The organism is Streptomyces sp. NPDC001536 (assembly GCF_042894505.1).
GTDB lineage: Bacteria > Actinomycetota > Actinomycetes > Streptomycetales > Streptomycetaceae > Streptomyces.
Genome location: NZ_JBIAVQ010000005.1, coordinates 1 through 55337, shown reverse-complemented (window position 1 = coordinate 55337; position 55337 = coordinate 1). Strand labels below are relative to the sequence as shown.

55 protein-coding genes (1 of these 55 running past the window's edge) are annotated in these 55337 nt (G+C 70.7%); 30 read left to right on the top strand and 25 right to left on the bottom strand.

All coding sequences use genetic code 11. The annotated features are described in order from the left end of the window. Both ACFY0U_RS15710 and amaP read left to right on the top strand, forming a co-directional pair. Window positions 1–505: the 3' portion of a DUF6286 domain-containing protein gene (locus ACFY0U_RS15710; protein ID WP_388635475.1), read on the top strand. It extends 158 nt beyond the left edge of the window; 505 of the gene's 663 nt are visible here — the last part of the coding sequence; its start codon lies beyond the left edge, outside the window; its stop codon occupies window positions 503–505. Window positions 506–510: 5 nt separating this feature from the next. Then, a complete protein-coding gene (gene amaP, locus ACFY0U_RS15705; RefSeq protein ID WP_388635473.1) occupies window positions 511–1089 on the top strand; it encodes an alkaline shock response membrane anchor protein AmaP in 579 nt (192 codons plus the stop codon). A gap of 1 nt (window position 1090) precedes the next feature. Here amaP and ACFY0U_RS15700 read toward each other — a convergent pair whose 3' ends face one another. The 7 genes from ACFY0U_RS15700 to ACFY0U_RS15670 all read right to left on the bottom strand — a co-directional run bounded on the left by ACFY0U_RS15700 (window position 1091) and on the right by ACFY0U_RS15670 (window position 9415). Then, complete coding sequence (locus ACFY0U_RS15700; protein WP_388635471.1) at window positions 1091–1846, bottom strand: SDR family oxidoreductase; 756 nt, start codon at window positions 1844–1846, stop codon at window positions 1091–1093. Between the two features lie 5 nt (window positions 1847–1851). Beyond that, the gene (locus tag ACFY0U_RS15695; protein WP_388635469.1) at window positions 1852–3636 is read right to left on the bottom strand and encodes a glycoside hydrolase family 15 protein; all 1785 of its coding nucleotides are present in this window, start codon (window positions 3634–3636) and stop codon (window positions 1852–1854) included. A gap of 120 nt (window positions 3637–3756) precedes the next feature. Beyond that, a complete protein-coding gene (locus ACFY0U_RS15690) occupies window positions 3757–4548 on the bottom strand; it encodes an SURF1 family protein (RefSeq protein WP_388635467.1) in 792 nt (263 codons plus the stop codon). Between the two features lie 48 nt (window positions 4549–4596). Continuing rightward, window positions 4597–4830 carry a hypothetical protein gene (locus ACFY0U_RS15685; protein ID WP_079083468.1) on the bottom strand — a complete coding sequence of 78 codons (234 nt, stop codon included), beginning with the start codon at window positions 4828–4830 and terminating at the stop codon, window positions 4597–4599. A gap of 79 nt (window positions 4831–4909) precedes the next feature. Beyond that, window positions 4910–5896, bottom strand: coding sequence for a DEDDh family exonuclease (locus tag ACFY0U_RS15680; RefSeq protein WP_388635465.1), 987 nt, complete (start codon window positions 5894–5896; stop codon window positions 4910–4912). 168 nt (window positions 5897–6064) lie between these two features. Beyond that, window positions 6065–8659, bottom strand: coding sequence for an MXAN_6230/SCO0854 family RING domain-containing protein (locus tag ACFY0U_RS15675; RefSeq protein ID WP_388635463.1), 2595 nt, complete (start codon window positions 8657–8659; stop codon window positions 6065–6067). A 150-nt stretch (window positions 8660–8809) separates the two neighbouring features. Beyond that, on the bottom strand, window positions 8810–9415 hold the full coding sequence (locus ACFY0U_RS15670) for a TetR/AcrR family transcriptional regulator (RefSeq protein ID WP_388635461.1): 606 nt from the start codon (window positions 9413–9415) through the stop codon (window positions 8810–8812). Between the two features lie 101 nt (window positions 9416–9516). Here ACFY0U_RS15670 and ACFY0U_RS15665 point away from each other — a divergent pair, with 101 nt between their 5' ends. The 8 genes from ACFY0U_RS15665 to ACFY0U_RS15630 all read left to right on the top strand — a co-directional run bounded on the left by ACFY0U_RS15665 (window position 9517) and on the right by ACFY0U_RS15630 (window position 17322). Then, on the top strand, window positions 9517–10314 hold the full coding sequence (locus ACFY0U_RS15665) for an acetoacetate decarboxylase family protein (RefSeq protein WP_388635459.1): 798 nt from the start codon (window positions 9517–9519) through the stop codon (window positions 10312–10314). 82 nt (window positions 10315–10396) lie between these two features. Continuing rightward, on the top strand, window positions 10397–11281 hold the full coding sequence (locus tag ACFY0U_RS15660; protein ID WP_388635457.1) for an SDR family NAD(P)-dependent oxidoreductase: 885 nt from the start codon (window positions 10397–10399) through the stop codon (window positions 11279–11281). A gap of 19 nt (window positions 11282–11300) precedes the next feature. Then, window positions 11301–12587 (top strand): amidohydrolase family protein, encoded by a 1287-nt coding sequence (locus ACFY0U_RS15655; RefSeq protein ID WP_388635455.1) that lies wholly within the window; start codon window positions 11301–11303, stop codon window positions 12585–12587. Further along, a complete protein-coding gene (locus ACFY0U_RS15650) occupies window positions 12584–13810 on the top strand; it encodes an amidohydrolase family protein (RefSeq protein ID WP_388635453.1) in 1227 nt (408 codons plus the stop codon). The genes ACFY0U_RS15655 and ACFY0U_RS15650 overlap by 4 nt, the downstream gene beginning before the upstream one ends. A gap of 85 nt (window positions 13811–13895) precedes the next feature. After that, entirely contained in the window at window positions 13896–14606 is a 711-nt protein-coding gene (locus tag ACFY0U_RS15645) for a VIT family protein (RefSeq protein WP_388635451.1), read from the top strand. A 113-nt stretch (window positions 14607–14719) separates the two neighbouring features. Next, window positions 14720–15586 carry a sterol desaturase family protein gene (locus tag ACFY0U_RS15640; RefSeq protein WP_388636247.1) on the top strand — a complete coding sequence of 289 codons (867 nt, stop codon included), beginning with the start codon at window positions 14720–14722 and terminating at the stop codon, window positions 15584–15586. Next, on the top strand, window positions 15583–16242 hold the full coding sequence (locus ACFY0U_RS15635) for a lysoplasmalogenase (RefSeq protein WP_388635449.1): 660 nt from the start codon (window positions 15583–15585) through the stop codon (window positions 16240–16242). Before ACFY0U_RS15640 ends, ACFY0U_RS15635 begins: the two co-directional genes overlap by 4 nt. A gap of 36 nt (window positions 16243–16278) precedes the next feature. Then, window positions 16279–17322, top strand: a complete 1044-nt coding sequence (locus ACFY0U_RS15630; RefSeq protein WP_388635447.1) for a zinc-dependent alcohol dehydrogenase family protein — start codon at window positions 16279–16281, stop codon at window positions 17320–17322. Window positions 17323–17338: 16 nt separating this feature from the next. On the opposite strand, the gene ACFY0U_RS15625 is transcribed toward ACFY0U_RS15630, so the two are convergent. From ACFY0U_RS15625 to ACFY0U_RS15615, 3 genes are all read right to left on the bottom strand, one after another. After that, on the bottom strand, window positions 17339–18346 hold the full coding sequence (locus ACFY0U_RS15625; RefSeq protein ID WP_388635445.1) for a CopD family protein: 1008 nt from the start codon (window positions 18344–18346) through the stop codon (window positions 17339–17341). Between the two features lie 100 nt (window positions 18347–18446). Beyond that, complete coding sequence (locus tag ACFY0U_RS15620; RefSeq protein ID WP_388635443.1) at window positions 18447–19775, bottom strand: CoA transferase; 1329 nt, start codon at window positions 19773–19775, stop codon at window positions 18447–18449. A 79-nt stretch (window positions 19776–19854) separates the two neighbouring features. Then, window positions 19855–21384, bottom strand: coding sequence for a S8 family serine peptidase (locus ACFY0U_RS15615; protein ID WP_388635441.1), 1530 nt, complete (start codon window positions 21382–21384; stop codon window positions 19855–19857). Window positions 21385–21711: 327 nt separating this feature from the next. Here ACFY0U_RS15615 and ACFY0U_RS15610 point away from each other — a divergent pair, with 327 nt between their 5' ends. The 3 genes from ACFY0U_RS15610 (at window position 21712) to moaA (ending at window position 24858) form a co-directional block, all read left to right on the top strand. After that, window positions 21712–22068 carry a DUF485 domain-containing protein gene (locus ACFY0U_RS15610; protein WP_388635439.1) on the top strand — a complete coding sequence of 119 codons (357 nt, stop codon included), beginning with the start codon at window positions 21712–21714 and terminating at the stop codon, window positions 22066–22068. Then, window positions 22065–23690 carry a cation acetate symporter gene (locus ACFY0U_RS15605; RefSeq protein WP_388635437.1) on the top strand — a complete coding sequence of 542 codons (1626 nt, stop codon included), beginning with the start codon at window positions 22065–22067 and terminating at the stop codon, window positions 23688–23690. The genes ACFY0U_RS15610 and ACFY0U_RS15605 overlap by 4 nt, the downstream gene beginning before the upstream one ends. Before the next feature lie 178 nt (window positions 23691–23868). After that, window positions 23869–24858: a GTP 3',8-cyclase MoaA gene (gene moaA, locus ACFY0U_RS15600; protein ID WP_388635435.1), complete on the top strand. Its 990-nt coding sequence runs from the start codon at window positions 23869–23871 to the stop codon at window positions 24856–24858. Between the two features lie 6 nt (window positions 24859–24864). On the opposite strand, the gene ACFY0U_RS15595 is transcribed toward moaA, so the two are convergent. Beyond that, on the bottom strand, window positions 24865–25080 hold the full coding sequence (locus tag ACFY0U_RS15595; RefSeq protein ID WP_388635433.1) for a hypothetical protein: 216 nt from the start codon (window positions 25078–25080) through the stop codon (window positions 24865–24867). Window positions 25081–25294: 214 nt separating this feature from the next. Beyond that, window positions 25295–25693 (bottom strand): DUF3099 domain-containing protein, encoded by a 399-nt coding sequence (locus ACFY0U_RS15590; RefSeq protein WP_388635431.1) that lies wholly within the window; start codon window positions 25691–25693, stop codon window positions 25295–25297. A gap of 244 nt (window positions 25694–25937) precedes the next feature. Here ACFY0U_RS15590 and ACFY0U_RS15585 point away from each other — a divergent pair, with 244 nt between their 5' ends. After that, window positions 25938–26216, top strand: a complete 279-nt coding sequence (locus ACFY0U_RS15585; protein WP_388635429.1) for a GlsB/YeaQ/YmgE family stress response membrane protein — start codon at window positions 25938–25940, stop codon at window positions 26214–26216. A gap of 60 nt (window positions 26217–26276) precedes the next feature. Here ACFY0U_RS15585 and tyrS read toward each other — a convergent pair whose 3' ends face one another. Genes tyrS through ACFY0U_RS15570 form a run of 3 tightly spaced genes read right to left on the bottom strand, consistent with a single transcriptional unit; the run spans window position 26277 to window position 30516 of the window. Beyond that, window positions 26277–27545: a tyrosine--tRNA ligase gene (gene tyrS / locus ACFY0U_RS15580; protein ID WP_388635427.1), complete on the bottom strand. Its 1269-nt coding sequence runs from the start codon at window positions 27543–27545 to the stop codon at window positions 26277–26279. A 56-nt stretch (window positions 27546–27601) separates the two neighbouring features. After that, complete coding sequence (locus ACFY0U_RS15575; protein WP_388635425.1) at window positions 27602–28996, bottom strand: metallopeptidase TldD-related protein; 1395 nt, start codon at window positions 28994–28996, stop codon at window positions 27602–27604. Beyond that, window positions 28993–30516 (bottom strand): TldD/PmbA family protein, encoded by a 1524-nt coding sequence (locus tag ACFY0U_RS15570; protein ID WP_388635423.1) that lies wholly within the window; start codon window positions 30514–30516, stop codon window positions 28993–28995. The genes ACFY0U_RS15575 and ACFY0U_RS15570 overlap by 4 nt, the downstream gene beginning before the upstream one ends. A 241-nt stretch (window positions 30517–30757) precedes the next feature. Between ACFY0U_RS15570 and fabG the strand changes: the two genes are divergently transcribed. The 3 genes from fabG to ACFY0U_RS15555 all read left to right on the top strand — a co-directional run bounded on the left by fabG (window position 30758) and on the right by ACFY0U_RS15555 (window position 32792). Then, on the top strand, window positions 30758–31477 hold the full coding sequence (gene fabG / locus ACFY0U_RS15565; protein WP_388635421.1) for a 3-oxoacyl-[acyl-carrier-protein] reductase: 720 nt from the start codon (window positions 30758–30760) through the stop codon (window positions 31475–31477). 5 nt (window positions 31478–31482) lie between these two features. Then, a complete protein-coding gene (gene fabI, locus ACFY0U_RS15560; RefSeq protein WP_388635419.1) occupies window positions 31483–32259 on the top strand; it encodes an enoyl-ACP reductase FabI in 777 nt (258 codons plus the stop codon). A 185-nt stretch (window positions 32260–32444) separates the two neighbouring features. Continuing rightward, on the top strand, window positions 32445–32792 hold the full coding sequence (locus ACFY0U_RS15555; RefSeq protein WP_388635417.1) for a hypothetical protein: 348 nt from the start codon (window positions 32445–32447) through the stop codon (window positions 32790–32792). Here ACFY0U_RS15555 and ACFY0U_RS15550 read toward each other — a convergent pair. Next, on the bottom strand, window positions 32773–33462 hold the full coding sequence (locus ACFY0U_RS15550) for a FadR/GntR family transcriptional regulator (protein ID WP_388635415.1): 690 nt from the start codon (window positions 33460–33462) through the stop codon (window positions 32773–32775). The genes ACFY0U_RS15555 and ACFY0U_RS15550 overlap by 20 nt on opposite strands. A gap of 82 nt (window positions 33463–33544) precedes the next feature. On the opposite strand from ACFY0U_RS15550, the gene ACFY0U_RS15545 reads away from it, so the two are divergent. The 4 genes from ACFY0U_RS15545 (at window position 33545) to ACFY0U_RS15530 (ending at window position 35965) form a co-directional block, all read left to right on the top strand. Beyond that, window positions 33545–34816 carry a CynX/NimT family MFS transporter gene (locus ACFY0U_RS15545; RefSeq protein ID WP_388635413.1) on the top strand — a complete coding sequence of 424 codons (1272 nt, stop codon included), beginning with the start codon at window positions 33545–33547 and terminating at the stop codon, window positions 34814–34816. A gap of 48 nt (window positions 34817–34864) precedes the next feature. Then, complete coding sequence (locus ACFY0U_RS15540; protein ID WP_266829118.1) at window positions 34865–34981, top strand: SGM_5486 family transporter-associated protein; 117 nt, start codon at window positions 34865–34867, stop codon at window positions 34979–34981. Window positions 34982–35139: 158 nt separating this feature from the next. Further along, the gene (locus ACFY0U_RS15535; RefSeq protein WP_388635411.1) at window positions 35140–35346 is read left to right on the top strand and encodes a hypothetical protein; all 207 of its coding nucleotides are present in this window, start codon (window positions 35140–35142) and stop codon (window positions 35344–35346) included. A gap of 100 nt (window positions 35347–35446) precedes the next feature. Continuing rightward, window positions 35447–35965, top strand: coding sequence for a SixA phosphatase family protein (locus ACFY0U_RS15530; protein ID WP_388635409.1), 519 nt, complete (start codon window positions 35447–35449; stop codon window positions 35963–35965). Between the two features lie 78 nt (window positions 35966–36043). On the opposite strand, the gene serB is transcribed toward ACFY0U_RS15530, so the two are convergent. Next, on the bottom strand, window positions 36044–37255 hold the full coding sequence (serB, locus tag ACFY0U_RS15525) for a phosphoserine phosphatase SerB (RefSeq protein ID WP_388635407.1): 1212 nt from the start codon (window positions 37253–37255) through the stop codon (window positions 36044–36046). 254 nt (window positions 37256–37509) lie between these two features. Then, complete coding sequence (locus tag ACFY0U_RS15520; RefSeq protein WP_388635405.1) at window positions 37510–39855, bottom strand: streptophobe family protein; 2346 nt, start codon at window positions 39853–39855, stop codon at window positions 37510–37512. A 250-nt stretch (window positions 39856–40105) separates the two neighbouring features. Between ACFY0U_RS15520 and ACFY0U_RS15515 the strand changes: the two genes are divergently transcribed. Next, window positions 40106–42637, top strand: coding sequence for an FHA domain-containing protein (locus tag ACFY0U_RS15515; RefSeq protein ID WP_388636245.1), 2532 nt, complete (start codon window positions 40106–40108; stop codon window positions 42635–42637). A gap of 96 nt (window positions 42638–42733) precedes the next feature. Here the strand turns inward: ACFY0U_RS15515 and ACFY0U_RS15510 are convergent, their stop codons facing one another. The 3 genes from ACFY0U_RS15510 to ACFY0U_RS15500 form a co-directional block, all read right to left on the bottom strand. After that, on the bottom strand, window positions 42734–43465 hold the full coding sequence (locus tag ACFY0U_RS15510; protein WP_388635403.1) for a transglycosylase SLT domain-containing protein: 732 nt from the start codon (window positions 43463–43465) through the stop codon (window positions 42734–42736). A gap of 269 nt (window positions 43466–43734) precedes the next feature. Then, a complete protein-coding gene (locus tag ACFY0U_RS15505) occupies window positions 43735–44859 on the bottom strand; it encodes an S-adenosylmethionine:tRNA ribosyltransferase-isomerase (RefSeq protein WP_388635401.1) in 1125 nt (374 codons plus the stop codon). A gap of 73 nt (window positions 44860–44932) precedes the next feature. Continuing rightward, window positions 44933–45628 (bottom strand): SDR family NAD(P)-dependent oxidoreductase, encoded by a 696-nt coding sequence (locus ACFY0U_RS15500; protein ID WP_388635399.1) that lies wholly within the window; start codon window positions 45626–45628, stop codon window positions 44933–44935. Window positions 45629–45816: 188 nt separating this feature from the next. On the opposite strand from ACFY0U_RS15500, the gene ACFY0U_RS15495 reads away from it, so the two are divergent. The 4 genes from ACFY0U_RS15495 to ACFY0U_RS15480 all read left to right on the top strand — a co-directional run bounded on the left by ACFY0U_RS15495 (window position 45817) and on the right by ACFY0U_RS15480 (window position 48464). Further along, window positions 45817–46995, top strand: coding sequence for a GAF domain-containing sensor histidine kinase (locus ACFY0U_RS15495; protein WP_388635397.1), 1179 nt, complete (start codon window positions 45817–45819; stop codon window positions 46993–46995). Beyond that, a complete protein-coding gene (locus ACFY0U_RS15490) occupies window positions 46988–47629 on the top strand; it encodes a response regulator (RefSeq protein ID WP_388635395.1) in 642 nt (213 codons plus the stop codon). The genes ACFY0U_RS15495 and ACFY0U_RS15490 overlap by 8 nt, the downstream gene beginning before the upstream one ends. A 157-nt stretch (window positions 47630–47786) precedes the next feature. Beyond that, the gene (chpE, locus tag ACFY0U_RS15485) at window positions 47787–48032 is read left to right on the top strand and encodes a chaplin ChpE (RefSeq protein WP_307032609.1); all 246 of its coding nucleotides are present in this window, start codon (window positions 47787–47789) and stop codon (window positions 48030–48032) included. A 192-nt stretch (window positions 48033–48224) separates the two neighbouring features. Beyond that, on the top strand, window positions 48225–48464 hold the full coding sequence (locus ACFY0U_RS15480) for a chaplin family protein (protein ID WP_388635393.1): 240 nt from the start codon (window positions 48225–48227) through the stop codon (window positions 48462–48464). A 190-nt stretch (window positions 48465–48654) separates the two neighbouring features. On the opposite strand, the gene ACFY0U_RS15475 is transcribed toward ACFY0U_RS15480, so the two are convergent. Beyond that, complete coding sequence (locus ACFY0U_RS15475; protein ID WP_388635391.1) at window positions 48655–49443, bottom strand: hypothetical protein; 789 nt, start codon at window positions 49441–49443, stop codon at window positions 48655–48657. Window positions 49444–49581: 138 nt separating this feature from the next. Between ACFY0U_RS15475 and ACFY0U_RS15470 the strand changes: the two genes are divergently transcribed. The 3 genes from ACFY0U_RS15470 to ACFY0U_RS15460 all read left to right on the top strand — a co-directional run bounded on the left by ACFY0U_RS15470 (window position 49582) and on the right by ACFY0U_RS15460 (window position 51990). Continuing rightward, window positions 49582–50379 (top strand): ABC transporter ATP-binding protein, encoded by a 798-nt coding sequence (locus ACFY0U_RS15470; RefSeq protein ID WP_388635389.1) that lies wholly within the window; start codon window positions 49582–49584, stop codon window positions 50377–50379. A gap of 102 nt (window positions 50380–50481) precedes the next feature. Further along, a complete protein-coding gene (locus ACFY0U_RS15465) occupies window positions 50482–50916 on the top strand; it encodes an NfeD family protein (protein WP_388635387.1) in 435 nt (144 codons plus the stop codon). Between the two features lie 132 nt (window positions 50917–51048). After that, window positions 51049–51990 carry an SPFH domain-containing protein gene (locus ACFY0U_RS15460; RefSeq protein ID WP_388635385.1) on the top strand — a complete coding sequence of 314 codons (942 nt, stop codon included), beginning with the start codon at window positions 51049–51051 and terminating at the stop codon, window positions 51988–51990. A gap of 141 nt (window positions 51991–52131) precedes the next feature. On the opposite strand, the gene ACFY0U_RS15455 is transcribed toward ACFY0U_RS15460, so the two are convergent. The 3 genes from ACFY0U_RS15455 to ACFY0U_RS15445 all read right to left on the bottom strand — a co-directional run bounded on the left by ACFY0U_RS15455 (window position 52132) and on the right by ACFY0U_RS15445 (window position 54160). Continuing rightward, window positions 52132–52638 (bottom strand): HNH endonuclease, encoded by a 507-nt coding sequence (locus ACFY0U_RS15455; protein ID WP_388635383.1) that lies wholly within the window; start codon window positions 52636–52638, stop codon window positions 52132–52134. A 156-nt stretch (window positions 52639–52794) separates the two neighbouring features. Further along, window positions 52795–53334 carry a YbhB/YbcL family Raf kinase inhibitor-like protein gene (locus ACFY0U_RS15450; protein WP_388635381.1) on the bottom strand — a complete coding sequence of 180 codons (540 nt, stop codon included), beginning with the start codon at window positions 53332–53334 and terminating at the stop codon, window positions 52795–52797. Between the two features lie 43 nt (window positions 53335–53377). Next, entirely contained in the window at window positions 53378–54160 is a 783-nt protein-coding gene (locus ACFY0U_RS15445; RefSeq protein ID WP_388635379.1) for a sporulation protein, read from the bottom strand. A 156-nt stretch (window positions 54161–54316) separates the two neighbouring features. Between ACFY0U_RS15445 and ACFY0U_RS15440 the strand changes: the two genes are divergently transcribed. Then, window positions 54317–54958 carry a DNA-3-methyladenine glycosylase gene (locus tag ACFY0U_RS15440; protein WP_388635377.1) on the top strand — a complete coding sequence of 214 codons (642 nt, stop codon included), beginning with the start codon at window positions 54317–54319 and terminating at the stop codon, window positions 54956–54958. The last annotated feature ends 379 nt before the right edge of the window (window positions 54959–55337 follow it).

The window sequence follows — 55337 nt, the reverse complement described above, 5'->3', positions numbered from 1 at the left end:
GGCCATCCTCGCGCTGCTGCTCCTGGTGATCGCCGGATTCTTCCTCTACGACATCACAGCGGTCCGCGCCGAGCAGCCCGCCATGCGCTGGCGCCGGGAACTGGCCGCGCAGCTCGCCGAACGCCCGCTCGACGACACCTGGGTCCTCGTCGGCGCCGGCATCGCCGCGGCGCTCGGCGTCTGGCTGATCGTGCTCGCCGCCACCCCCGGTCTGCGCGGCATCCTGCCGATGCGGCGCACCCAGGCCGACGTCCGCGCCGGACTCCACCGCGAGGCCGCCGCCCTGGTCCTGCGCGACCGGGCCGTGGAGGTCTCCGGCGTCCAGTCGGTACGTGTACGCCTGAGCCGCGCCAAGGCCGACGTCGGCGCGGTCTCGCACTTCCGCGAACTGGACGACGTACGCGCCGACCTGGAGGCCACGCTGGCCGAGGCGATCGGGGGGCTGGGCCTTTCCCGGCCGCCGAAGCTGTCGGTGCACGTACGGCGGCCGGGAAAGAAGGGGTGAGGCCGATGCTCCGGATCGTCAACCGTGTCGTGCTCGGGGTGGTCGGACTCGTCCTGCTGGTGGTCGGCGGCTCCGTGCTGGCCGTCGGGCTGGGCCTGGACCCGCCGTCCTGGTGGATCCACGACGGCCCTCATGACGTCCTGCTCGACGACGGCGAACGCACCCGTTGGGAGCACCACGGCTGGTGGTGGCCGACCGTCCTCGCCGTACTGGCCGTCCTCGTCCTGCTCACCCTGTGGTGGCTGACCGCGAACCTGCGCCGGCACCGGCTGACCGAGGTCCTGGTGGACACCGGCGACGGCGAGGGCGCGCTGCTCCGGGGCCGGGCGCTGGAAAACGTACTGGCCAACGAGGCGACTCAGCTGGACGGCGTCTCCCACGCCCACGTCCACCTGAAGGGCAGGCGCAACGCCCCGGAGACCCGCGTACGGCTCCTGCTGGAACCGCATGTGGACCCCGGGACGGCCCTGAACCACCTGACGACGGAGGCGCTGACGCACGCGCGGAACTCGGCGGGCCTGGCGTCACTGCCCGCAGAGGTCCGTATGAAGGCGGTCAAGCACCGTGCGGAAAGGGTGAGTTGACCTAGAACCCGTGCCGCATGCCGCCGTCGACGGGAACCATGATCCCCGTCAGGTAGGAGGCGGCGGGGGACAGCAGGAACGCCGCCGTGCGCCCGAACTCCTCCGGCGTCCCGTATCGCCGCAACGGAATCCGTGACTCATTGGCCGCACGAGTGGCCTCCGGGTCCGCGGACAATCCGTCCAGCTCACGCACGCGGTCCGTGTCGATGCGGGACGGCAGCAGCCCCACGACCCGAATCCCGCGCGGGCCCAACTCGTCCGCGAGGGACTTCGCGAAGCCGGCGAGCCCCGGCCGCAGCCCGTTCGAGATGGTCAGCCCCGGAATCGGCTCGTGCACCGAGCCCGACAGCACGAACCCGATGACACCGCCCGCCTCCAACTCGGCCGCCGCCGCGCGAGCGAGCCGCACCGCGCCCAGGAACACCGACTCGAAGGCAGTGGCCCACTGCTCGTCCGTGTTGTCCGCGAGGAACCCGGGCGCCGGACCGCCGACACTGACGAGGATGCCGTCGAAGCCGCCGAAGCTCTCTCGCGCGGCCGCGATCAGCCGGGCGGGCGCCTCCGGGTCGGCGTTGTCGACGGCCACCCCGACCGCGTTCGGCCCCAGCTCGGCCGCCGCGTCGGCGGCCCGCTTCTCGTCGCGCCCGGTGAGCACCACCTTCGCCCCGTCGGCGACCAGCTCACGCGCGGACGCGTTGCCGAGGCCACGCGTGGCCCCGGTGACGACGTACACCCGATCCTTCAGTCCAAGATCCATGGCCCCTATCCTGCCTCCTCGCCCCCGAACAGGGCGAGGGCGGTGTTCACCAGACCGATGTGGCTGAACGCCTGCGGGAAGTTGCCGAGCTGCACACCGCCCACGGGGTCGTACTCCTCGGCCAGCAGTCCCACGTCGTTGGTCAGCGCCAGCAGCCGTTCGAAGAGGTCCCGTGCCTCCTTCGTGCGGCCTGTCATGTGGAGCGCGTCGGCGAGCCAGAACGAGCACGCCAGGAACGCGCCCTCGCCGCCCGGCAGCCCGTCCACGGGCAGCCCCTCGACGCTGTAACGCCGTACGAAACCGCCGTGGTTCAGCTCGGCGCGGACCGCGTCGACGGTGCCGACCACCCGGGGGTCGTCGGGCGGCAGGAAACCGACGCGCGGGATCAGCAGCAGGGACGCGTCGAGCTCGCGCGAGCCGTAGTACTGGGTGAACGTGTTCCGCTCGGGGTCGTAGCCCTTCGCGCACACCTCGGCGTGCACCTCGTCGCGCAGCGCCCGCCAGCCGTCCACGTCACCGCTGAGCTCCGGGTAGGTCTCCAGGGCGCGCACCGCCCGGTCGGCGGCGACCCACACCATGACCTTGGAGTGGACGAAGTCGCGGCGGCCGCCGCGCACCTCCCACAGCCCCTCGTCCGGCTGCCGCCAGGAGGACCGGAGGAAGTCCAGCAGGACGCTCTGGAGGGACCACATGTGCGGTTTCGCGGGCAGCCCCGCCCGCCGGGCCAGCGACAGCGAGTCCATGACCTCGCCGTACACGTCCAGCTGGAGCTGTTTCACGGCCTCGTTGCCGATCCGTACGGGCTTGGAGCCGGCGAAACCGGACAGCCACGGCAGTTCGAGCTCGGGCAGCCGCCGCTCGCCCGCGAGGCCGTACATGATCTGGAGGTCCGCCGGGTCGCCGGCGACCGCGCGCAGCAGCCAGTTCCGCCAGGCCTCGGCCTCCTCCAGATAGCCGCACGCCGCCAGGGCGCCCAGAGTGAGCGTGGAGTCCCGCAGCCAGCAGTAGCGGTAGTCCCAGTTGCGCACCCCGCCCAGCTCCTCGGGCAGCGAGGTGGTGGCCGCGGCCACGATGCCGCCGGTCGGCCGGTAGGTGAGCGCCTTCAGAGTGATCAGGGAACGGACCACGGCGTCGCGGTGCGGACCGTCGTAGCGGCAGCGAGCCGTCCACGCCTGCCAGTCGGCGACGCTGTTCTCCAGCGCCTCGTAGGGATCGGTCAGTGCCGGGCGCGGCTGGTGCGAGGGGTGCCAGGTGAGCACGAAGGCGATCTTCTCGCCCTTCTCGACGGTGAACTCCGAGTGTGTCCCGAGGTGTTCGCCCCAGGTGTGGACCGGGGGCTCGCTGCGCAGCCACGTCGAGTCGGGCCCCGCGACGGCCACCCGGTGCCCGTCGGACTCGCGCACCCACGGCACGATCGAGCCGTAGTCGAAGCGCAGCCGGAGCGTGCTGCGCACGGTGACCCGGCCGCGGAGCCCCTCCACGATGCGTACGAGGTCGGGGGCCTGGTGGCGCTGGGGCATCAGGTCGGTGACCCGCACCGCGCCCTCGTCCGTCTCCCACTCGGTGTCCAGGACGAGGGTGCCGGGGCGGTAGGCGCGACGAGTGCACTCACCGTCGACATCCTTGGGTGCGATGCGCCAATGGCCGTTCTCCTCGTTGCCGAGCAGTCTGGCGAAGCAGGCCGCGGAGTCGAAGCGGGGCAGGCACAGCCAGTCGATGCTGCCGTCCTTGCCGACCAGGGCCGCTGTCTGTTCGTCGCCGATGAGGGCGTAATCCTCGATGAGGGGCACGGGAATGCGGGTTCCCGGTGCACCCGGGTGGCAATCAGGGGGGCGGCCGGGGGAGTGACACCTGGGTCCGTGGGCCGACCTTGGGGGTCCGTGGGCCGGCCGTCGCCGAGGGGTGGCCGATCAGACCGCCGCCGGCTCCGCTTCCGTCGCCGTTTCCTTCTCCGCCGCCTCCCGGCGGTCCCGCAGCTCGCGTCGGACCAGGACGATCCAGCCGATCGGGATGCCCGCGGCGAACAGCCACCACTGGTAGGCGTACGCGTAGTTCAGAGGGGCGTTCTCCTTGCCCGGCTTGCCGAGCGGCTCAGGGGTGTCGCCCTTGGGTTCGGGCGTGGTCAGGGCGATGTAGCCGCCGAGGACCTGCTTGCCGAGGCGCTGGGCCTCCTGCGCGCTGTTGATCAGCATGATCTGCCGGTCCGGCAGACCCTTGAGGTTCTTGATGCCGCTCGCCTCGGTCGTCTCGTCCGGCATCAGCCGCCCGGTGACGGTGACCTCGCCCGCGGGCGGCGCCGGGACCTTCGGGAACGCGGTCTGGGTGGCACCGGTGGGGACCCAGCCGCGGTTGACCAGCAGCACCTTGCCGTCGTTCAGGACGAACGGGGTCAGGACGTGGTAGCCGACCTCGTCGTCGGAGTTGGTGCGGCGGCGGACGACGAGTTCGTCATCGGTGTCGAAGTGACCCTTCGCGGTCACCGACCGGTACCGCTCCTTGCTGGTGACCGTGTGCCCGGCGGCTGTCATCCGCTCCACCGGCACCGGCTCGGCGGACAGCGCGTCGGAGACCAGCTGATTGCGGGCGCTGCGCTCCTCGTAGCGATGCATCTGCCAGATGCCCAGCCGGATCATCGTGGGGATGAGAACGAGGGCGACCAGCGTGAGGATCACCCACTGCCGGGACAACAGGAAGCGGTACACCCCATGACCGTACAACTCGGGTCATGGGGTGTTCGCACAGGGGTGTGGTCAGACGCGGTCGACGATGCCCACCTTTCCCTCCGCGCGAGCGCAGTGGGCGCCGCAGAACCAGTGGCCCTCGACCTCGACGCCCTGGCCGATGATCTGTACACGACAGTGCTCGCAGATCGGGGCCATGCGGTGGATCGCACAGGAGAAGCAGTCGAAGACGTGCACCGCTCCCTGTGCGTGCACCTCGAAGGTCATGCCGTAGTTGTTTCCGCATACTTCGCAAGTCGCCATGCGCCACAGGGTGAGCCGTCGGTCCGGCCCGGGCGAGGCGGCGACGGGCGAGTCGCGACGCAATCACCCGTCCGTACGGTCATTCCCTCGACGCCGGTGCCACATTGCCGAGGAGTTGCCCGAAGGCCGCCTCGTCGACGACGGGTGTGCCGAACTGGCGGGCCTTGACCACCTTCGACGTGCCCGAGTCCGGGTCGTTGGTGACGAGCAGGCTGGTCAGCCGGGAGATGCTGGTGGCGACGTGCAGCCCGGCCTCGATCGCGCGGTCCTCCAGGAGGTCGCGCTCGATCGAGGTGTCCCCGGAGAAGGCGATGCGCATGCCCTGCTTGAGTGGTTTGCCCTCTTCGTAACGTCCCGGGTTGGGATAGGGGCATGCGGGCCTTTTGCGGGCGGGGCGCCAACTGGTCGGCCGATAGCTTCCATAGCTCGACTGCTGCTGCCGGGGCACGGCCCGGTCCGTCCACTCGGTCAGCGGCCGGCACTCGTGCAGCGGCAGCCGTACGCCCCCCTCGGCCGCGGCCCGCAGGCTCGGCCGGAACGCCTCCGCGAGCACGCGCGCGTCGTCGAGCGCGTGGTGCGCGCGCTGCTGGACGACGCCGAAGTGGGCGGCCAGCGACTCCAGCTTGTGGTTGGGCAGCGGCAGGGCGAGCTCCTTGGACAGCGCGATGGTGCACAGCCGCTGCCGCACCGGCGCCTCGCGCTCCGCGCGCGCGTACTCCCGCGCGATCATCTGCCAGTCGAAGACCGCGTTGTGCGCGACGAGCACCCGGCCGTCCAGCCGGGTCGAGAACTCCTCGACGATGTCCTGGAAGAGGGGCGCGCCCCGCAGCACATCGCTCGTCAGACCGTGGATCCACACCGGGCCGGGGTCGCGCTCCGGGTTGACCAGCGTGTACCAGTGGTCCTCGACCTCACCGCGCGCGTCCAGCCGGTAGACGGCCGCGGAGATTATCCGGTCGTCCCGTGCGAGGCCGGTGGTCTCCACGTCGACGACCGCGTACCCCTGCGGATACGCGGCCGGCCACGTCGTGGGGGAGGACGCTGCGGTCGTCTGGTCTTCGAGCATGGTCCCTGAGGATACGGGCCCCCACTGACAGCGCCGCGCGCACCCGGCCGTGTGCGACGGCGGGCGGTGCCGGGAGTTCGTACAAAGACGTGAGGAACCGCACGCACGCGCGCGTAAGGCGACCAACCTCGCCGCGAAGCCCGGAAGTTGTTCACCGGTCCCGCCCTCTCACCCCAGCGCCGCCACCAGGTCTCCCGCCGTCAGCGTCTCCAGGCCGCAGCCGTCGACCGGCCCCGGCAGCAGCCGGTACGCCGCCCCGGTCGCACCCTCGGGGGCCACTGTGCCGTGGACGAGCGCGAGGAACACGTGCTTCTTCGCGGCCGCTTCACCCGCGAGGGTGTCGGCGTCCTCGGACGGCTGCCGTCTCTGCGGCGGTTCCAGGGCACGCACGCGTGCCGCGAACTCCGTGTCCCGCTCCCCGGCGTGCCGCCGGTAGTGCCAGAGCTCGTCCACCGCGCGCGGATGCGGCGCGCGCCGTACCACCGCGATCTCGTCGCCTCGCGCGGCCGCCCGCCACACGGCCAGGTCCCACAGGGTCGTACGGCCGCACGAGAAGTACTGGTACAGGTCCTCGGCGACCCGCCCCAGGTCGGCGCCGTGCACATACAGGCTGTGGAAGCCCTCGGCGGCCGGCAGATGCAGGTCGGTCCACAGGAACGTGCGGCGGTCCAGGTCGACCAGCATCGGGACGTGGATGCGCGAGTCGCCCACCAGGTCGTACCGCTGACGGACCGTACGCGGGTCGTAGGACGCGTCGCGGTCCTCCAGGGCCGCGGACGGCAGCGCCATGAAGCCGGCGAAGGCGTCCAGGAGCGCCTCGAACGGGACGTCGTTGAAGCTGAAGACGACGGGCAGCGCGAACCGCACCCCGCGGTCGGCGAGCGCGCCGAGGTCCAGGTCGACGTACTCGGTCGCCCCGTCCGGCGCGGGCCCCGAGACCAGATCACCGGAGTGGACCGCCGAACGGCCCTCGTACACGAGGCTGGTGTAGTCGCACAGCCCCGCGAACTTCCAGTCCCCGTCGTACAGCGCCACCGACAGATCCAGGTCCACCCGGGTCCCGGCGGGCTCCGTCCAGTGCAGGAAGAGCCGCAGCACCTCCCCCTCGGGCAGTGGCTGGGTGCTGCCGCGCGGCACCGTCACGAGCGCCCTCGCGGCGGCGCTCTCGGCGGCCGGCACCGCGAGACCGGTGAGCGCCGAGTCCAGCACGGCCAGGTCGAGCCGGGGCCCGTCGGCCAGCCGGCGCAGCGCCTCGGCCTCCAGCAGCGCGCACACCTCGTCCGTCACCTCCGACGACAGCGGCACGCGCGTGTCGTCGATGGTGAAGGAGTGGGTGACCTGCCCGCGCGGGAAGAACACCCGGCGCCCGCCCGGCAGATGACGGATCCGCATCCGGCCGAGCGCGGCCAGCAGCGGACCCGGGCCGGCTTTGGGCAGCACCCGGCGCAGAGCGTCCCCGAACCCCTGCGGCAGTGCGTCGAGTTCGCGCAGCCGCAGCAGATGGTCGAGCCTGCGCAGCAGTTCGCCCGGCCGCTGGGCGAGCAGCTCCAGGGCAGCCGTCATGTCCTTCTCGTGCAGCGCCTGTTCGACGCGTGCCGCCCAGGTGGCCGGCTTGACGCGGACGCCGTCGACCCGCACCGCGTCCGGGTGCGCGGCGGCAGTCCGCAGCAGCGCCTCGCCGAGCGCGCCCTCGGAGGTGTCGGTGGCGCGCAGGACGGCGAACGCGAGCGCGGCCCTGGGATGGCGGGCGTGCTGCTCGTAGGGGTGCAGGATCTCGGCGGCGCGCTTCCAGGGGCCCGGGTGCCGCAGCACGTCCTCGACCAACGAGGGCATCGCCAGGCCGTCGAGTATGCCGAGCAGCTGCCGGCGCAGCGCGCGCGGCAGGGAGCGCATACGGCGAGGGTCGAGCAGGTCGGGCTCGCCGCCGGACCACACGCACAGCAGCCGCAGCACGTCCGTCGCGGTCGTCAGATGCGTGGCCAGGAGCTCGGTCGCCGTCACGCGCGTGTGCCGGTCGAGCAGCAGCGTGCCGAGGGCCAGCGCCTTGGTCTGGCGCACCGGGATGTCCGCCGGGAACCAGCCGAGGTCGGCCGGCGCGTGCGCCAGCAGGATCTTCACGTCGTCCCGGTCCTGCGGAGGCAGCGGGGTGCGCCGGGCCAGCAGCTTCAGCAGGGCCTTGACCGCGTCCGCCTTGGCGTCCGTGCCGAGCGCCAGCAACTTCAGCGGTCCGACGGCGAGTTCGCGCTCGCGGCGCGGCTGCTCCGGCTTCAGAAAGGGGTCTGCCCGGTCGATACGGCGATGACAGATCGGGCAGCCCGCGTAGTCCGTGCCGTCCCAGCACTCCCGGCACACCAGATGTGCGCACGGCGACACCGCGTGCACGCTGCCGACCGTGCCGCACAGCACACACGGCTGGGCCGGCCACTGGAGCAGCAGGGTGAAGATCCGGTCGACGTACAGCTGGAACGTGTCGTCCGGCACCGAGGCCGGGAAGCTGCGGAACATCGGCATATGGGTGCGGTCCGCGCCCAGTTCGGCGTCGATGTGCCCGATCAGCTGTCTGCCCGCGTCCCCGAGCCCGGCGGGCCCCAGCCAGGAGAGCGCCGCGTGCAGCTGCGCCGTCGGTGCGAATCCCCGGTCCAGCAGCTCGGCTTCGAGCGCGACGAGCCCTGGCGTCGTCGACGGGTCGCCCGGGCGTGGCCCGGCCTGGTCGACGTAGACGGTACGAAGGCGGCGGAGCAGCACGGACGACAGTACGGACAAGCGGAGGCCCCCGGCGGGAAGGAAGAGAAGAAGAGAGGCGGGAGGCGGAGAGTGAGCGCGCTGTCAGCGTCAGAAAAGGGAGAAGGAAGCACGCTTGCGGAGCCGCCCCCGCGAACACGACTCTAGGAGGGCGCCTTCGATAAGCGCCACCTATTTATCGTCGAGCAGTGACCGGGCCAACGCCCGCACGGACATGACGAACAGCCGCTCCTCGTTCACCGGCTGCGCGAAGGCGCAGGCGAGCGCCGGGTCGTCGTCAGCGGTCGTCTCCTCGGCGGGCCGCTGGGCGGGCGCGCGCTCCCGATTGCGTTCTACGAGGACGAAGCCCACGACCTGGAACTGCACCGCCCGTACCGCCTCCGCCGCCCGGGTGCCGCGCAGTCCGGCCGCGTGCACCTCGCGCACGAGAGCCTGCCGCGCGGGCAGGAACATCCGCTCGGTCAGGCCGCGTTCGTGGACCATCGCGATCAGATGAGGATGGGCGCGCAGCCGCCGGCGCAGGATGCGCGCCACCGAGACGACCCGCTCGACCGGGGTGCGCCCGACCGGCCGGAACTCGCCCAGGTCGGCCACGGTCCGCTGGACGAGCGCGTCCAGCAGGGACTCCCGGTTGCCGACATGCCAGTAGATCGAGGTCACGGCGGTGCCCAGTTCGGCGGCGAGCTTGCGCATCGTCAGCGCCTCGGGGCCGTGCTGCCTCACCAGGTTCGCGGCCGTGTCCAGGACCTCGTCCCGGGTGAGCGACGGTCTCGCCATGCTGCCCCCAAGTCCGGCTCGTGCACGCGTATTTACCCCGCGGGGCAGGTGCTGTAACTGTGTTACAGGTGACGGCCCATCAGAAGAAGGGGCGGTACGACATGGCACGCGTACGGTACGGCGCACGGACCGAGGCGGAGATCGCCGCCGCGCGCACCGCGAGCTCCAGGCTCCCGGACATCTGGTCCACCGGTGTGGTGGCGATCTGGGAGACCGACCCGGACGCGGTCGCGGCGGTTCTGCCACCACCCCTGAAACCCACGGACCGGCCGCTGGCCCGGGTCAGCGTCAGCAAGGTCGACCTGCCCGGATATCCGCTCGGCGCGGGCTCGTTCGCGGTCGCCGCGGCCCATGACGGCGTCGAGGGCTGGTACCCCCTCGTCATGCCGATGACCCACGAACGGGCCCTGATCGGCGGCCGCGAGGTCTTCGGCGAGCCCAAGAAGCTCGGCGAGGTGGTCGTCGAGCGCGACGGCCTGGTCGTCCGCGCGTTCCTCGCCCGCCACGGCATCGCCTTCGCCGAGGTGCGCGGCGCGGTCGCCGGCGAACTGCCGGTGCCGGAGCCGGTCCAGAAGACCGACTTCTACTTCAAGTTCCTGCCCGCCGTGGACGGTTCGGGCTTCGACGCCGACCCGGTGCTCGTGCACTGTCTGCGCAACGAGAAGGTCCGCAGGCTGGAGCGGATCACCGGCGACGTCGTCCTGCGCGAGTCGATGTACGACCCGGTCGCCGACCTCCCGGTGCGCCGCCTCGTCGAGATCACCATCGGTGAGAAGACCAGCGACCAGCGCGGCAAGGTCGTCGAGCGGGTCGACGCGCGGGCCCTGCTGCCCTACATCCACCAGCGCTACGACGATCCGGCGCAGGTCCTCGACGCGCCTCCCGAGGGGAGTGCCTGATGCTGCGTCTTCCCGGGGGACGACCCCCGGACCTCCGGCCGACAGAGGGGTCGGTGCGAGCGATGTCGGAAGAGGAGCGGCTGTGGATCTGAGGGAAGGGCAGGTCGCCGTGGTCACCGGCGCGGCGAGCGGCATCGGCCTCGCGATGGTCCGGCGGTTCGCCGCCGAGGGGCTCAAGGTCGTCCTCGCCGACGTCGAGGAGGGCGCCCTGGAGAAGGCCGTGGCGGGGCTCCGCGCGGACGGCGCGGACGTGCACGCGCGCGTGGTGGACGTCGGCGAGCGGGAACAGGTCCTGGAGCTGGCGGACTTCGCCTATGAGACGTACGGGGCCGTCCATGTGCTGTGCAACAACGCCGGGGTCGGCTCGGGTGCCGAGGGCCGGATGTGGGAGCACGAGCCGAACGACTGGAAGTGGGCGTTCGCCGTCAATGTGTGGGGTGTCTTCCATGGCATCCAGGCGTTCGTCCCTCACATGATCAAGTCGGGTCAACCCGGTCATGTGGTCAATACGTCCTCCGGCGACGGCGGCATCGCCCCGCTCCCCACCGCCTCCGTGTACGCCGTCACCAAGGCGGCCGTCGTGACGATGACCGAGTCCCTGTACGCCCACCTGAAGGCCGAGCACACGCGCGTGGGCGCCTCCGTCCTCTTCCCCGGCCCGCACATGCTCCGCACCGGCCTGTGGGAGTCGCACCGCAACCGGCCCGAGCGGTACGCCAAGGAACGGCCGCGCAGGACGCCGTACCGCAGCCTCGGCCAATGGGAGGCCGCGATGAAGGAAGCGGGCCGGGAGGTGGAGTTCACCCCGGTCGAGGAGGTCGCCGAGACGGTGGTCGACGGCATCCGCGCGGACCGCTTCTGGATCCTGCCGGCGAGCGAGCACAGTGACGATCGGATCAGGGCGCGGGCGCAGTCGATGCTGGACCGCGCGAACCCGTCGTACCTAGAGAACTTCATCCTGGACTGACTGGACCGAGGGGGTCTCGATGACCGACCAGGACGATCCCTACCTGATCATCTCCTCCGACTGCCACGCCGGACTGCCCACCGAGGAGTACCGGCCCTATCTGGACTCCCGTTTCCACCGGGAGTTCGACGACTTCCTCGCCGGGCGCGACCGGCGCCGCGAGGAGATGACCCGGCTCGGCATCCGCAACGAGGCGTTCGCGAACAAGTGGTTCCAGGACAACGAGGAGGGCCTGCGCGGGGGCTGGGAGACCGCTCAGCGGCTGAAGGAGCTCGACGGCGACGGGGTGGCCGCCGAGGTCGTCTTCCCGGACGCCGACGCCGTCGACAGCCAGACCGCCGCGCCCTTCGGGGTGGGGCTCGGGCTCTCCGGCGATCACGACCCGGAGCTGGGCATGGCGGGTGCGCGGGCGCACAACCGCTGGCTGGCCGACTTCGTCTCCGAGCACCCCGAACGGCACTGCGGAGTGGCCCTGTTGCCGGTCACCGCCCCGACCGAGCGGGTCGTCGCCGAGGTGTACCGGGCCAAGGAGTCCGGGCTCGGCGCGCTGATGATCCCGTCCATGTGGGTCGACAAGGAGCCCTACCACGACCACCGCTACGACCCGGTGTGGGCCGCGGCGGCCGAGTGCGGGATGCCGGTGATGACCCACTCCGGTGCCGCGCCGCGCCATGAGTACGGCGACCACCTCGGGATCTTCGTCTCCGAGGTCACCTGGTGGCCCGCCCGTCCGCTGTGGTTCCTGCTCTGGTCGGGCGTCTTCGAACGCCACCCGGGGCTGAGGTTCGGTGTCGCCGAGTCGGGTTGCTGGTGGCTGCCGAACCTGCTGTGGTTCATGGACCGCCTCTACCTCGGCGCACACGGCGGCAAGAAGCTCTCGCCCTTCCAGGAGGTGCGGCGCCCGCCGCACGAGTACCTCGACCGGCAGGTCTTCATCTGCGCGACCAACACCAAGCGCCGCGAACTTGCCCAGCGCTACGAGATCGGCGTCGACAACATCCTCTGGGGCAGCGACTTCCCGCACCCCGAGGGCACCTGGCCCGACACGCGCGCGTGGCTCAAGCGCACCTTCCACGACATCCCGGTGGCGGAGACCCGCCGCATGCTCGGCCTGGCCGCGGCGGAGGTCTTCGGCTTCGACGTGGCGAAACTGACCCCGCTCGCCCGCCGCATCGGCCCCACCCCCGCCGAACTGGGCCAGTCCGCCGACCAGGCGGCCGTGGAGGCGTCCTGGGCGCGCTCGCGCGAGGTCGGCCGGCACTGGCTGACGGACCATGACTTCCCGACCCTGGGGGTGACGCCATGACCGACCGGTACACGGTGATCTCCGCCGACTGCCACGCGGGCGCCGACCTGCTGGACTACAAGCCCTATCTGGAGCGGCGGTACCACGACGAGTTCGACGCGTGGGCCGCGACGTACGTCAATCCCTACGAGGACCTGCTCGCCGACACGGCCGACAAGAACTGGAACTCCGAACGGCGGCTCGCGGAGCTGGAGGAGGACGGGATCGTCGCGGAGGTGGTGTTCCCCAACACCATCCCGCCGTTCTTCCCGTCCGGCTCGCTCATGGCACCTGCACCGGACCCGGCGGAGTTCGAGCGCCGCTGGGCCGGCCTGCGCGCCCACAATCGCTGGCTGGCGGACTTCTGCGCGGCGGCCCCGGGGCGGCGGGCGGGCGTCTTCCAGATCCTCCTCAACGACGTCGAGGAGGCCGTCAAGGAGATCCGATGGGCCGTCGAGGCAGGCCTCAAGGGCGGCCTGCTGCTGCCGGGAACACCGCCGGGCAGCGGGCTCCCGGAGCTCTACTCGTCGACGTACGACCCTCTCTGGGCCGTCTGCGCGGAACTCGGCGTGCCCGTCAACCACCACGCGGGCTCGGCCTCCCCGCCGCTCGGCGACGAACCGGCGGCCCGCGCGGTCTTCATGGTCGAGACGACCTGGTTCTCGCACCGGGCGCTGTGGCACCTGGTGTTCGGCGGTGCCTTCCGCCGTCACCCGGAGCTGAGGCTCGTGCTCACCGAACAGGGGTCGGGGTGGATCCCGGGTGTGCTGGAGATGCTGGACTACTACCACGGGCGCCTGGTCGCCGCCGCGACGCGGGCGTCCACGGCGGAGTCCAAGTTCGGCGCGGGCCTGGCCGCCCGCATGGGCAACGCGCCCTCCGAGGTCTGGCGCGACAACTGCTTCGTCGGCGCCAGCTTCATGCGACCGCACGAGGTGCCGCTGCGCGACCGGATCGGCATCGACAAGATCATGTGGGGGAGCGACTACCCGCACGACGAGGGGACCTACCCGTACTCCCGGGAAGGCCTGCGCTTCGCCTACGCGCGCGTGCCGCGCGCGGAGGTCGCCGCGATGGTCGGCGGCAACGCCGCGCGCGTGTACGGCTTCGACCTGGACCTTCTCGACCCCATCGCGGCGAAGGTCGGCCCGACGGTCGAGGAGATCGCCGAGCCGCTCACCGAGCCACCGGCGGACGCGACGAGCCCGGTGTTCGCGAAGGGGGCGTCGGTACGGGTCTGGTGAGGCACAGGACGGCAGAGGGAGCCGGGGCGGGACCGGCGAGCGTCGGTCCGGACCCGAGGGCGCCCGGGGTGCGATCCTCCCGTCTGTGACCGAACCCACGCATGACGAGGCCCATGGCGGCTCGCTCGCCGAGCGGCTGAACTGGCTGCGGGCGGCCGTCCTGGGCGCCAACGACGGCATCGTGTCCACCGCGGGCCTCGTCGTCGGCGTCGCCGGCGCCACGGACGACCGCTCGGCCCTTCTGACGGCGGGCCTGGCAGGGTTGCTCGCGGGGTCGATGTCGATGGCGGCGGGGGAGTACGTCTCCGTCTCCACCCAACGGGACTCGGAGAAGGCCGCCCTCGCCGTCGAGAAGCGGGAGCTGCGCGAGCAGCCCGAGGCCGAACTGGAGGAGCTCACCGAACTCCTCCAGGGCCGGGGCCTGTCCCGGGACGTGGCCCGCGAGGCTGCCGTCCAGCTCACCGAACGGGACGCCCTGCGAGCCCACGCGCGTGTGGAGCTCGGCATCGACCCCGACCAGCTCACCAACCCCTGGCACGCCGCATGGGCGAGCTTCCTGTCCTTCACGGTCGGCGCCCTGCTCCCGCTCCTCGCCATCGTCCTGCCGCCCACCGACTGGCGCCTGGCCGTCACGGTCGTCTCCTCCCTGGCCGCCCTCCTCCTCACCGGCTGGAGCAGCGCCCGCCTCGGCGCCGCCGACCCGGTCCGCGCGGCCCTGCGCAATGTGGCGGGCGGGGCGCTGGCCATGGGGGTGACCTACGCCGCGGGGACGCTCCTGGGGGCGGCCGGAGTCTGAAACCGCTGATAGTGGCTTTGGCGGAGATCACCAACAAGTAAGCGCGTACCCTCGGTAATACTTGTCAGTAACAACGTCTAGCCGTGGCCGACCAGCGGTTCTACGGTGCGACCATGCCGAACCTGCCCGATGTCGTGCTGTGGTCGATACCCGCCTTCGTGCTGCTCACCGTGGTCGAGGTGATCAGCGTCCGTATCCATCCGGACGAGGACGCCGCCGGATACGAGACGAAGGATGCCGCGACGAGCGTCGGCATGGGCCTGGGAAGCCTGGCCTTCGACTTCCTCTGGAAGATCCCGATCGTCGCGATCTACACGGCGGTCTACGAACTCACGCCCCTGAGCGTCCCCGTGCTGTGGTGGACCGTCCCGCTGATGCTGCTCGCGCAGGACTTCTTCTACTACTGGTCGCACCGCGGCCACCACGTCATCCGCATCCTGTGGGCCTGCCACGTGGTCCATCACTCCAGCGAGAAGTTCAACCTCACCACCGCCCTGCGCCAGCCGTGGACCACGCTGACCGTGTGGCCGTTCTACGTGCCGCTGATCGCCGCCGGTGTGCACCCCGCGGCCCTGGCCTTCTGCTCCTCGGCGAACCTCGTCTACCAGTTCTGGATCCACACCGAGCGCATCGACAAGCTGCCCCGGTGGTTCGAGTTCGTCTTCAACACGCCCTCCCACCACCGGGTCCACCACGCCTCCCAGGGCGGCTACCTGGACCGCAACTTCGGCGGCATCCTCATCGTCTGGGACCGGCTCTTCGGGTCGTTCGTCGCCGAGACCGAACGGCCTGTCTATGGGTTGACCAAGAACATCAACACGTTCAACCCGATCAAGGTCGCCACTCATGAGTACGTCGCGATCGTCAAGGACATCAAGGCGGCGCGCAGTTGGCGCGAGCGCGCGGGGCGGGTGTTCCGGGGGCCCGGGTGGAAACCGGCGCCGGCGGCGGAACCGGCCGAGGAGACCGTGGCCGCGTGAGACGCCTTCTCGCAGAAGCCTTCGCCCTCGCGGCCGTCGTCGACCTGGTCTCCCTGGCCGCCGGCTGGGACGCCGGGCACACCGTCGCCAAGCCCCTCCTGATGCCGCTGCTCGCCGCGTACGCGGCCGCCCGCGGCGCACCCCGGCTCCTGATCGCCGCCCTGCTGTGCGGCTGGGGCGGCGACACCCTGCTCCTCCTCGACGCCGAGCCCGCCTTCCTCGCCGGCATGGGCTCCTTCGCCGCCGGGCACATCTGCTACCTCGCGCTCTTCAGGTCGTACGACGAGGCACGCGCGCGCAGGGCCTTCCTCGCCCCCGTCTACGGCACCGTCCTCGTCGTCACGGTCGCCCTGCTCTGGCCCGACCTGCCCGCCGACCTGCGCGTCCCCGTCGCGGGATACAGCCTGCTGCTCACGGCCATGGCGTACACGGCCGCCACCCGGCTCGGCCTGGTCGCCGGGCTCGGCGGCGCGCTCTTCGTGCTCTCCGACAGTCTCATCGCGACCGGCGTCGCGGAGTGGCCCCAGCCGCCCCGGCCGGACCTGTGGATCATGCTCACCTATATTGCCGCGCAGTCACTGCTGGTCACCGGCATACTCGGCGAGCGACGGCCGCGGGAGTCGGCGTACGGTGAAGTGCGCTCGACCACCCCCTGAGCGCACGTACCACCAGAGACGAGAAGGATCCTCGCCATGCGCGCCACCACCATCCACGCCCCCTTCGACATGCGCGTGGAGGACGTGCCCGACCCCGTGGTGCAGCTGCCTACCGACGCCGTGGTCCGCGTCCTGCGCTCCTGCATCTGCGGCAGCGACCTGTGGGCGTACCGCGGCACGGCCGCCCGGCAGCCGGGGCAGCGCATCGGCCACGAGTTCCTCGGCGTCGTCGAGGAGACCGGCTCCGAGGTGGGCACCGTCCGGCGCGGTGACCTCGTGGTCGCGCCCTTCATGTGGTCCGACGGCGTCTGCGACTACTGCCGCGAAGGCCTGAACACCTCCTGCGAGCACGGCGGCTTCTGGGGCTCCGTCGGCTACGACGGCGGCCAGGGCGAGGCCGTGCGCGTGCCCTTCGCCGACGGGACCCTCGTCCAGCTGCCCAAGGACGCGGCCTCCGACGACCGGCTGCTGACCGCCCTGCTGAGCCTGTCCGACGTCATGGGCACCGGCCACCACGCCGCCCTCGGCGCCGGAGCCCGCGCGGGCGCCACGGTCGCCGTCGTCGGCGACGGGGCCGTCGGCCTGTGCGCGGTGCTCGCCGCCAAGCGGCTGGGCGCCGAGCGGATCATCGCGCTCGGCCGCCACCGGGCCCGTACCGACATCGCCCGCCGCTTCGGCGCCACCGACGTGGTCGCCGAGCGCGGGGACGCGGCGGTCGAGGCCGTCCGCGCACTCACCCGAGGCCAGGGCGCGCACGCCGTCATCGAGGCCGTCGGCACCGAGCAGTCCATGCGCACCGCGATCGACATCACCCGCGACGGCGGCACCGTCGGCTGGGTGGGCGTGCCGCACGGCAGCGGCACCGGGATCGACCTGGGTGTCATGTTCGACCGGAACATCGCGCTGCGCGGCGGTGTCGCCCCGGTCCGCGCGTACATCCCGGAGCTGCTGGCCGACGTCCTGGACGGCACCATCGACCCGTCGCCCGTCTTCGACCTGACCCTCGGTCTGGAGGACGTCCCGGCCGGCTACAAGGCGATGGACGAGCGGACGGCCCTCAAGGTGCTCGTCGCCAACTGACCCTCCCCAGGGCACCTCACCAGCGGATCGGCACCGGCAGCGCCGTCAGCAGCCCCGACACCACGACCACCACGCCCAGCGCGAGGACCTCCGCCCGCGCGGGGGAGCAGGCGGTCAGCGGGTCGGACGCCCGGCGCAGCCGCAGCCGCGCCCACAGGGCGAGCGCCGCGACCACGGCCACGAGCAGCACCTTGGCGAGCAGCACCCGCCCGTACGCGGTCGCCGTCAGCTGGTCCAGGACCGTGCCCGGCGGCATCCGGCGCAATGTGCTGCACAGCCCGGTGGCGGTGATCGCGGCGAGCAGGACGACGGCCACGCGCGCGTAGCGGCCCAGCAGAGCCGCGCCCGCTGCCGTCGGCCCCCACCGGCGCAGCGTCCGCAGCGTGTACAGCAGCCCGCCCACCCACAGCGCCGCACAGGTCAGATGGACCAGGGTCAGCCCCGACCCGACCAACGGGCTCTGCTCGGTCGGGGGATGAGCACGCAGGGACTCCGCCACGACGACCGCGGCCAGCGGCCAGACCTGGGTGACAGGGCGGGCCGAGAGCGAGCACAGGCCCGCCACGAGGAAGGCGTTCACCTCGACGAGCGCGAGCTTGCCGTCCCGCGACTCGTACAGGCCGCCGACGTCGATCTCGGCGAGGCTGTGCGGCACGAGGTTGCCGGTCGCCACGACCGAGGCGAGCCCCAGCGCGGCGACGAAACCGGCGGCGGCCGCGTACGGGGCCCAGCTGCGCGGTGCGGCCGGGGGCGCGCCGGGCACGGCACGGGCCAGCCGGTTCACGAAGAGTTCGCCCACCGGGACGCACAGCGCCGCGAACAGCACCGCCCGCAGCAGCGCGATGCCGCCGACGCCGGGCGCCGCGGCCTCCCCGGTGCCGTGCAGCGCGGTGGAGGGGCCGAGCAGCGGGATCAGCGCGCCGAGCGTCACCAGCACGAGGACGGCGACGGCCCGGCCGGCACCGGAGCGCGGCGACGGCCCGGTCGCGTCGGCGGCCCCGGTCGTGGGTCTTGTCAAGGTCACCTCATGATCTTCACCAGCTGTCGCAGAACCGGGCAAGTCCAGGAAAACAACTGGCGGTACGGCATTCCGCCCAGGGGTACGTTGTCCGGCCGAGGGCCGCTCACGACCACCGCGCGGGGTCCGTCCCCCACGGTCCCGGCGGTCGCGCCCAGTCCGTCGGCCCGCCCGCGAAGGAGACCGGCGGCAGGACGTACCGCAACCGCCCCATGCCGCTGTCCGTCTCGGCGAGCCAGGCACCGGGCCCATCGTACGAAGCGTCCCCGCGCGCGTCGGCCTCGATGCCGTTCAACAGCCACTCCGCCGTCCGGGCCAGCGCCAGCCGTACGAACCGGCTGCCGCCCTCGTCCGCCTGCTCGGCCAGCTCCCGCAGCACGGCCGCCGCCAGCAGATACCCCGTCCCGTGGTCGAGAGCCTGCGCCGGCAGCGCCCCCGGCCGCTCCGTCGACCCCTCCACCGCCGCGATCCCGGTCGCCACCTGCACGAGACTGTCGAACCCGCGCCGCTCGCGCCAGGGCCCGTACGCGCCCCAGGCCGACAACTGCGCGACGACGACGCCCGGCCGCCGTTCCGCCAGCGCCTGCGGCGACAGCCCGAACCGGTCCAGGGCGCCCGGCCGGTACCCGGTGACGACCACGTCCGCCGCCGCGAGCAGTTCCTCGAAGGTCCGCCGGTCGGCCGCCAGGTCCAGCGTCGCCGACCGCTTCCCGAAGCCCGTGTCGGCGTGCTGGTCGGGGAGTTCGGGCAGCCGGGGCGCGTCCAGGCGCAGGACGTCCGCGCCGAGCAGGGCGAGCGTGCGGGTGGCGACCGGGCCCGCGATCACCCGGGTCAGATCCAGGACCCGCAGTCCGGCGGCCGGCAGCAGTGGAGCCGTCGCGTCGAGCGGCGCGAACGCACGCGCGCGTGCGGAGTCGAGCCGGCCCCGCTCGACCAACGGCCGCGCGGCCACCGCCACGGCCTGAGGATGCGCCGCCCACTCCCGCGGCGTCCGCAGCGCGACGGCGAGACCCCCGGCCGCGTACACGGCCTCCTCGACCTCCAGGGCGGACCGCTCGGCGAACGCCGCCTCAAGGGTGTCCGCCGGACCCATCACCTTGAGCAACCGCTCCCGGTGGTGCGGATAGTTGGCATGCGTCCGCACCCAGCCGTCGGCCGTGCGCCAGAACCTGGACAGGGGCGCGAAGGTGACCGGAGCCCGGCCATTGATCAACAGATGCCGCTCGCTGACGAACGCCGTGGCGACGGCCCCGTCGTCCACCCGTACGGCGGGCACCTCGCCGAGCCCGGCCCGCCGCGCCCCCAACTCGGCGGCGGCCTGCGCACATGCCTCGACACAGGCACGAGCCAACTCCCGCACGGGAAGCCGCGCTTGCAGAACGCCCTTGGCATTGACTCCAGTCACGACTTCACTATGCAGTATTGATTCAATCAATCTAGCCGGCGGGAAGCTGGGCACCGCCACTCCTGACACCGGTGCGGGGCATCAGAGCCCCGCACCGGCCCGGTTCGGGCTACTTCACCGCACGCAGCGCGTTGACGATGCCGTAACCGTAGAAGCCGTTCACCCGCTTGCCGCCGACGCAGGTCGCGTCCTGCGTGCCGTCGCCGTCCTGGTCGTAGGAGGCCGGGCAGCCCGGGTTGTCCGCCTGCGCCTTCAGCAGCGCCTGAAGCTGCGCCGGGGACGCCTTCGGGTGCGTCGACTTCAGCAGCGCGGCGACGCCCGCGGCGTGCGGGGAGGCCATCGAGGTGCCCTGAAGGAAGCCGTAGGAGTTGTTCGGCATGGTCGACAGGATGCGGCCGTTCTTCGACGGCGTGTCCGGGATCTGGTAGAGCCGGTCACCGCCCGGGGCCGCGATGTCGACGACGCCGTAACCGTACGAGGAGTAGTACGACTTCAGGTTCTGCACACCCGTCGCGCTGACCGTCACGACACCCGGCAGCTGGGTCGGCACATCGAAGCACTCGTGCGGGTCGATGGTGCGCGTCACCGGCGTGGAGTCGTCGGGGCTGCTGTCGTCGACGAGGGCGTCCGAGTCGAGGTCGTCGTTGGAGTTGCCCGCCGAGGCCAGGTTGAGCGTGCCCTTCTTCTGGGCGTACAGCGAGGCCCGGTTGACCGCGTCGACGATGGCCCGCTGGTCGGGGTCGTCGAGGCAGTTGTACAGCCACGGGTCCACGTAGTAGCTGTTGTTCGTGACCTCGACGCCGTGGTCGGCGGCGAACACGAACGCGCAGACGACGCTCTCCGGGTAGAAGAGGCCGTTGCTCGGGTCGGTCACATTGATGGCCGAGACCTTCACGCCGGGCGCGACACCGGCCACACCGATGCCGTTGCGGGCGGCGGCGATCTCACCGGCCACGTGCGTGCCGTGGTAGTCGTTCACGGTGTACGGCCGCCAGGCGCCCTCGGAGGTGTCCGGGACGCCGCCGTCGCAGTTGGCCGACTGCGAGGCGGAGAAGTTCGGCGCGATGTCCGGGTGGGTGTCGTCGACGCCGGTGTCGATGACGGCGACGGTGACCTTCTTGCTGCCCGGGTTGATCTGCGCGGCCTTGTCGGCGCCGATCGCCCGCAGGTCCCACTGGTCGGCCTCGAGGGGCTCGCTCTCCGCGGTGGCCGCGGAGGCGCTCTCGATCTTCTCGGCCTGTTCCTTCGTCAGGATCTGGGCCGCGCCCTCGTCCGTGGTGCTCGCGGGAGTCAGCGCCGAGGTGCGGGTCGCGCCCGCCGACTGCACACCGCGCACCGCGCGTATCTGCGCGCCGAAGTCGGGGTTGGCCGAGTGGACGACGATCACGCCGATCTTCTCGTACGTGATGACGATCGTGCCGCCCTTGGCGACGACGGCCTTCTTCACCGACGCGATCGTCTTGCGGTCCACCTTGGTGTTGACCACGTACGACAGGTTGGGCGCGTCCGCTGTCTGCGCGGTCGGCGCCGCGTACGGGGCGGCCGAGGCGGCCGCCGGCAGGAAGCCGAGCGAGGCGGTCAGCGACAGAACGACGGGCACGGCGAGCGCGAGCCGACGTCTGGAACGCAGATGAGGCATGGGATCTCCACATCATCCGGAAACGAGAACCGCCCGAACACAGGTGGTGCTCGGGCAGGTACATGACGGGTGGTGCAGTGGCGAAGCTATCTTGCGAAGTCGCTGGCCAGCAATGACCTACCCGGGGTGACTTCGGAAAGAAGCCCGGGCAGTTGAACCGCTCCTCGCGTGCCGCCGTGACGTTGGGCAGGGAGCACGAGCACGATCGAGCCCCCTGGTCACCGCGAGGAACAGAGCCGTCACATGTCCGTCGTACCGAACCCGTCCCCGAACCCAGAACCGTCCCCGTCCACCGTGGCAACAGCACCCGCAACGCGAGGAGACTCCGTGGCTACCGACGCACCGCCCCCCTCGAAAGAGCAACACACACTCCCCAGCACCGAGGAGTTCACCGCGGTGCAGGAGAGCGCGGAGTTCGGTGAACTGCGCCACTCCTACCGCTCCTTCGCCTTCCCCCTGACCGTCGGCTTCATCGCCTGGTACCTGCTGTACGTCCTGCTGTCGAACTACGCCGGCGACTTCATGGGCACCAAGCTGTTCGGCAACATCAACGTCGCCTTCGTCTTCGGCATCGCCCAGTTCGTCACCACGTTCCTCATCGCCTGGTGGTACTCGCGGCACGCCGCCGCGAAGCTCGACCCCAAGGCCGAGGCGATCAAGTCCCGTATGGAGGGCGACGCATGAGCATCGCGCAGCAGAGCGTCCTCGCGGCCGGCGAGGCCAGCGAGCACCGACCACTGATCATCAGCCTCTTCGCGGTGTTCGTCGTCGCGACCCTCATCATCACGGTCTGGGCGGGCCGCCAGACCAAGGACGCCGCCGACTTCTACGCCGGCGGACGCCAGTTCAGCGCCTTCCAGAACGGCCTCGCGGTCTCCGGCGACTACATGTCGGCCGCGTCGTTCCTCGGCATCGCCGGCGCGATCGCCCTCTTCGGCTACGACGGCTTCCTGTACTCCATCGGCTTCCTGGTCGCCTGGCTGGTGGCGCTGCTCCTGGTCGCCGAGCCGCTGAGGAACTCCGGCCGCTACACCATGGGCGACGTGCTGGCGTACCGCATGCGCCAGCGCCCGGTCCGTACCGCGGCCGGCACCTCCACGATCGTCGTCTCGATCTTCTACCTGCTGGCCCAGATGGCCGGCGCGGGCGTCCTCGTCTCGCTGCTGCTCGGCATCACCTCCGACGCGGGCAAGGTCGCCATCGTCGCCCTCGTCGGCATCCTGATGATCGTGTACGTCTCCATCGGCGGCATGAAGGGCACCACCTGGGTCCAGATGGTCAAGGCCGTCCTGCTCATCAGCGGCACGATCCTGATCACCTTCCTGGTGCTGCTGAAGTTCAACTTCAACATCTCCGACCTGCTCGGCACGGCCGCCGAGAGGAGCGGCAAGGGCTCTGCCTTCCTGGAGCCCGGCCTCCAGTACGGCGCCACCGGCACCTCCAAGCTGGACTTCATCTCCCTGGGCATCGCCCTGGTGCTCGGCACCGCGGGTCTGCCGCACATCCTGATCCGCTTCTACACGGTGCCCAACGCCAAGGCCGCCCGTAAGTCCGTGAACTGGGCCATCGGCATCATCGGCGGCTTCTACCTGATGACGATCGCGCTCGGCTTCGGCGCCGCCGCGCTGATCGACCAGAAGGAGATCATCGAGTCCAACCCGTCCGGCAACACGGCGGCCCCGCTGCTCGCCCTGCACCTGGGCGGCGTCGACTCGGCATGGGGCGCGATCCTGCTGGCCACGATCTCGGCGGTGGCCTTCGCGACGATCCTGGCGGTGGTGGCGGGCCTGACCCTCGCCTCGTCGTCCTCGTTCGCGCACGACATCTACGCCAACGTCATCCGCAAGGGCCAGGCGTCCGGCAAGGAGGAGGTCCGCGCGGCCCGCGTGGCGACCGTCTTCATCGGTGCCGCGGCCATCGGCCTGGGCGCCCTCGCCCGTGACCTCAACGTGGCCGGCCTGGTCGCCCTGGCCTTCGCGGTCGCCGCGTCCGCCAACCTGCCGACGATCCTCTACAGCCTGTTCTGGAAGAAGTTCACCACCCAGGGCGCCCTCTGGTCGATCTACGGCGGTCTGATCGTCGCCGTCGGCCTGGTGCTGTTCTCGCCCGTCGTCTCCGGCGACCCGAAGGCGATGTTCCCGGACGTCGACTTCGCCTACTTCCCGCTGAAGAACCCGGGCATCATCTCCATCCCGTTCGGCTTCGCGATGGGCTGGCTCGGCACCGTCCTGTCCAAGGAGGAGCCCGACGCCGGCAAGTACGCGGAACTGGAGGTCCGGTCCCTGACCGGCACCGGGGCCCACTGAGTCCACCGGGAAACCCGCTGTGACCGGCCGCGTCGTAGGTCTCTACGACGCGGCCGCGTCTTACCTCGTGGGATCGGGCACTGTCGATGTCAGTCCTGTCACGTAGGCTCGCAGGTGACGGTAGACGAGTGCTTCTCAAGTGCTCCGCAGTGCTTCGCAGACGAGGGAGGGGGCCCACGTGCTCATCGACACCTACGGCCGGGTGGCCACCGACCTGAGAGTCTCGCTGACCGACCGGTGCAATCTGCGCTGTACCTACTGCATGCCCGAGGAGGGCTTGCAGTGGCTGGCCAAGCCGGATCTGCTCACGGACGACGAGATCGTCCGTCTGATCGACATCGCGGTCACCTCGCTGGGTATCGAGGAGGTCCGTTTCACGGGCGGCGAGCCGCTGCTGCGGCCGGGCCTGGTGGGCATCGTGGAGCGGGTCGCGGCCCTGGAGCCGCGCCCCCAGATGTCCCTGACGACCAACGGCATCGGTCTCAGGCGCACCGCCACCGCGCTGAAGGCGGCGGGCCTGGACCGGGTGAACGTCTCGCTGGACACGCTGCGTCCGGACGTCTTCAAGACCCTGACCCGCCGGGACCGGCACAAGGACGTCGTCGAGGGCCTGTACGCGGCCCGTGAGGCGGGCCTGACCCCGGTGAAGGTCAACTCGGTGCTGATGCCGGGGCTGAACGACGACGAGGCCCCCGACCTGCTGGCCTGGGCGGTCGAGCACGACTACGAGCTGCGGTTCATCGAGCAGATGCCGCTGGACGCCCAGCACGGCTGGAAGCGCGACGGGATGATCACCGCCGGGGACATCCTGACCTCCCTGCGCACCCGCTTCGAGCTGACGGAGGAGGGCTCGGACAAGCGCGGCTCGGCCCCGGCGGAGCGCTGGATCGTCGACGGCGGCCCGCACGTGGTGGGTGTCATCGCCTCGGTCACCCGCCCGTTCTGCTCCGCCTGCGACCGCACCCGTCTGACCGCCGACGGCCAGGTCCGCACCTGCCTGTTCGCACAGGAGGAGACCGACCTGCGCGCGGCGCTGCGCTCGGGAGCGCCGGACGAGGAGATCGCCCGCATCTGGAAGGTGGCGATGTGGGGCAAGAAGGCGGGCGCGGGGTTGGACGACCCGACGTTCGTCCAGCCGGACCGGCCCATGTCGGCGATCGGCGGCTAGAGCAAGCTAGCCCCGCTCTTCCCACTCCTTGAGCAGGACCACGTCCTTCAAGAACCCCCGCACACCAAGGAACTGGGACAGGTGCTCCCGGTGCTCCTCACACGCCAGCCACGTCTTGCGACGCTCCGGCGTATGGATCTTCGGGTTGTTCCACGCGAGCACCCACACGGCATCCAGGCGGCAGCCCTTCGCAGAGCAGATCGGGGCGGGTTCTTCACTCACTGGTTCGTCTCACAAAGTGCCGTGAACAAGGCGACGCCGAGCAGCCACGGGGGGAGCTGCCCGGCGTCGGTCTGTCGCTCCGACGGGGGATGCGGAGCGCGTAGGAAGTATGTCACGGGTAACCCGTCGCCCGGCACTGGAACAACATGATTGATCTGAGCTTTTCTTGAGCTTGGTACGGAGGTGACTTCCGGATTCGGACCCTCCGCCAAGGTCATGTCCGCTCGCGCGGTTCCCCCCGCACACCCGCCTCCGAATCGCCCACGATGTCTTCCGGGAACGATTCCGCGGCGGCCCCCTGAGCGCTCGGCGGAGCGATCATCGGAGGCGTCGGCACGGTGACGAACGTGGACGGCAACGAGGGCGCGTTCTCCCGCCCCGCGTTGGCGATCACCACCGCTACATAGGGAAGCAGAGCCCCCAGCACCAACGCGACGATCGCGACGTGCCGTTCGACGTTCCAGAGCGAGACCGCGAGGATCACCGACGCCGTACGCACAGCCATCGAGATCACATACCGCCGCTGCCGGCCGCGGACATCGTCCTGAAGCCCCTGACGAGCCCCGGTGATCCGGAAAACCTGGGCGTTGCCTGCCGCATGCTGCTTCCGCATCACATTCCACCATCCGCCCGCATCGGACTCTCCCCGGCCCGTACCCACGCCGCCCCCGGCGAAGGAACCGGGCCCGGACACGTCCTACGTTACGCCGCGCCTCCGCCGCCTACGAGACCGGGGCACCTCCCGTCCGGGCGAGCGGCCTGCGCCGTAGCGCGTACGGCTTACTCGACATGCGCCGTACCGCGCACGGGTCGACACTGGGCGTAATGCTCACGTCGAGCCGTACTAGGAGGCAGCCATGGGCTGGTTGTGGGCGATCATCGTGGGATTCGTGCTGGGTCTGATCGCGAAGGCGATCATCCCGGGCAAGCAGCACAGTCCCCTCTGGTTGACGACCATCTTCGGCATGCTGGGCGCCATCGCCGGCAACGCGATCGCGCGTGCCGCGGGCGTCGAGGAGACCTCCGGCATCGACTGGAGCCGCCACGCGTTCCAGCTCATCGCCGCGATCATCATCGTGGGCGTCGGCGACATGCTGTACATGGCGACGCTGGGCAAGAGGAAACAGCGGACCTGAGCGCACTCGCGCCGAGAGGGGCGGCCTCCCGCACGGGAGACCGCCCCTCTCGCTGTGTGCTCAGGCGCCCGTGACCTCGACCGCCGCCAGGTTCTTCTTGCCCCGGCGCAGCACCAGCCAGCGACCGTGCAGCAGGTCCTCCTTGGCGGGAACCGCGTCCTCGGCCGCGACCTTCGCGTTGTTCACGTAGGCCCCGCCCTCCTTCACGGTCCGCCGCGCGGCGGACTTGCTGGCCACGAGACCGACCTCGGCGAGCAGGTCCACGACGAGACCCAGCTCGGCGACCTGGATGTGCGGTACCTCGGAGAGGGCCGCCGTGAGCGTCTTCTCGTCCAGGTCCGCCAGCTCGCCCTGACCGAACAGCGCACGGCTCGCGGCGACCACCGCGGCCGTCTGGTCGGCGCCGTGCACCAGCGTCGTCAGCTCCTCGGCCAGCGCGCGCTGCGCGGCACGGGCCTGTGGACGCTCCTCGGTCTGCCGCTCCAGCTCCTCGATCTCCTCATGGGACTTGAAGCTGAAGATGCGCAGGAACTTGGAGACGTCACGGTCGTCCGCGTTCAGCCAGAACTGGTAGAAGGCGTACGGCGTGGTCATCTCCGGGTCGAGCCAGACCGTGCCGGACTCCGTCTTGCCGAACTTGGTGCCGTCGGCCTTGGTGATCAGCGGCGTGGCCAGCGCGTGCACCACGGCGTCGGGCTCGACCCGGTGGATCAGGTCGGTGCCCGAGGTGAGGTTGCCCCACTGGTCGCTGCCGCCGGTCTGGAGCGTGCAGCCGTGCCTGCGGAACAGCTCCAGGAAGTCCATGCCCTGGAGGATCTGGTAGCTGAACTCGGTGTAGCCGATACCCGCGTCGGAGTTGAGCCGCCGGGCGACGGCCTCCTTCGCGATCATCTTGTTGACCCGGAAGTACTTGCCGACGTCCCGCAGGAACTCGATGGCCGACAGCCCCTGGGTCCAGTCCAGGTTGTTGACCATGATCGCGGCGTTCGGGCCCTCGAAGTCGAGCAGCGGGGTGATCTGCGCCCGGAGCCGCTCGACCCACTGGGCCACGACGTCCGGCGAGTTCAGCGTCCGCTCCGCGGTCGGCTTGGGGTCGCCGATCAGACCCGTCGCACCGCCCACCAGGCCCAGCGGACGGTTGCCCGCCTGCTGGATGCGGCGCATCGTCAGGATCTGCACGAGGTTGCCGAGGTGCAGGCTGGGTGCGGTCGGGTCGAACCCGCAATAGAACGTGACGGGGCCGTCCGCGAACGCCTTGCGCAGTGCGTCCTCGTCAGTGGAGAGGGCGATCAGCCCGCGCCACTTCAGCTCGTCGACGATGTCCGTCACGGTTCTCGTATCTCCTTGGATGATCTTCGGCGGTCGGGTGACAACCAGCTACGAGGTTATACGCCCCGACTGACAGAGCTCATATTGAAGTCCGGCACCCTCAGGGCCGGCATCGCGGCCCTGGTGAACCAGTCGCTCCACTCCCTCGGCAGCGTCTTTTCCGTGCGCCCGGCCTCGGTGGCCCGGCCCAGCAGGTCCACCGGCGACTCGTTGAACCGGAAGTTGTTGACCTCGCCGGTCACCTCGCCGTTCTCGACGAGATAGACGCCGTCCCGGGTCAGACCGGTCAGCAGCAGCGTGGCCGGGTCGACCTCGCGGATGTACCAGAGGCAGGTCAGCAGCAGCCCGCGCTCCGTGTCCGCGACCATCTCCTCCAGCGAGCGGTCCTCGCCGCCGTCCAGGATCAGGTTGTCGATGCCCGGCGCCACCGGCAGCCCGGTCAGCCCGGCGCTGTGCCGGCTGGTCAGCAGGCTGCTCAGCTCGCCCGCCCGCATCCATTCGGTGGCCGTCAGCGGCAGCCCGTTGTCGAACACCGACGAGTCGCCGCCGGAGGAGTGGGCGAGCACGAACGGCGCGGACTCCAAGCCCGGCTCGTTCGGGTCGCTGCGCAGGGTCAGCGGCAGCTCGGTCAGCCGGTCGCCGAGCCGGGTGCCGCCGCCGGGCTTGGAGAACACCGTCCGGCCCTCGACCGCGTCCCGGCCGGACGCCGACCACATCTGGTAGATCAGCAGGTCCGCCACGGCGGTCGGGGGCAGCAGCGTCTCGTACCGTCCGGCGGGCAGGTCGTGCTTCCGCTCGGCCCAGCCGAGGCGCACGGCGAGCTCGGCGTCCAGCGCGGCCGGGTCGACGTCCTTGAAGTCCCGGGTGGAGCGGCCGGCCCACGCCGAGCGCGTACGGTCCGGGGACTTGGCGTTCAGCTCCAGCGTCCCGTTGGGCTGGTCGTGGCGCAGGCGCAGACCCGTCGACGTACCGAGATAGCTGGAGACCAGCTCGTGGTTGGCGAAGCCGTACAGTTCGCGGCCGCCCGCACGCGCGCGTGCGAAGGACTCGCCGAGCGCCGGGGCGAAGTCGGCGAACACCGCGGAGGAGGTCTCGCTGGGCGCGTCCGTGAAGTCGGGGGACGCCGGTACGTCCGTCACCAGCGGCTGCGCGTCCTCGGCGGGTGCCGCACCGCGCGCGGCGGCCTCGGCGGCCCGGACCAGGGACTCCAGCTCGTCCACGGTGACGGCGGCCCGGGACACGACCCCGGAGGCGGTGCCTTCCTTGCCGTCGACGGTCGCGATGACGGTGAGCGTGCGCCCGCGCGTGACGCCGTTGGTGGTGAGCGCGTTGCCGGCCCAGCGCAGGTTCGCCGTCGACTGCTCGTCGGCGATGACGACACAGCCGTCGGCCCGCGACAGCTCCAGGGCACGCTCGACGATCTCGTGCGGCTTGTTCGTACGAGGACTCATCGACCGGCCTCCTGCGTCGTGTTGAGGATGTTGACTCCCTTGAAGAGGGCCGACGGGCAGCCGTGCGACACCGCCGCTACCTGACCCGGCTGGGCCTTGCCGCAGTTGAAGGCGCCGCCGAGGACGTACGTCTGCGGACCGCCGACGGCGGCCATGGAACCCCAGAAGTCGGTGGTGGTCGCCTGGTAGGCGACGTCCCGCAGCTGGCCGGTGATCCGACCGTTCTCGATCTTGAAGAACCGCTGGCCGGTGAACTGGAAGTTGTAGCGCTGCATGTCGATCGACCAGGACCGGTCGCCGACGACGTAGATGCCCCGGTCGACCCCGCCGATCAGGTCCTCCGTCGACATCCCGGCCGGGTCCGGCTTCAGCGAGACGTTGGCCATGCGCTGCACGGGCACATGCCCGGGGGAGTCGGCGAAGGCGCACCCGTTGGACCGCTCGAAACCGGTCAGCTTCGCGATCCGCCGGTCCAGCTGGTAGCCGACGAGCGTGCCGTCCTTCACCAGGTCCCAGGACTGGCCCGCGACGCCCTCGTCGTCGTAGCCGATGGTCGCGAGGCCGTGCTCGGCGGTGCGGTCGCCGGTGACGTTCATCAGGTCGGAGCCGTACCTGAGTTTGCCGAGCTGGTCGAAGGTGGCGAAGGAGGTGCCGGCGTAGGCGGCCTCGTAGCCGAGCGCGCGGTCCAGTTCGGTGGCGTGGCCGATGGACTCGTGGATCGTCAGCCACAGGTTGGACGGGTCGACGACCAGGTCGTACACGCCCGACTCGACACTGGGCGCCCGCATCTTCTCGGCGAGCAGCTCCGGGATCCGCTCGAGCTCGCCGTCCCAGTCCCAGCCGGTGCCCGTGAGGTACTCCCAGCCGCGGCCGACCGGCGGCGCGATGGTCCGCATGGAGTCGAACTCGCCGCTCGACTCGTCGACCGACACCGCGGTCAGCGACGGATGCAGCCGCACCCGCTGCTGGGTGGTCACGGTCCCGGCGGTGTCGGCGTAGAACTTGTTCTCGTGGACGGTCAGCAGTGACGCGTCGACGTGGTTGACCCCGTTCGCCGCCAGCAGCCGCGCGCTCCAGTCGGCGAGCAGTCCGGCCTTGTCCTCGTCGGGCACGGTGAACGGATCGATCTCGTACGACGAGATCCAGGTCCGCTCGGAGTGCACCGGCTCGTCGGCGAGCTCGACACGCTCGTCCGAACCCGCCGCCTTGATCACCTGGGCGGCCAGCTTCGCCATCGCCACGGCCTGCGAGGCGACCCGCGCCGCCGCGTCCATGCTCAGATCCACGCCCGACGCGAAACCCCATGTGCCGCCGTGCACGACCCGTACCGCGTACCCGAGGTCCGTGGTGTCCGACGACCCGGCGGGCTTGGCGTCCCGCAGCCGCCAGGACGCGCTGCGCACCCGCTCGAACCGGAAGTCCGCGTGCTCGGCGCCCAGCGCACGCGCGCGTGCCAGCGCGGCGTCGGCCAGGGCGCGTAGGGGAAGCGCTGTGAAGGCTTCGTCGATGGTATGAGGCACCGAGGTATCTCCCTGCTCTCGTGACCTGTGGACTCCGATCATGTCGTGCGCGCGGCTCCGGAGACCATAAGTTTCCGTGCGTGGTCGCCGTCTTCTGTAGGGACCCGACAGTGCGGCCCCTGAGCCACTGTCGGTGCCCGAATGTCCGCGCGCGGGGGCAGACCGATAGGTTTCGAAGGAAGCCGCCTGCCATCGAGATGCCGGGCGGGTGAGTTCAGACCGCTATGGAAAGGGTGATCCGTTGAGCCGCTCGGTTCTCGTCACCGGAGGCAACCGGGGCATCGGCCTCGCCATCGCCCGAGCTTTCGCCGAAGCCGGCGACAAGGTCGCGATCACGTACCGCTCGGGTGAGCCACCGGCCGCCCTGACGGAACTGGGCTGCCTCGCCGTCAAGTGCGACATCACCGACACCGAGCAGGTGGAGCAGGCCTACAAGGAAATCGAGGACGCGCACGGTCCCGTCGAGATCCTGATCGCCAACGCCGGCATCACCAAGGACCAGCTCCTGATGCGTATGTCCGAGGAGGACTTCACGTCCGTCCTCGACACCAACCTCACCGGCACCTTCCGCGTCGTCAAGCGCGCCAACCGCGGCATGCTCCGCGCCAAGAAGGGCCGCGTCGTCCTCATCTCCTCGGTCGTCGGTCTGTACGGCGGTCCCGGCCAGGCCAACTACGCCGCCTCCAAGGCCGGCCTGGTCGGCTTCGCGCGGTCCCTCGCCCGTGAGCTCGGCTCGCGCAACATCACCTTCAACGTCGTCGCGCCCGGCTTCGTCGACACCGACATGACCAAGGCGCTCACCGACGAGCAGCGCGAGAACATCGTCAAGCAGGTGCCGCTCGGTCGTTACGCGCAGCCGGAGGAGATCGCCGCGACGGTGCGGTTCCTCGCCTCGGACGACGCCTCGTACATCACTGGAGCCGTCATCCCGGTTGACGGCGGACTGGGAATGGGTCACTGAACACCATGGCTGGAATCCTCGAGGGCAAGAAGATCCTCATCACCGGTGTGCTGATGGAGTCCTCCATCGCCTTCCACACCGCCAAGCTGGCCCAGGAGCAGGGTGCGGAGATCATCCTCACCGCGTGGCCGCGCCCGACCCTCACCGAGCGCATCGCCAAGAAGCTGCCCCGGCCGGAGAACGTCAAGGTCCTGGAGCTCGACGTCTCCAACGACGAGCACCTCGCCCGCCTGGAGAGCCAGGTCCGTGAGCACCTCGGTGACCGGCTCGACGGTGTCGTGCACTCCATCGGCTTCGCGCCGCAGGACGCGCTCGGCGGCAACTTCCTGAACACGCCGTTCGAGTCCGTGGCCACCGCCATGCACGTCTCCGCCTTCTCCCTGAAGTCGCTGACCATGGCGCTCCTGCCGCTGATGACCGAGGGCGGCTCCGTCGTCGGCCTGACCTTCGACGCGCAGTTCGCCTGGCCGCAGTACGACTGGATGGGCCCGGCCAAGGCCGCCCTGGAGGCCACCAACCGCTACATGGCGCGTGACCTGGGCAAGCACGACATCCGCTGCAACCTGATCTCGGCCGGTCCGATCGGCTCCATGGCTGCGAAGTCGATCCCCGGCTTCGCCGAGCTGGCGTCCGTGTGGGACAGCCGCTCCCCGCTGGAGTGGAAGCTGGAGGACCCGGAGCCGGCCGGCAAGGGCGTCGTCGCCCTGCTGAGCGACTGGTTCCCGAAGACCACCGGCGAGATCGTCCACGTGGACGGCGGTCTGCACGCCATCGGCGCGTAACGCCGCCGCTGAGCCTCGGCCGACATCGAGGGGCCGCACCCTTTCCGGGTGCGGCCCCTCGGCGCGTCCGCGCGGAGTAACCCGTTCGGCCTATCCGGTCGGGCGGGGGAGCGGTACAACCGCGCACTCTGGATTACGCGTTCACCGCGCGATTCCCTCCCCAGCACGGCCGAGGAGGTCCCCTTGTGCGCCTGTCCCGCAGCCTGGCCCCAGCAGCCGTCGCCGTAGCCCTCCTGCTGACCCTGCCGCACGACGCGTCGCCGCACGCACGCGTGGAGAGACCGAAGGCCGAGCAACCGGATCTGTTCGGCGCCGCCTGTTACAGCAGGGTCAACGGCTCCCGTGTGACCGCGTACTGCCACAACCCGTACCCCGACGTCGACCGCGTCCGGCTGCACATCGAGTGCGACCGCTGGTGGGACGTCGACAGCGACGGTGCCCCGGTCGAGGCCGGACCCGCGCAGACCGTACGGCTGGACGGCCGCTGCTGGAAGGAAGTCCGCTCGGTGTGGGTCAGCCACCAGAAGCGGTGAACCGGCCCGGCCGGCACAGGAACGGATAGCCCGCCGCCTCCGCCGCGGCCGTCTCCGCGTCACCCGCGCGGATCGCGTCGACGAGCCGCGCGTGGTCCATGTACGTCTCCGGCGTCAGCTCCTCGCCGACGTCCTCGCGCAGCCAGTCCCGCAGCACCTCGCCCAGATCCGCGTACATCGCCGACATCACGTCGTTGTGCGAAGCCGCCACCACCGCCAGGTGGAAGGACGAGTCCGCCGTCACGAAGGCCTCCGCGTCCCCCGACTCCCACGCCTCCTCACGCCGTACGAGAAGCGCTTCGAGCTGCTTGAGGTCCTTCTCCGTACGCCGCGCGGCGGCCAGCCTCGCCGCGGACGACTCCAGCGTGGAGCGCAGCTCGGCGATGTGCCGGGGGTCGGCGTCGGCGAACCGGCGGTGCATCACACCGGCCAGCTCGCTGGTGGCCACGACATAGGTGCCCGAGCCCTGGCGGATGTCCAGCAGGCCGTTGTGCGCGAGTGCGCGGACGGCCTCGCGCACCGTGTTGCGGGCCACCCCGAGCTGCTCGACGAGCTCCGGTTCGGTCGGGATGCGCGAGCCGACCGGCCACTCGCCCGAGGTGATCTGCTGCCGTAGCGCCGCGATGACCTGTTCGGACAGCGCCGATCGACGGGGGTGGCTCAGAGGCATGGCACACCTTCGCATGGGATCGCCGACCCGGGGCAGCCGGGGGATGGACAACCAATCATCCCATGATTCTATGATGGGCGGCATGGCAAGCGAGGAAACCCGGACGATGACGTCCCCGCACATCCGCAGCTCGGCGGCGAGCGAACCCCCGGCGACGGCCACACGCGCGTGGCCGGCCCGGCTGCTCGTGCTCGGCATCGTCCTGGCCGCCGTCAACCTGCGCCCCGCCATCACCAGCCTCGGCGCGCTCCTGGAGGAGGTCCGCGACGGCCTCGGCATGAGCGGGAGCGTGGCCGGGCTGCTGACCTCCGTGCCCCCGCTCTGCTTCGCCTTCTTCGGCGTCCTGGCCCCACGCCTGGCCCGCCGCTTCGGACCGGGAGCGGTGGTGTGCGCCGGCATGGTCGCCATCACGGCAGGCCTGCTCATACGGCCGTACACGGGCGGCACGGTCGGCTTCCTGGCCGCCAGCGCCCTCGCCCTCATGGGCATCGCCGTCAGCAACGTCCTGATGCCCGTCATCGTCAAGAGCTGGTTCCCGGACCGCGTCGGCTCCATGACCGGCCTCTACTCGATGGCCCTCGCCCTGGGCACCTCCACCGCGGCCGCCGTGACCGTGCCGGTCACCGACAGGCTGGGCGGCGACTGGCAGACCGGGCTCGCGGTCTGGGCGGGGCTGGCCGCCGCGGCCGTACTGCCGTGGATCCCGTCCGTACGGCGGCGAGGGGCGGCGCCCGCCGCCGAGGAACCCGCGCGCGAGGAGCGGCCCGCACTGCGGATCACCCGCAGCCGTACCGCCTGGGCGCTCGCCGTCTTCTTCGGACTCCAGGCCACCGCCGCCTACATCACCATGGGCTGGATGGCCCAGATCTTCCGGGACGCGGGCGTGCCCGCGAGCACGGCCGGACTGCTGCTCGCCGTCACGATGGTGATGGGCGTACCGCTCGCCTTCGTCATCCCGCGCCTGGCCACCCGGCTGCCGCACCAGGGCCCCATCGTCCTCGTGCTCGGCGTCTGCGGCCTCGCCGGATACGCCGGCCTCTACTTCGCGCCCGCCTCCGGAGCCTGGGTCTGGGCCCTGCTGCTCGGCGTCTCCAACTGCTCCTTCCCGCTGGCCCTGACGATGGTCGGGATGCGGGCCAGGACCGGCGCCGGCGTCGCCCAGCTGTCCGCGTTCGCGCAGAGCACCGGCTATCTGATCTCCATCCCGGGCCCGCTCCTGGTCGGCGTGCTCTACCAGCACAGCGGCGGCTGGGGCCTGCCGATCGCCCTCATGGCCGCCCTGATGGTCCCGCAGATGGTCGTGGGCGTCCTCGCGGGACGTGACAGGACGGTCGAGGAAGAGGCGGCCCGCTGACGCCACCCCGGCGGATCCGGTGCCGGTCGGGGGTGCGAGACTGGCCGTATGCCAGTGCTCGACCCGAACCCGCAGAACGGCCAGAAGAAGATGCTGCTCGTCTTCGGCGCGTTCCTCGCCATCTTCGTGATCATCGCCGTCATCGCGTCGATCGCCTCCCCCTGAACCGGCATGGTGGGGCTAGCCCCACCATCCCCTAGGGGGCGGGTCTCAGGGTCAACTGGGTGGATCACCGGATGGGTTGAGGGCCCGGGATTCCGTAACTTCGAGATGTGACCGCGGCACAGCGGACCACCGGCCCACTCGAAGACGCGGAGGCAACCATGTCGGCCCCTACGCACACCCCGCCCCACCCGGCGACCCGGGGACGCGTCGACATCCGGCTGCCCTGGTGGGCCCTCGCCCTGCCGACGCTCGCCTTCATCACCCTGCTCGCGCTGATCCTGAACCCGTCCGACGCGCACGCCGCCGCGGACGATCCCCTGATCACCCAGCTCTTCCAGCGCATACAGCAGCTGGTCACGCGCTGAACACCCCGACGGAACCGGTCCTCCACCGCCTCCACGCACTGGTGGAGCCGCATGTCAACTCCCTGCGCCTTATGGCCTGTTTCATGCGAAGCTGGGTCTCATGAGCGTCGCAGAATCCCGCAGGATCGTCCTCTTCCGGCATGCGAAAGCCGACTGGCCACAGGTGACCGACCACGAGCGGCCGCTCGCCGACCGGGGCCGGAAGGATGCCGCAGAAGCCGGGCGCAGGCTGGCCGACACCGAGATCCCCGTCGACCTGGCCCTGTGCTCCACCGCGACCCGGACCCGCGAGACCTGGAAGCTGGCCGTGCAGGAGTTCGCGCACCGGCCGAAAACCGTCTACGAGGAGCGGGTCTACGAAGCCTCGCCCGGCGAACTGATCGCCGTGCTCAACGAGACCCCCGACGACGCGCGGAACATCGTCCTGATCGGCCACAACCCGGGTGTGCAGGGCCTCGCCGACATCCTGGCCGGCTCGGCCGAGGGCGATGCCCGCGAGCGGATGAACCGCCGCGGCTTCCCGGCCGCCGCCTTCGCCGTCCTGTCGTTCACCGGCCCCTGGAAGACCCTGGAGCCGGGCACGGCCACGCTTCTGGACTACTGGGCACCGTCCGAATGATCCGACCGATGTGAGAACCCTGTGCGAAGGGCCCGGCACCACACTGGTGCCGGGCCCTTCGCGACGCAGTACGACGGTTCAGTCGATCTCGTCGTGCGTGTCCGCCGCCTCGACCTCTTCGCGGGTCACGCCCAGCAGATACAGGACGGTGTCCAGGAACGGCACGTTCACCGCGGTGTGCGCCGCCTCCCGGACCACCGGCTTGGCGTTGAAGGCGACCCCGAGGCCGGCCGCGTTGAGCATGTCCAGGTCGTTGGCACCGTCGCCGATGGCCACGGTCTGCGCCAGCGGCACCCCCGCCTCGGCCGCGAACCGGCGCAGCAGCCGCGCCTTGCCCGCCCGGTCCACGATCTCGCCCGTGACCCGGCCGGTCAGCTTGCCGTCGACGATCTCCAGGGTGTTGGCCTGGGCGAAGTCCAGCCCGAGGCGCTCCTTGAGGTCGTCGGTGACCTGGGTGAACCCGCCCGAGACGACACCGACTTGGTAGCCGAGGCGCTTGAGCGTACGGATGAGGGTGCGGGCACCGGGGGTCAGCCGCACCTCGGTGCGCACCTTGTCCACGACCGAGGCGTCGAGCCCTTCGAGGAGGGCCACACGCGCGTGCAGCGACTGCTCGAAGTCCAGCTCCCCGCGCATCGCGGCCGCCGTCACCTCGGCGACCTTGTCCTCGCAGCCGGCGTGCGCGGCGAAGAGCTCGATGACCTCGTCCTGGATGAGCGTCGAGTCGACGTCCATGACCACGAGCCGCTGAGCGCGCCGGTGCAGCCCGGCCGCCACGACGGCGACGTCCACGCCGAGCGCGGCGGCGTCGGTCACCAGAGCGGTCCGCAGGGGCTCGGTCTCCACGCCGGAGACCGCGAACTCCACCGCGGTCACCGGGTACTTGGCCAGCCGGAAGATACGGTCGATGTTGCCGCCGGCCTTGGTGATCCTGGCGGCGGTCGCGGCGGTCGCCTCCGCGGTGAGCGGGTGCCCGAGCACGGTGACGAGGGAACGGCCGAGGCCACGGGGCCGGTTGTCGCCCAGGCCGGAGATGATCTCGGCCTGCATCTTCATCGACTCCGCCCAGCTGTGGACGGTCTTGCGCAGGTCGCCCTCCAACCCGCGCGACGGCTCGGTCACGAGCGCGCACAGCACCATGCGGCCACGGGTGACGACCTGCTCGATGTCGACCACGTCGACGGAGTAGGCGGCGAGAGTGTCGAAGAGTCCGGCTGTGATGCCCGGCCTGTCCTTGCCGAAGATCTTGACGAGAAGAGTGGGGACGTCGGAGGTCTGCGAAGCGCTCATGGTGTACCCACCGTATCCGGCACCCAGTGCCTTCCGCCCCTGAGGTCCGCCTGACGGACAGGGAACACTGAGCGTCGCTCAAGTGGCGGGTGCCTTACGTGGCGGCTACGACTCTATGGGCACATGTCGGGCGACCGGACCGACGGTTACCGGCCAAGCGGCCGGCGTGCCGGGGACCGGGACGGCGCAGGCCGTGGAACCGCCGGGGCCGGCCCCCGCTCCCGTGCGTCCGGAACGGACCACCTCGGCCCGCGTCACCTCCGTCCCTTCGGCCTCCCCGGCGGGGGAGGAGGCGGCGGTGGCGGCGGAGGACCGCCGTCGGGCGTGGACGGCTCGCGACCTCCGGGTGCACGCCGAGGCGGCGGCTCGATGGGACGCACCACGGTGGGCGCCCCGTACATGTCGTCACCGTCCGGCGGCGACTCGTCGTCACCGGACGGTCGCACACCCCCGGCAACCGGATCGCCCTCACCCCGCCAGGCGCCCTCACCGGGCCGCGCCCCCCGCGGTGCGCCCGAGGGCGAGCGAGGCTGCCCTGGAGGGGGCGTCCCGGGCCGCCGGCTGCCCTCGCCGGGCGCGGCCCCTTGCCCCGGCGGTGCGCTGGAAGGTGAGCGTCCTTGCCCCGGAGGGGGCGTCCCGGGCCGCCGCCAGCTGCCCTCCCCGGGCGCGGCCCCCTGCCCCGGCGGCGGACCCGGAGGAGAGTAGCCCTGCCTGGGGGGAGGCGTCCCCGGTCGCCTGCCGCCTTCCGCGGACTGCGCCTCTCGGCCCGGTGGCCGTCCGCGTCCGGGCGGTGCGTCCCGAGGCGGTCGCGCATCCTCCGGTTCCCGCAGCTCCTCCGGCACCTGGAGGTAGGGATTGGTGGCAGGGTTCGGGGGCCGGTACGGCGCACCCGGCGTATACGGTCCGGACTCGCCAGCCGCGGGCATCGCCCCGGCCCCGCCCCCGCGCGGCGCACCCCGGGAATCGCCCGAGTACGGGTCCGCCCCCGACGTCCCCGCGTACGGCGCCCCCTGCGAAGGCCCCGGCTGCGACACCGGCGCGGACTCGCCCGGGTACCGCCCGGGCGCCCCTGGATACGCCCCGGCCCCGCCCGCGTACGGCGGCTGCCCGCCGCCCGGCACCCCGCCCGCACCACTCAGCGCCAGCGGCGCCGCCCGGTTCCCCGCCGCCCCGGTCGCCCGCGCGAGCAGCGCACCGACGGCGCCCGCACCCGCGCCCCACAGGGCACCGAGAAGCAGGGCCATACCCAGTTGCCCGTGCAGCTCGATGCCGGCCCCGAACGCGTCGAACCCGAGCACCGACAGCGAGGCGTCCACGGACACCTCCGTCATCCAGGCGAGCAACGGCAACGCCAACGCCGTCACGATCCCCAGCCGCAACGCACAGCGCCCGGCGAAACCGAGGGCACCGGAATCCCGTCCCCGCGCACTCCCCGTGTCGCCCCCTGAACCTCGTACACCCGCCGGGCCCCCGGCCTGCGCCGACCCCGGGACAGGTACCCCCACCGGCGTCCGCACCGCGGTCAGGACCCCCGCGAGCAGGATCATCATCACCGCCGCGACCCCCAGCAGCCACACCCGCCCGTCCAGCTCCGCGAGCCGCGACAGCGACACGGACTGGTCGCGTTCGGAGCTCAGGAGGTCGTCCAGGGGGTGGGGGAGGAAGTTGGCCAGCGGACCCGTCGCGCGGCCGTCCCACGGCACGAACAGACCGATCGGGATGCCCAGCCAGGTGCCGTTGGGTGTGCCCAGCAGCGCCGCGCCCGCGATCCGCTTGGGGTGATCGTCGCCGATCGAGGCGTACGCCGCCGCCGCGAGCCCCGCCGCCACCGCGACCAGCAGGACCGTCACCAGGGCGGACACCGCGGGGCGTACGACGCGATGCACCGCGTCCCAGCCGCGAGGCAACGGTGTGCGGCGCGAGGCCAGCAGGGCGATCAGCAGGACGCCGGCCGACCAGACCAGGCCCCCGAGGAGCGTCGGCACCGTGTCCACCGTGAAGCCGACCGCCGCCTTCGCGTCGACCAGGTCGCCGATCTGGTCGGGGAGCAGTCCACCGATGTCCCCGACATCGCCGAGGCCGGGGATCTCGAGCCCCCCGCCCCCTCCACCGCCGCCGGGCAGGTCGTCGAGGCCGAGCGCGCTGCCGTCGATCGTGATGACGTCGTGGCCCGCCCAGGCCAGCCCGCCCAGCGTGGCCACGAAGAGCGCGACCACCGCACCCGCGCGCGCGAGGAGTTCGGCCGGTGCGACGACAACTCCGGCCGCCCGTAAGGACCGTAGGAAGAACCATGACAAAAGGAGCGCCCCGACCAGGCTCACACCCAATGGCGTGATCTCGATGGCCGTCGCCGCCTCCGCGCCCGTCAAGCCGAAAGCGGACACATCGCCGGACGGTGTCACCGAACCACCCGCCCCAAGCGCCACTACCGCCGCGGTCATCGGGCCGAGCGATGCCGCCGAGTCGGCCTCCAGCAGGTGCAGGCCGAGTGCGGCGACGCCCGCCATCCCGATCAACGCCCAGCTCACGGCGGCGATCGCGGACAGCAGGATGTCTCCCCACGGCAACTTCGAGCCGTGCTTCGTGGTCCCGATGCTCATGGACGCGCTCATGGCAGACCCCCCGATCCGCGGCGCGGCCGATCGCCGCGCATGTCCCCCTCGCGTGGATTACCACTCTCCGGGTCGGTTTCAACCCCGTCAACGGAACCGGTCGAAGCGTGTGCGCGTGGTCTTCACAAGGCCCGACTTTCGGTCAGGGGGCGGAGCCTGAAATAGTTCCCGACGATGTTCGACATCCCTAGACTCCCTGTGTTGGGGGTAACTCGGGGGACTACTCATGGGGCATGGAGTGCCGGAACTCGTACTGGAATTGAATGGACGTACCTGGACGCTAGACGTGTCCAGGCCCTACACCCTCGGACGCGATCCGCAGGGTGACATCGTGCTCGACGACGCCAGAGTGTCCTGGCGGCATGCCACGATCAGCTGGAACGGCCGCAGTTGGGCCATCGAGGACCACGGCTCGACGAACGGCACGTTCGTGCAGGGCCAGCGGATCCACCAGCTGGAGCTCGGTCCCGGCTCGGCGGTCCACCTCGGCAACGCGACCGACGGACCGCGGGTGAGCCTCTCCGGCACCTCGGCCCCGGCCGCACAGCCGCAGGCGCAGCCGTACGCCGCCCAGGGCGCCCAAGGTGGTGCCCCGGCCGCGAACCCCGGCTGGGCCCAGCAGGCCCCGCCGCACCAGCAGGCCCCGCAGGCCGGCTGGCAGCAGCCGCAGCAACAGCCCTCTGTCGGGAAGGTTCCGCAGCAGCAGGGCCCCGGCGACGGCGCGGGGGCGCCGCCGGTCTACGGCGACCGCAGCCCGACCACGTTCCACCAGTTCTCGATCGGCCGCGTGATGCGGATCGGCCGTGCCCTGGAGAACGAACTGGTCGTCTCCGACCTGCAGGTCTCCCGTCACCACGCCGAGTTCCACTCGACGCCCGACGGGCGCATGGAGATCCGCGACCTCGGCTCGCACAACGGCACCTACGTCAACGGCCAGCCGATCGCCAAGGGCGGCTCGATACTGCTCGGCCCGACGGACATCGTCGGTGTCGGTCACTCGACGTTCCGGATCGTGGGCGACCGCCTCGAGGAGTTCGTCGACACCGGTGAGGTCTCCTTCTCGGCCCGCCATCTGACCGTCACGGTCGACGGCGGCAAGCAGATCCTCAAGGACGTCTCCTTCGGCGTCCCGGAGAAGTCGCTGATCGCGGTCATCGGCCCCTCCGGTTCCGGCAAGTCGACGCTGCTCAAGGCGCTGACGGGCTACCGGCCCGCCAACCAGGGCGACGTCCTCTACGACAACCGGAACCTCTACAAGCAGTTCGCCGAACTGCGCCAGCGCATCGGTCTGGTCCCGCAGGACGACATCCTGCACAAGGAGCTGACCGTCAAGAAGGCCCTCAAGTACGCGGCCAAGCTCCGCTTCCCCGCCGACACCACCGGCGCCGAGCGTGAGGCCCGTATCGACGAGGTACTGCGCGAGCTGAAGCTGGACATCCACAAGGAGAAGAAGGTCACCTCCCTCTCCGGTGGCCAGCGCAAGCGTGTCTCGGTGGCCCTGGAGCTGCTGACCAAGCCGTCGCTGATCTTCCTGGACGAGCCGACCTCGGGCCTCGACCCGGGCATGGACCGCGATGTCATGCAGCTGCTGCGCGGCCTCGCCGACGACGGCCGTACGGTCCTCGTCGTCACCCACTCCGTGGCCGAGCTGGCGATCTGCGACAAGCTGCTCGTGATGGCTCCCGGCGGTGCGGTCGCCTACTTTGGCCCGCCCGAGGAGGCGCTGAACTTCTTCGGCTACGACACCTGGGCCGACGTCTTCTCCGCCTTCGAGAACTACCGCGACTACGACTGGGCGGGACGCTGGAAGGGCTCGCAGCACTACCAGATGTACGCCGCGGACATCGACGCCGTCGCGCCGCAGTCCGTACAGATGCCGCCCATGCAGGCGATGCGGCCGCCCAAGCCGCAGGGCTGGATGTCCCAGTTCGTCACGCTGGTGCGCCGCTACGTCTCGGTCATCGCCTCCGACAAGGGCTTCCTGGCCCTGACCGTGATCCTGCCGCTCGTCCTCGGCTCGGTGAGCCTCCTCATCGACCAGGGCAAGGACCTCCTGGTCAACACGGAGATCAACCCGAACACCGGCAAGCCCGTCGCCAACGGCACCGCCCTCACCGTCCTGCTGATCCTCGCGGTGGGCGCCTGCTTCGCCGGCGCCGCCAACTCCGTCCGTGAGCTGATCAAGGAACGGGTCATCTACGAGCGGGAGCGCGCGACCGGCCTGTCCCGGTCCGCGTACCTGATGTCCAAGGTGTTCGTGCTCGGCTTCGTCACCGTGCTGCAGGGCCTGATGGTCGGCGTCATCGGCTTCTCCAGCCGCAAGGTCCCGGACGAGGGGCTGCTCCCCGGCGTCCCGATCCTGCTGGAGCTGTGCATCCCGATCATGGCGCTGGGCTTCACCGCCATGATGTTCGGTCTGATCATCTCGGCCCTGGTGAAGACCGCCGAGAAGACCATGCCGCTGCTGGTCATGTTCGCGATCGTCCAGGTCGTCTTCACGGGCTGTCTGTTCCCGCTGGCCAACTCGGTCGGCGTCAACGAGCTCTCGTACCTGATGCCGTCGCGCTGGGCGGTCGCCGCCGCGGGCGCCACGCTCGACTTCAACAACATCAGCCCGCCGGCCAAGGGCGACAGCAACGACCCGCTGTGGGAGAACACCCTTGGCGCCTGGGGCATGGACATGGCCGCCCTGATCGTCCTCGGCGTGATCTGCGGCTTCTTCGTGGCCCGCTTCCTGCGCCGCCACGAGCCCGAGGTCATGCGCAAGTAGTCGCGTCCGTACGACGGTGAAGGGCGGCACCCCGGTGGGGGTGCCGCCCTTTGGCGTGCTTCGCCTTACGCAGGCGTACGAGAGGTCCGCGCAGCCTCAGTACGCGCCGTTGACGTTGTCGATCGAGCCGTACTTGTCGGCGGCGTAGTTGGCGCTGGCGACGATGTTGGCGACCGGGTCGTACTGGCTGAAGGGGGTGCCGGAGACGTGGTACGCGTCGAAGGTCGGCTTGATGATCTGGAGCAGACCGATCGACGGGGTGCCGTTGATGGCGTTGATGTCCCAGTTGTTGATCGCGTTCGGGTTGCCCGAGGACTCCCGCATGATGTTGCGGTACAGACCGTTGTAGGTACCCGGGATGCCCTTGGACTTCATGATGTCCAGGGACTCCTTGATCCAGCCGTCGAGGTTGTTGGCGTAGGTCTTCGCGGCGACGGGCTGGACGGCGACGCGCTTGGCGGAGCGGCTCGCGGCCTCCTTCGCCTTGCGCTCGGCCTCGGCCTTCTTCTCGGCCGCGGCCGCGGCCGCCTTCTTCTTCGCGGCGGCCTCGGAGGCGGCCTTGGCGGCGGCCTTCTTCGCGGCGGCGGCCTTGGCGGCCTGGGTCTGCAGACTGGTGTCGGCGAGCTGCTCGGTCACGTCCGACTGGAGGCCCTTGAGCTGCTCGGAGCTGTACGCGACCTTCGCCGAGGAGGCGGCCTCGCTCGTGGTCGTCTCCGCGTTGCTGGGAACGGCGGAGAACGCGAGGGCGGCGGCGCCGAGCGTGGCGACACCGGCGAGGGCGACCTTGTGGCGCTTGGTCAGCGCGCGACTGTGGCTCTTCTTGGACATGCGGGGACCTCTTCGAATAGCGCGGAGGTCGCTCTTCGTGCAAAAGCCGCGGGCGGAACCCGCGGCGGTGAGCGACGGCTGCCATTCTTAGCGGCCGCAAAAATGTGTGGCAAAGGTGTGACGTACGATCCCGGGTAGTTGACCGGGTAAGGGCAAAACGGGACAGACAGGAACGTCTGCCCCGCTCACCAGGGACCGGTTTATCTCCTATCCACCTTCGTACGTGATGTGTGCCCTATGTGCGGGCTCACATCGGAGGCGTAACAGTCTCACCAGCAGTTGCGACAGCAATGCTCTGTGTGAGGACTCTCCTCCGGGAGGATGAGATGCACGTCCCCGAACTCGTGCCACAGGTACGACCCGCGCAGCGCCTCGGCGTACGCGCGGTCGATCGCCGCCCGCCCGGCCACCGCCTCCAGCATCAGCAGATGCGAGGCCTCCGGCTCGTGCAGCCCGGTCAGCAGCCCGTCCACCGCCCGCACCCCGCGCTCCGGGGTCACCACGAGATCCGTCCACCCTTCACGCGCGCGTACGGCCCCGTCGGCGCCGACCGCGGACTCCACCGCCCGTACGGCGGTCGTCCCGACGGCGACGACCCGGCCGTCCCCCGCCTTCACGGCGTTGATCAGCCGCGCCGACGCCTCCGGCACCGCGAACCGCTCCGGATACGGCGCCTCGTGCGCCTCCGCCGACGCCACCCCGGTATGCAGCGTGACCGGCGCGAACTGCACCCCCCGACTCACCAGCTCCGCCACCAGCCGCGCCGTGAAAGGCCGGGCGGCACTCGGCATCTCCGCACTGCCGGTCCCGTCGGGGGAGGGCAGCGCGAACACGGTCTGGTAGACGGAGAGGGGCTGATCGCGCTCGGTGTAGGAGTAACGGATCGGCCGCCCGTACTCCCGCAACAGCCCGACGACCCAGGCTCCGGCGTCGGCGGCCGCCGGTCCCGGGACGCCCCCGGCCCCCGACACCCGCGCCCACCACAGCCGCCCGCTCGCCGCGCTCAGCGGCTCCTCCAGCCGCAGCCGCACACCCCCGGGCAGCCGCACCTCCGTCCCCGCCGGGCCGCCCGCACGCGCACGCGTGGTGCCCCGCTCGTCGGGATCCCGCAGCTCGACCGCCCACCGCCCGTCGTCCCCGCGCGTGGAGAAGTGCACCACCACGCGTGCGTGCCCGATCCACCCGTCTACGGCCGCGGCCAGTGTCGGCGACGTGTTGACGACGAGCAGGTCCCCGGCCCGCAGCAACCGCGGCAGCTCCGCGAACGCGTGATGCGACACCGCGCCACCGCGCGACACCAGCAGCCGTACGGCGTCCCGATCCAGCCCCGGCCCACGCTGCTCGACAGGGACCCGGGCGGACAACTCCTCCGGGACGTGCAGAACCGTCGTCATCGCCCCTCCTGGTGTCCGGGCACGCTGGCCGGGACACGCGCCCACCGCTGGTCCGAGGCGTGCCGTGCCGCTCTCATCGCTCCTCCACCAGCGCCGGCGCGGTGTACCGGCCGCTCGCCGGGCGCTCGTCGAGCAGCCGCAGGAAGCCCGGGACCACGTCGGCCGGGTCGGGCCGCGGGTCGTCGTCGTCCGGTACGGCCGTCGCGTACAGCTCCGTGGCCATGTCCCCGGGGTCGACCGCCCAGACCCTCAGCCCGGGCTCCTCCACGCCCAGGACCGCCACGAGGTGGTCCAGGGCCGCCTTCGACGCCCCGTAGCCGCCCCAGGTCTCGTACGCCTCGGCGGCCGCGTCCGAGCTGACCGCGATCACCGCCCCGACCTCCGACGCCCGCAGCAGCGGCAGCGCCTCCTGGACCAGACCCAGCGCGGCCACGACGTTCACCTCCAGCGCCCGCCGCAGCCCCTCCAGGGGCAGCTCGTCCAGCCGTACGAGCGGCTCGGCGCCCAGCGCGCTGGCATTGCTCACCACCAGATCGACCCCGCCGAACCGCCACGCGGCCGCCACCAGCTCACCCCGGTGCCCGGCGTCCGTGACGTCCCCCGGCAGTGCCGCCACGCGCGTGCCGTACTTCTCCAGCCCCTCCGCCGCCTCCCGGAGGGCCTCCGCGCCTCTGGCGTCGAGCACCAGATCCCAGCCGCGCGCGGCCAGCGCCTCGGCGAGCGCCCGCCCCAGACCCTTCGAGGCCCCCGTGATGATCGCTACCGACATGACCACGTCCCCTTGTCGTTCCCGACGCCTGCTGACCGGCGTGATCTCAACCTAGGAACCGGACCGCCCCGGCCGCGTCGGACGCGGGTCGCGAGACAGCGGGGCCCTTGGCCCTAGGCCCACCGCCCTAGGCGGCCGCCGCCACAGGTCCGATACGGACTGTCACACCCCGCCGGTACCGTGAGGGCATGAGTCAAGGACCCAGGTCCGGCCTGGCGGCGGTGAGCTCCGCGCTGCTGGCCATGAGCAGGCATCTAGAGGTGCGCGACGTCCTCAAGACAATCGTCGCCTCGGCCCGCGAACTGCTCGACGCGCAGTACGCGGCGCTCGGTGTCCCGGACGACCACGGAGGCTTCGCCCAGTTCGTGGTCGACGGCGTCAGCGACGCGCAGTGGAAGGCCATCGGCCCCCTCCCGCGCCAGCACGGCATCCTCGCCGCGATGCTCCAGGAGGCGAAGGCCGAACGCCTCGCCGACGTGCGCAAGGACCCCCGCTTCGAGGGCTGGCCCGCGGCCCACCCCGACATGTCCGACTTCCTGGGCCTGCCCATCCGCGACGGCGACGAGGTCATCGGCGCCCTGTTCCTGGCCAACAAGCTGCGTCCTGTGGGGGGAAACCCCCCACACCCCCCGTGCCCCAAGCCGGACGGCAGCTGCGGCTTCACGCAGGAGGACGAGGAGCTGCTCTCGATCCTCGCCCAGCACGCCGCGATCGCCCTGACCAACGCCCGCCTGTACGAGCGCAGCCGCGAACTGACCATCGCCGAGGAACGCTCCCGCCTGGCGCACGAACTGCACGACGCGGTCGCCCAGAAGCTGTTCTCCCTGCGCCTCACCGCCCAGGCCGCCGCCGCCCTCGTCGACCGCGACCCCTCACGCGCCAAGGGCGAGCTGCAACAGGTCGCCGCGCTCGCCGCCGAGGCCGCCGACGAACTGCGCGCCGCCGTCGTGGAGCTGCGCCCCGCGGCCCTCGACGAGGACGGTCTCATCGCCACCCTCCGCACCCAGGTCCACGTCCTCGACCGCGCCCACAGCGCGCACGTGACCTTCGACAGCCGCGGTGTCCGCGCCCTGCCCGCCTCCCAGGAGGAGGCCGTCCTGCGCGTCGCCCAGGAGGCCCTGCACAACGCCCTGCGGCACTCCGGGGCCGAACAGGTCGACGTGACGCTGGCCCGGCGCGACGGCGGAGTCGTGCTGCGGGTCACCGACGACGGCAGCGGCTTCGACCCGCAGCAGACCCGCCGCGCGGGCCGCCACCTCGGACTGGTCTCCATGCGGGACCGGGCCGGCGGGGTCGGCGGAGTGCTGACCGTGGATTCGGCGCCCGGCAAGGGCACCACGATCGAGATGGAGGTCCCTGGTGGCTGACGCAATCAAGGTGCTGCTCGTCGACGACCACCAGGTGGTCCGCCGCGGACTGCGTACCTTCCTCGAAGTGCAGGACGACATCGAGGTCGTAGGCGAGGCCGCCGACGGCGCCGAGGGGGTCGCCCGTGCCGAGGAACTGAAGCCCGACGTCGTCCTCATGGACGTCAAGATGCCGGGCATGGACGGCGTCGACGCGCTGCGCAAGCTCCGCGAACTGAACAACCCCGCGCGCGTGCTGATCGTCACCAGCTTCACCGAACAGCGCACGGTGGTCCCGGCGCTGCGCGCGGGCGCCGCGGGATACGTCTACAAGGACGTCGACCCGGACGCCCTCGCCGGCGCCATCCGCTCCGTCCATGCCGGGCACATCCTGCTCCAGCCGGAGGTCGCGGGCGCCCTGCTCTCCCAGGAGGAGGCCAACAACGGCCAGGGAAGGGCGGGTTCGCTCACGGAACGCGAGCGCGAGGTCCTCACCTTGATAGCGGACGGCCGCTCGAACCGCGAGATCGCCCGCGCCCTCGTCCTGTCCGAGAAGACCGTCAAGACCCATGTCTCGAACATCCTGATGAAACTCGACCTGGCGGACCGCACCCAGGCCGCGCTGTGGGCGGTACGTCATGGAGTGACCGGTTGATCCATGGGGCGGACGGCAATACGGAGGGTTCCGCTCCGGAGTGAGATTCATACCGTCGTGGGAATGTCCCCCGGATGGCGCATCCTTCGTGGATCTCCACCGTTCTCCAGTGCGTGCTGCGGCGACTGCCGCGGCAATCGCTAGGAGGGGCTCAGAAGTGAAGAACCTGAAGAAGGTAGCGGCCGTGACGATGGTGGCCGGCGGGCTGGTCGCCGCCGGTGCCGGTATGGCCTCCGCCACCGACGGCTCGCACGCCGACGGCAAGGCCGTCGGCTCGCCCGGCGTCATCTCGGGCAACCTCGTCCAGGCCCCGGTGCACGTTCCGGTGAACGCGGTCGGCAACAGCGTGAACGTCATCGGTGTGCTGAACCCCGCGTTCGGCAACCTGGGCATCAACCGCTGACCTCCGCCACGGAGCGGCAGTGACCTCCGGCCTCCCAGGCACTCACTCCTGGGGGGCCGGTCAGTTTGTCGGCCCAATGACCCGAACGGGCAGTCGCGGTCCACTTTCCGTACCGTTCCCCCACGTACCTGCGTTGATCAGCGCACGACCCGCGGCCGGGTCGGTTACGCAAACGCAGGAGGAACGCTTCTCATGAACATCGCCAAGAAGGCCGCCGTGGCCCTCACCGTCGCCGGTATCGCCACGGGTGCCGGCGCCGGTGCCGCCGTCGCCGACGCGGGTGCCGACGGCGCGGCCGTGAAGTCGCCGGGCGTCGCCTCGGGCAACCTGGTCCAGGTCCCCGTGCACGTCCCCGTCAACGTCGTGGGCAACGCGGTCGACATCATCGGCCTGCTCAACCCCGCCTTCGGCAACCAGGGCGTGAACGACTGACGTCGGGTCCCGACCGACGAGGGGCCCCGCGAGTCAAGGGCGACTGGCGGGGCCCCTCGCTGTGCGTGCGGTACGCGCGGACGGTCGCTCGTCCACGGGCGCGTGGGGGCTGATCGCACGGTTCCCCGCTTCCCTCGGACCGCTCGGCGCAGCCCGCGATCAGCCGCGCACCCACACCCCGCCGCACCTGCTACCGCACCCCACGCTCCCGCTCCTCCACATACGCGTTGTAAGCCGCGACCTGCGCCCGCCGAGCCACCCGCTCCACCGGCCGCAACGCCTCCGCCCGCGCCGCCATCTCTCCGGCGGTCACCGCGGCGCCATGCCCGTTCTCGGACGCGACGGAAATCAACAACCCGACCCGCTGCGCAAGCTCCAGCACCCGCACCGCCCGAGGCGGATACCCCGGCGCGAGCACCTCCCGCTCCCGCTCGGACCGAGCCCGATACGCATCGATCGCCGCCGCGGCCACCGGTCCCGACCCGGCCACATCCAGCCGCGTCAGCACCTCCGTGGCATCCCGCAACGCCTCCGCCAGCTCCCGCTCCGCCTCGCCCAGCGACGGCACGTCCGCGGGCGGCGCCTCCCGCACCGGAAGCACATGCCACACCACCTCGACATGCACATCACCGGACGGCCCGGCCTCGTACACCTCCGGCACCAACCCGAGCGCGGCCCCGTGGCAGACCACCGCCTCCTCGGCCTCCAGCGCCCGCGCATTGAACTCCGGCGGCCCGCTCAATCCGAGCGGATGCCCGGGCGCGGGCAGCGCGACGCGCAACCCCGTCACCCCGAGCGCCCGCAACCGCCCGAGCGCGAGCGTGAGTCCGACGGGCGCCGACTCACCCGGCAGCCCCTCCACCCGGTGCACGGCGTCCTCACCCACGATCGCGAGTACGGCGTCGTCAGGCGAGACAAGTCCGGCAAGAAGGCCATTTCCCCAAGAGGCAAGACGTCCAGAGCGTGGTTCCGAGAGCATGCCCCCACCCTAAGGACCGGACCGATGGATTGGACGGGCCGACCGGTGGCGTAGATTTCGTTGAGGGCTGCGCTCAAACGCGCACGCGACAGCCGAGACGCCGAGACCGGTCAGACTGCAAGGGGAGACAACGCGCTCATGAGCGATGTTCTGGAGCTTGAGGACGTATCCGTGGTCCGTGAGGGCCGGGCTCTGGTGGACCAGGTCTCCTGGTCGGTCAAGGAGGGCGAGCGCTGGGTCATCCTCGGCCCCAACGGCGCCGGCAAGACCACCCTCCTGAACGTCGCCTCCAGCTACCTCTACCCCAGCAAGGGCACCGCGACGATCCTCGGCGAGACCCTCGGCAAGCCCGGCACCGACGTCTTCGAGCTCCGCCCGCGCATCGGCATGGCCGGCATCGCCATGGCCGACAAGCTCCCCAAGCGCCAGACCGTCCTGGAGACCGTGCTGACGGCCGCCTACGGCATGACGGCCACCTGGCAGGAGGACTACGACGAGATCGACGAGCAGCGCGCCCGCGCCTTCCTCGACCGTCTCGGCATGAGCGACTACCTGGAGCGCAAGTTCGGCACGCTCTCCGAAGGCGAGCGCAAGCGCACCCTCATCGCCCGCGCCCTGATGACCGACCCCGAGCTGCTGCTCCTCGACGAGCCCGCCGCCGGCCTCGACCTCGGCGGCCGCGAGGACCTCGTACGCCGACTCGGCCGCCTCGCCCGCGACCCGATCGCCCCCTCGATGCTGATGGTCACTCACCACGTCGAGGAGATCGCCCCCGGCTTCACCCACGTCCTCATGATCCGCCAGGGCCAGGTCCTCGCCGCGGGCCCGCTGGAGCTCGAACTCACCTCCCGCAACCTCTCCCTCTGCTTCGGCCTCCCGCTCGTCGTCGAGCAGGTCGGCGAGCGCTGGACGGCACAGGGCCTGCCGCTGTCCTGAGGCCTTCTCACCGTCACCGCAAGGGAGTTCACGGGTAAGAACCCCGTGCAGACCCGAACTGCGCCCTGTCCGCGGCGGGACCTGCGGAACTACCATGACCATGTGAACGACATCGACGCATGGGTGTGGTGGCTCATCGGCGCGGCAGGCCTCGGCATCCCGCTCGTGGTCACAGCCATGCCGGAGTTCGGAATGCTCGCCGTGGGCGCCGTCGCCGCCGCGATCATGGCCGGACTCGGCTTCGACGTGGTGGTCCAGGTCCTCGTCTTCGCGGTCGTCTCGATCGCCCTCATCGCCGTCGTACGGCCCGTCGCGGCCAGGCATCGCTCCCAGCGACCCCAACTCGCCACTGGCATCGAGGCGTTGAAGGGGAAGCAGGCCGTGGTGACGGAGCGCGTCGACGGCACCGGCGGCGGCCGGATCAAGCTCGCCGGAGAGGTCTGGTCGGCCCGCGCTCTCGACACCGGCCGTGCCTACGAAGTGGGTCAGGAAGTGGACGTCGTGGACATCGAGGGGGCCACGGCGATCATCATGTGACCTCGCACGATGCAAGTGGCGCGAACACCCCACGAGGTACACGACGGTCTGTCAGACTCGACCAGCAAGATCTTCAACAACCATAAGATCTTCCGAAAGCGCCGAGGCGGAGAGAGGTACGGGGAAGCGACGATGGAACCGGTCATCATCGTTTTGATCATTCTGGTGGTGTTGGTCTTCATCGCCTTGATCAAGACCATCCAAGTCATCCCACAGGCCAGCGCCGCGATCGTCGAGCGCTTCGGCCGCTACACGCGGACACTCAACGCGGGCCTCAACATCGTCGTCCCGTTCATAGACACCATCCGCAACCGCATCGACCTGCGCGAACAGGTCGTCCCGTTCCCGCCGCAGCCGGTGATCACCCAGGACAACCTGGTCGTCAACATCGACACGGTCATCTACTACCAGGTGACCGACGCGAGGGCCGCGACCTACGAAGTCGCCAGCTACATCCAGGCAATTGAGCAGCTGACGGTCACCACCCTCCGCAACATCATCGGTGGCATGGACCTGGAACGCACCCTGACCTCCCGCGAGGAGATCAACGCGGCCCTCCGCGGCGTCCTCGACGAAGCCACGGGCAAGTGGGGCATCCGGGTCAACCGCGTGGAGCTGAAGGCGATCGAGCCCCCGACCTCCATCCAGGACTCGATGGAGAAGCAGATGCGCGCCGACCGCGACAAGCGCGCCGCGATCCTCACGGCGGAGGGCACGCGCCAGGCGGCCATCCTCACCGCCGAGGGCGAGAAGCAGTCCCAGATCCTGCGCGCCGAAGGTGAGGCCAAGGCCGCGGCCCTGCGCGCAGAGGGCGAAGCCCAGGCCGTCCGCACGGTCTTCGAGGCCATCCACGCCGGCGACCCCGACCAGAAGCTCCTCTCCTACCAGTACCTCCAGATGCTCCCCAAGATCGCCGAAGGCGACGCCAACAAGCTCTGGATCGTCCCCAGCGAAATCGGCGACGCCCTCAAGGGCCTCTCCGGCGCCATGGGCAACTTCGGCAACCTGGGCGGCGGTTCAGGAGGAAGCGGCGGCTCGGGCACGGAACGCCGAGAGAAGCCGTCGATCGACTGACGCCGAAGTCGTCCGTACGACAATGGGGGCCGCCTTTCAGGAAGGCGGCCCCTATACGTGCCCAGGGGCGCGGGGAACTGCGCGACAAGCCACGACGAACCCGCAGCCGCAACCAAGCAGGTCTCGGCACCCCACTAGGCGCTACGCAGCATCCCGAGCCAGCCAGTCAGGCAGCGCCTGAAACTCCTCGTTCCCCAGCGACAGCAGCATCGCATCGGCAGGGCTGGGCTCGAACGGCTGCCGCAGCAACGGCATACCCGCCTGCTCCGGAGTCCGGTCAGCCTTACGGTGGTTGTCCTCCGCGCAGGAAGCCACCGTGTTGAGCCAGGAGTCCTGACCACCCTGCGCCCGTGGCACCACGTGGTCCACAGTCGTCGCCCTACGGCCGCAGTACGCGCACCGGTGCCGGTCCCTGACCAGCACACCCCGCCTGGACCACGGCGCTTGTCTTCGGAACGGCACCCGAACATACCTGCACAGCCTGATCACCCGGGGCGCCGGTATGTCGACCGCGGCTCCGCGCATACGCAGTTCGGGGTGGGACTGCTCGACGACGGCCTTGTCCTGAAGCACCAGAACGACGGCACGGTTCAACGTCACCGTCGACAGCGGCTCGAAGCTCGCGTTCAGTACCAGCGTGTCCCGCATGACCAGCCCACCTCCCGTGTGCACCCGCCCACCCCTCGGCGGACTGGGATCAACTCTGGCCGGGCACGCCGAGATGGACAACGAAATAAAAAGTGCCCGCCCCTGATCACTTCCAAGACCAGGGGCGGGCAAACGTTCCATGAACGTTGGGCTTGCTCAGCTCTGTTCGGGGTTCTCGTACTCACCGATCAGCTGCGCACGCGCGATCGCGTGGAACCTCAGATTGAAGCCCACGAAGGCGGGAGAGGCGTCGGCATCCGGCCCGAGCTTCTCCTGGTCGACCGCGTACACCGTGAAGACATACCGGTGCGGTCCGTCCCCAGGCGGCGGCGCGGCCCCACCGAAGTCCTTGCTGCCGTAGTCATTGCGCGCCTGTACGGCACCCTCGGGCAGTCCTTCGAACTTGCCGCTGCCCGCACCCACCGGCAGCTCGGTCACCGAGGCCGGGATGTCGAACAGCACCCAGTGCCAGAACCCGCTGCCCGTCGGGGCGTCAGGGTCGTAGCAGGTCACGGCGAAGCTCTTGGTCTCCGGCGGAAAGCCCTCCCACCGCAGCTGCGGCGAGGTGTTGCCGGCCGCGTACACCTGAGCGTCCTTGAGCGTCGCCCCTTCCTCGATGTCCTCACTCGTCACCGTGAACGACGGGACGGGCGGGTGGAAGTCATGGGGGAGAGGCCGCCGCTTGAGCTCGGTCACCTCGGTACCTCCTGATCGATCAACGGAATCAGCAGTCCCGAGCCTAGAACCAGTTGCGCTTGCTGCCGACCTCGGAGAGCCACTGGTTGAGGTAAGCCGCCCAGTCGGTGCTCTGGTAGTCGTGCAGACCCACCTGGAAGGAGCGGAAGGTGTCGCTGCCCTCGCTGAAGAGCCCCGGCTTCTTGTCCATCTCGAGCACGACGTCCATGGCGTTCTGATCGGCCACGAAGCTCAGCTCGACCTGGTTGATACCGCGGTACTGCTGCGGCGGGAAGAACTCGATCTCCTGGTAGAACGGCAGCTTCTGCCGCGTACCCCGGATGTGACCGCGCTCCATGTCCGCGTTCTTGAACCGGAAGCCCAGCTGGATGAAGGCATCCAGGATCGCCTTCTGCGCGGGCAGCGGGTGCACGTTGATCGGGTCCAGGTCACCGGAGTCCACCGCACGAGCGATCTCCAGCTCCGTGGTCACCCCGATGTGCATAGCGCGCAGCGGCTGGCCGTCGATCGTCGTGATCGGCGTCTCCCACGGGATCTCGAGCCCGAACTGCACCGCGTGCACGGCGTTCGCCTTCAGCTCGAAGGCACCGCCGAGCCGCTGCTTGGTGAACTCGATGTCCTGCTTGTACTCCTGGTCGCCGCTCTCGACCTCGACCTTGGCCTGAAGGCCGACCGACAGCCCCTCGATCTGCTGGTCCACGGACCCACCCTGGATCCGCACCTCGCCCTGGACGACACCACCCGGAACGACATTGACCTCGGTCAGCACCGTCTCGACCGAAGCCCCGCCGGCCCCCAGGCTCGCGAGCAGCTTCTTGAACGCCATGACTCTCCCTCTTACGTCGTCCTGCTTCTTGTGCGTGGATCCTTGATCCATACAAACGCGATCCGGCCGTGGCCGGTTCCGCGCCCTCACCCTTGCAAGGCGAACGCCCCCTGACCACCCCGTAGCAGCCACCCGTCTGCACTACCCTCGGACGGCATGATCGCGACCCCCGACCGTACGCCCCTCCCACGCGAGTTCTTCGACCGGCCCGTACTGGAAGTCGCCCCCGACCTCCTCGGCCGCATCCTCGTACGCACCACCCCGGACGGTCCGATCGCCCTCCGCCTTACAGAGGTGGAGGCCTACGACGGTCAGAACGACCCCGGCTCCCACGCCTATCGCGGCCGCACGGCCCGCAATGACGTGATGTTCGGTCCGCCCGGCCATGTGTACGTCTACTTCACCTACGGCATGTGGCACTGCATGAACCTGGTGTGCGGTCCGGACGGCACGGCCGGCGCGGTCCTGCTCCGCGCCGGCGAGATCGTCGAGGGCGCCGAGCTCGCCCGTAAACGTCGACTCTCGGCCCGAAATGACAAGGAACTGGCCAAAGGCCCCGCACGCCTGGCCACGGCCCTGGACGTGTCCCGCCCTCTGGACGGCACGGACGCGTGTGCCTCGGGCGACACACCACTGAGGGTCCTCGCCGGTACCCCGATCGCCTCCGACCAGGTACGCAACGGTCCCCGCACCGGGGTGTCCGGCGACGGGGGCGTCCACCCCTGGCGCTTCTGGGTCGCCAACGACCCGACGGTCAGCCCTTATCGGGCCCATACGCCGAGGCGTCGCTCAAGTTGACGCGCCCTTGCGGGGTGCGTAATGTGGCCCGAGCCGCTTGAACCGGGTACTGCGTACGTCAGCAGCCGGAAGCGGCCAAACCACTACCTACGACATCCTCTCAGCGAGGGTGAATTCGGTGTGCCTGCATGCCTGAATTCGAACTCGCGGAACTCGATTATGAGTTGCCGAGCGGATGGGCTAACGTAGTGAATGTCGAAAGGCCGACAGGCGAAAGCCGAAAGCCCCAGACAAATCCCGACCGACAGGGAATCGGACACCGAAAGGGTCTGATAGAGTCGGAGACGCAAGACCGAAGGGAAAAGCCCGGAGGAAAGCCCGAGAGGGTGAGTACAAAGGAAGCGTCCGTTCCTTGAGAACTCAACAGCGTGCCAAAAAT

Bases quoted from the DNA above. Each gene is read 5' to 3' on its own strand.
- ACFY0U_RS15640 (WP_388636247.1), top strand. From the start codon at position 14,720: ATGCCGAACCTGCCCGATGTCGTGCTGTGGTCGATACCCGCCTTCGTG.
- ACFY0U_RS15475 (WP_388635391.1), bottom strand. From the start codon at position 49,443: ATGCTCTCGGAACCACGCTCTGGACGTCTTGCCTCTTGGGGAAATGGC.
- fabI (WP_388635419.1), top strand. From the start codon at position 31,483: ATGGCTGGAATCCTCGAGGGCAAGAAGATCCTCATCACCGGTGTGCTG.
- serB (WP_388635407.1), bottom strand. From the start codon at position 37,255: ATGAGCGCTTCGCAGACCTCCGACGTCCCCACTCTTCTCGTCAAGATC.
- ACFY0U_RS15545 (WP_388635413.1), top strand. From the start codon at position 33,545: ATGGCAAGCGAGGAAACCCGGACGATGACGTCCCCGCACATCCGCAGC.
- ACFY0U_RS15605 (WP_388635437.1), top strand. From the start codon at position 22,065: ATGAGCATCGCGCAGCAGAGCGTCCTCGCGGCCGGCGAGGCCAGCGAG.
- ACFY0U_RS15650 (WP_388635453.1), top strand. From the start codon at position 12,584: ATGACCGACCGGTACACGGTGATCTCCGCCGACTGCCACGCGGGCGCC.
- ACFY0U_RS15665 (WP_388635459.1), top strand. From the start codon at position 9,517: ATGGCACGCGTACGGTACGGCGCACGGACCGAGGCGGAGATCGCCGCC.
- ACFY0U_RS15630 (WP_388635447.1), top strand. From the start codon at position 16,279: ATGCGCGCCACCACCATCCACGCCCCCTTCGACATGCGCGTGGAGGAC.
- ACFY0U_RS15480 (WP_388635393.1), top strand. From the start codon at position 48,225: ATGAACATCGCCAAGAAGGCCGCCGTGGCCCTCACCGTCGCCGGTATC.
- ACFY0U_RS15500 (WP_388635399.1), bottom strand. From the start codon at position 45,628: ATGTCGGTAGCGATCATCACGGGGGCCTCGAAGGGTCTGGGGCGGGCG.
- ACFY0U_RS15510 (WP_388635403.1), bottom strand. From the start codon at position 43,465: ATGTCCAAGAAGAGCCACAGTCGCGCGCTGACCAAGCGCCACAAGGTC.
- ACFY0U_RS15470 (WP_388635389.1), top strand. From the start codon at position 49,582: ATGAGCGATGTTCTGGAGCTTGAGGACGTATCCGTGGTCCGTGAGGGC.
- ACFY0U_RS15495 (WP_388635397.1), top strand. From the start codon at position 45,817: ATGAGTCAAGGACCCAGGTCCGGCCTGGCGGCGGTGAGCTCCGCGCTG.
- ACFY0U_RS15655 (WP_388635455.1), top strand. From the start codon at position 11,301: ATGACCGACCAGGACGATCCCTACCTGATCATCTCCTCCGACTGCCAC.
- ACFY0U_RS15700 (WP_388635471.1), bottom strand. From the start codon at position 1,846: ATGGATCTTGGACTGAAGGATCGGGTGTACGTCGTCACCGGGGCCACG.
- ACFY0U_RS15445 (WP_388635379.1), bottom strand. From the start codon at position 54,160: ATGGCGTTCAAGAAGCTGCTCGCGAGCCTGGGGGCCGGCGGGGCTTCG.
- ACFY0U_RS15535 (WP_388635411.1), top strand. From the start codon at position 35,140: ATGTCGGCCCCTACGCACACCCCGCCCCACCCGGCGACCCGGGGACGC.
- ACFY0U_RS15615 (WP_388635441.1), bottom strand. From the start codon at position 21,384: ATGCCTCATCTGCGTTCCAGACGTCGGCTCGCGCTCGCCGTGCCCGTC.
- ACFY0U_RS15540 (WP_266829118.1), top strand. From the start codon at position 34,865: ATGCCAGTGCTCGACCCGAACCCGCAGAACGGCCAGAAGAAGATGCTG.
- ACFY0U_RS15455 (WP_388635383.1), bottom strand. From the start codon at position 52,638: ATGCGGGACACGCTGGTACTGAACGCGAGCTTCGAGCCGCTGTCGACG.
- ACFY0U_RS15520 (WP_388635405.1), bottom strand. From the start codon at position 39,855: ATGAGCATCGGGACCACGAAGCACGGCTCGAAGTTGCCGTGGGGAGAC.
- ACFY0U_RS15505 (WP_388635401.1), bottom strand. From the start codon at position 44,859: ATGACGACGGTTCTGCACGTCCCGGAGGAGTTGTCCGCCCGGGTCCCT.
- ACFY0U_RS15680 (WP_388635465.1), bottom strand. From the start codon at position 5,896: ATGCTCGAAGACCAGACGACCGCAGCGTCCTCCCCCACGACGTGGCCG.
- ACFY0U_RS15440 (WP_388635377.1), top strand. From the start codon at position 54,317: ATGATCGCGACCCCCGACCGTACGCCCCTCCCACGCGAGTTCTTCGAC.
- ACFY0U_RS15575 (WP_388635425.1), bottom strand. From the start codon at position 28,996: ATGAGTCCTCGTACGAACAAGCCGCACGAGATCGTCGAGCGTGCCCTG.
- ACFY0U_RS15530 (WP_388635409.1), top strand. From the start codon at position 35,447: ATGAGCGTCGCAGAATCCCGCAGGATCGTCCTCTTCCGGCATGCGAAA.
- ACFY0U_RS15550 (WP_388635415.1), bottom strand. From the start codon at position 33,462: ATGCCTCTGAGCCACCCCCGTCGATCGGCGCTGTCCGAACAGGTCATC.
- ACFY0U_RS15685 (WP_079083468.1), bottom strand. From the start codon at position 4,830: ATGGCGACTTGCGAAGTATGCGGAAACAACTACGGCATGACCTTCGAG.
- amaP (WP_388635473.1), top strand. From the start codon at position 511: ATGCTCCGGATCGTCAACCGTGTCGTGCTCGGGGTGGTCGGACTCGTC.
- ACFY0U_RS15590 (WP_388635431.1), bottom strand. From the start codon at position 25,693: ATGCGGAAGCAGCATGCGGCAGGCAACGCCCAGGTTTTCCGGATCACC.
- ACFY0U_RS15460 (WP_388635385.1), top strand. From the start codon at position 51,049: ATGGAACCGGTCATCATCGTTTTGATCATTCTGGTGGTGTTGGTCTTC.
- ACFY0U_RS15670 (WP_388635461.1), bottom strand. From the start codon at position 9,415: ATGGCGAGACCGTCGCTCACCCGGGACGAGGTCCTGGACACGGCCGCG.
- ACFY0U_RS15585 (WP_388635429.1), top strand. From the start codon at position 25,938: ATGGGCTGGTTGTGGGCGATCATCGTGGGATTCGTGCTGGGTCTGATC.